General features: G+C 61.2%; 52 protein-coding genes and 2 pseudogenes (2 of these 54 cut by a window edge). 25 read left to right on the forward strand and 29 right to left on the reverse strand.

Annotated elements, in window-relative coordinates:
* Positions 1–1,806: the 3' portion of an EAL domain-containing protein gene (locus V6617_RS04275; protein WP_338609348.1), read on the forward strand. 423 nt of this gene lie to the left of the window's left edge; the window shows 1,806 of its 2,229 coding nt (coding positions 424–2,229); its start codon lies beyond the left edge, outside the window; its stop codon occupies positions 1,804–1,806.
* Between the two features lie 15 nt (positions 1,807–1,821).
* On the opposite strand, the gene V6617_RS04280 is transcribed toward V6617_RS04275, so the two are convergent.
* Both V6617_RS04280 and V6617_RS04285 read right to left on the reverse strand, forming a co-directional pair.
* Positions 1,822–2,238 (reverse strand): MerR family DNA-binding protein, encoded by a 417-nt coding sequence (locus V6617_RS04280; protein ID WP_338609350.1) that lies wholly within the window; start codon positions 2,236–2,238, stop codon positions 1,822–1,824.
* Between the two features lie 4 nt (positions 2,239–2,242).
* Positions 2,243–3,955 carry a long-chain fatty acid--CoA ligase gene (locus V6617_RS04285; RefSeq protein WP_338609352.1) on the reverse strand — a complete coding sequence of 571 codons (1,713 nt, stop codon included), beginning with the start codon at positions 3,953–3,955 and terminating at the stop codon, positions 2,243–2,245.
* 418 nt (positions 3,956–4,373) lie between these two features.
* Here V6617_RS04285 and V6617_RS04290 point away from each other — a divergent pair, with 418 nt between their 5' ends.
* From V6617_RS04290 to V6617_RS04325, 8 genes are all read left to right on the forward strand, one after another.
* A complete protein-coding gene (locus V6617_RS04290; protein ID WP_338609353.1) occupies positions 4,374–6,857 on the forward strand; it encodes an acyl-CoA dehydrogenase in 2,484 nt (827 codons plus the stop codon).
* Between the two features lie 69 nt (positions 6,858–6,926).
* Positions 6,927–8,894: a 3-hydroxyacyl-CoA dehydrogenase NAD-binding domain-containing protein gene (locus V6617_RS04295; RefSeq protein ID WP_338609355.1), complete on the forward strand. Its 1,968-nt coding sequence runs from the start codon at positions 6,927–6,929 to the stop codon at positions 8,892–8,894.
* A gap of 3 nt (positions 8,895–8,897) precedes the next feature.
* Positions 8,898–10,184, forward strand: coding sequence for an acetyl-CoA C-acetyltransferase (locus V6617_RS04300; RefSeq protein ID WP_338609357.1), 1,287 nt, complete (start codon positions 8,898–8,900; stop codon positions 10,182–10,184).
* A gap of 166 nt (positions 10,185–10,350) precedes the next feature.
* A complete protein-coding gene (locus tag V6617_RS04305) occupies positions 10,351–11,973 on the forward strand; it encodes a peptide ABC transporter substrate-binding protein (protein ID WP_338609359.1) in 1,623 nt (540 codons plus the stop codon).
* A gap of 166 nt (positions 11,974–12,139) precedes the next feature.
* Complete coding sequence (oppB, locus tag V6617_RS04310; protein WP_338609360.1) at positions 12,140–13,063, forward strand: oligopeptide ABC transporter permease OppB; 924 nt, start codon at positions 12,140–12,142, stop codon at positions 13,061–13,063.
* Between the two features lie 10 nt (positions 13,064–13,073).
* The gene (locus V6617_RS04315; protein ID WP_338609362.1) at positions 13,074–14,018 is read left to right on the forward strand and encodes an ABC transporter permease subunit; all 945 of its coding nucleotides are present in this window, start codon (positions 13,074–13,076) and stop codon (positions 14,016–14,018) included.
* A 19-nt stretch (positions 14,019–14,037) separates the two neighbouring features.
* Positions 14,038–15,030, forward strand: coding sequence for an ABC transporter ATP-binding protein (locus V6617_RS04320; protein ID WP_422394822.1), 993 nt, complete (start codon positions 14,038–14,040; stop codon positions 15,028–15,030).
* Complete coding sequence (locus V6617_RS04325; protein ID WP_338609365.1) at positions 15,027–16,055, forward strand: oligopeptide/dipeptide ABC transporter ATP-binding protein; 1,029 nt, start codon at positions 15,027–15,029, stop codon at positions 16,053–16,055. The genes V6617_RS04320 and V6617_RS04325 overlap by 4 nt, the downstream gene beginning before the upstream one ends.
* Before the next feature lie 3 nt (positions 16,056–16,058).
* Here the strand turns inward: V6617_RS04325 and V6617_RS04330 are convergent, their stop codons facing one another.
* On the reverse strand, positions 16,059–16,568 hold the full coding sequence (locus tag V6617_RS04330; protein WP_338609367.1) for a response regulator: 510 nt from the start codon (positions 16,566–16,568) through the stop codon (positions 16,059–16,061).
* A gap of 242 nt (positions 16,569–16,810) precedes the next feature.
* Here V6617_RS04330 and ykgO point away from each other — a divergent pair, with 242 nt between their 5' ends.
* Positions 16,811–16,936 carry a type B 50S ribosomal protein L36 gene (gene ykgO / locus V6617_RS04335; RefSeq protein ID WP_014131674.1) on the forward strand — a complete coding sequence of 42 codons (126 nt, stop codon included), beginning with the start codon at positions 16,811–16,813 and terminating at the stop codon, positions 16,934–16,936.
* Between the two features lie 133 nt (positions 16,937–17,069).
* On the opposite strand, the gene pyk is transcribed toward ykgO, so the two are convergent.
* Positions 17,070–18,506: a pyruvate kinase gene (gene pyk, locus V6617_RS04340; RefSeq protein ID WP_338609373.1), complete on the reverse strand. Its 1,437-nt coding sequence runs from the start codon at positions 18,504–18,506 to the stop codon at positions 17,070–17,072.
* On the reverse strand, positions 18,503–18,982 hold the full coding sequence (locus V6617_RS04345) for a DUF1036 domain-containing protein (protein WP_338609375.1): 480 nt from the start codon (positions 18,980–18,982) through the stop codon (positions 18,503–18,505). The genes pyk and V6617_RS04345 overlap by 4 nt, the downstream gene beginning before the upstream one ends.
* Before the next feature lie 200 nt (positions 18,983–19,182).
* Here V6617_RS04345 and V6617_RS04350 point away from each other — a divergent pair, with 200 nt between their 5' ends.
* Positions 19,183–19,464, forward strand: coding sequence for a DUF2312 domain-containing protein (locus tag V6617_RS04350; RefSeq protein ID WP_338609377.1), 282 nt, complete (start codon positions 19,183–19,185; stop codon positions 19,462–19,464).
* Between the two features lie 137 nt (positions 19,465–19,601).
* Here V6617_RS04350 and dxs read toward each other — a convergent pair whose 3' ends face one another.
* From dxs to V6617_RS04370, 4 genes are all read right to left on the reverse strand, one after another.
* Entirely contained in the window at positions 19,602–21,545 is a 1,944-nt protein-coding gene (gene dxs / locus V6617_RS04355; protein ID WP_338609379.1) for a 1-deoxy-D-xylulose-5-phosphate synthase, read from the reverse strand.
* 96 nt (positions 21,546–21,641) lie between these two features.
* Positions 21,642–23,276, reverse strand: a complete 1,635-nt coding sequence (locus V6617_RS04360) for a DUF882 domain-containing protein (protein ID WP_338609381.1) — start codon at positions 23,274–23,276, stop codon at positions 21,642–21,644.
* A 227-nt stretch (positions 23,277–23,503) separates the two neighbouring features.
* Complete coding sequence (locus V6617_RS04365; RefSeq protein ID WP_338609383.1) at positions 23,504–25,165, reverse strand: L,D-transpeptidase family protein; 1,662 nt, start codon at positions 25,163–25,165, stop codon at positions 23,504–23,506.
* Positions 25,166–25,307: 142 nt separating this feature from the next.
* Positions 25,308–26,789, reverse strand: coding sequence for a sigma-54 dependent transcriptional regulator (locus tag V6617_RS04370; RefSeq protein ID WP_338609385.1), 1,482 nt, complete (start codon positions 26,787–26,789; stop codon positions 25,308–25,310).
* A 182-nt stretch (positions 26,790–26,971) separates the two neighbouring features.
* Here V6617_RS04370 and V6617_RS04375 point away from each other — a divergent pair, with 182 nt between their 5' ends.
* The 9 genes and pseudogenes from V6617_RS04375 (at position 26,972) to V6617_RS04415 (ending at position 34,928) form a co-directional block, all read left to right on the forward strand.
* The gene (locus V6617_RS04375) at positions 26,972–28,777 is read left to right on the forward strand and encodes a M3 family oligoendopeptidase (RefSeq protein WP_338609387.1); all 1,806 of its coding nucleotides are present in this window, start codon (positions 26,972–26,974) and stop codon (positions 28,775–28,777) included.
* A gap of 42 nt (positions 28,778–28,819) precedes the next feature.
* Positions 28,820–28,993, forward strand: a complete 174-nt coding sequence (locus tag V6617_RS04380) for an aa3-type cytochrome c oxidase subunit IV (RefSeq protein WP_338609389.1) — start codon at positions 28,820–28,822, stop codon at positions 28,991–28,993.
* A gap of 59 nt (positions 28,994–29,052) precedes the next feature.
* A pseudogene (locus V6617_RS04385) lies at positions 29,053–30,321 on the forward strand (Re/Si-specific NAD(P)(+) transhydrogenase subunit alpha); the annotation flags it as partial.
* Positions 30,322–30,593: 272 nt separating this feature from the next.
* A pseudogene (locus tag V6617_RS04390) lies at positions 30,594–30,893 on the forward strand (proton-translocating transhydrogenase family protein); the annotation flags it as partial.
* Positions 30,894–30,901: 8 nt separating this feature from the next.
* Positions 30,902–32,305 carry an NAD(P)(+) transhydrogenase (Re/Si-specific) subunit beta gene (locus V6617_RS04395; RefSeq protein WP_338610631.1) on the forward strand — a complete coding sequence of 468 codons (1,404 nt, stop codon included), beginning with the start codon at positions 30,902–30,904 and terminating at the stop codon, positions 32,303–32,305.
* Positions 32,306–32,362: 57 nt separating this feature from the next.
* Positions 32,363–32,986, forward strand: a complete 624-nt coding sequence (locus V6617_RS04400; protein WP_338609394.1) for a LysE family translocator — start codon at positions 32,363–32,365, stop codon at positions 32,984–32,986.
* A gap of 89 nt (positions 32,987–33,075) precedes the next feature.
* Positions 33,076–33,720: a DsbA family oxidoreductase gene (locus V6617_RS04405; protein ID WP_338609396.1), complete on the forward strand. Its 645-nt coding sequence runs from the start codon at positions 33,076–33,078 to the stop codon at positions 33,718–33,720.
* 55 nt (positions 33,721–33,775) lie between these two features.
* Complete coding sequence (locus tag V6617_RS04410; protein ID WP_338609398.1) at positions 33,776–34,582, forward strand: alpha/beta hydrolase; 807 nt, start codon at positions 33,776–33,778, stop codon at positions 34,580–34,582.
* 1 nt (position 34,583) lies between these two features.
* The gene (locus tag V6617_RS04415; protein WP_338609400.1) at positions 34,584–34,928 is read left to right on the forward strand and encodes a hypothetical protein; all 345 of its coding nucleotides are present in this window, start codon (positions 34,584–34,586) and stop codon (positions 34,926–34,928) included.
* A gap of 91 nt (positions 34,929–35,019) precedes the next feature.
* Here the strand turns inward: V6617_RS04415 and rpsU are convergent, their stop codons facing one another.
* From rpsU to purE, 3 genes are all read right to left on the reverse strand, one after another.
* Positions 35,020–35,244: a 30S ribosomal protein S21 gene (gene rpsU, locus V6617_RS04420; RefSeq protein WP_041529391.1), complete on the reverse strand. Its 225-nt coding sequence runs from the start codon at positions 35,242–35,244 to the stop codon at positions 35,020–35,022.
* Positions 35,245–35,405: 161 nt separating this feature from the next.
* Positions 35,406–36,500: a 5-(carboxyamino)imidazole ribonucleotide synthase gene (locus V6617_RS04425; protein ID WP_338609402.1), complete on the reverse strand. Its 1,095-nt coding sequence runs from the start codon at positions 36,498–36,500 to the stop codon at positions 35,406–35,408.
* Positions 36,493–36,957: a 5-(carboxyamino)imidazole ribonucleotide mutase gene (gene purE / locus V6617_RS04430; protein WP_408636326.1), complete on the reverse strand. Its 465-nt coding sequence runs from the start codon at positions 36,955–36,957 to the stop codon at positions 36,493–36,495. The genes V6617_RS04425 and purE overlap by 8 nt, the downstream gene beginning before the upstream one ends.
* 183 nt (positions 36,958–37,140) lie before the next feature.
* Here purE and V6617_RS04435 point away from each other — a divergent pair, with 183 nt between their 5' ends.
* A complete protein-coding gene (locus V6617_RS04435; protein WP_338609404.1) occupies positions 37,141–39,405 on the forward strand; it encodes an AI-2E family transporter in 2,265 nt (754 codons plus the stop codon).
* A 134-nt stretch (positions 39,406–39,539) separates the two neighbouring features.
* Here V6617_RS04435 and V6617_RS04440 read toward each other — a convergent pair whose 3' ends face one another.
* Positions 39,540–40,352, reverse strand: a complete 813-nt coding sequence (locus V6617_RS04440) for a siderophore-interacting protein (protein ID WP_338609406.1) — start codon at positions 40,350–40,352, stop codon at positions 39,540–39,542.
* Between the two features lie 70 nt (positions 40,353–40,422).
* The gene (locus tag V6617_RS04445; protein WP_338609407.1) at positions 40,423–40,638 is read right to left on the reverse strand and encodes a YdcH family protein; all 216 of its coding nucleotides are present in this window, start codon (positions 40,636–40,638) and stop codon (positions 40,423–40,425) included.
* Between the two features lie 212 nt (positions 40,639–40,850).
* On the opposite strand from V6617_RS04445, the gene V6617_RS04450 reads away from it, so the two are divergent.
* Positions 40,851–41,027 carry a YdcH family protein gene (locus V6617_RS04450; RefSeq protein ID WP_338609408.1) on the forward strand — a complete coding sequence of 59 codons (177 nt, stop codon included), beginning with the start codon at positions 40,851–40,853 and terminating at the stop codon, positions 41,025–41,027.
* A 69-nt stretch (positions 41,028–41,096) separates the two neighbouring features.
* Here the strand turns inward: V6617_RS04450 and V6617_RS04455 are convergent, their stop codons facing one another.
* From V6617_RS04455 to V6617_RS04475, 5 genes are all read right to left on the reverse strand, one after another.
* A complete protein-coding gene (locus V6617_RS04455) occupies positions 41,097–41,855 on the reverse strand; it encodes a sulfite exporter TauE/SafE family protein (RefSeq protein WP_338609410.1) in 759 nt (252 codons plus the stop codon).
* A gap of 157 nt (positions 41,856–42,012) precedes the next feature.
* Positions 42,013–42,744: a DUF1013 domain-containing protein gene (locus V6617_RS04460; RefSeq protein WP_338609411.1), complete on the reverse strand. Its 732-nt coding sequence runs from the start codon at positions 42,742–42,744 to the stop codon at positions 42,013–42,015.
* Positions 42,745–42,864: 120 nt separating this feature from the next.
* The gene (locus V6617_RS04465; protein WP_338609412.1) at positions 42,865–43,776 is read right to left on the reverse strand and encodes an alpha/beta hydrolase; all 912 of its coding nucleotides are present in this window, start codon (positions 43,774–43,776) and stop codon (positions 42,865–42,867) included.
* A 133-nt stretch (positions 43,777–43,909) separates the two neighbouring features.
* Entirely contained in the window at positions 43,910–44,950 is a 1,041-nt protein-coding gene (locus V6617_RS04470; RefSeq protein ID WP_338609413.1) for a S66 peptidase family protein, read from the reverse strand.
* Positions 44,947–45,954 carry an NAD(P)H-quinone oxidoreductase gene (locus V6617_RS04475; protein ID WP_338609414.1) on the reverse strand — a complete coding sequence of 336 codons (1,008 nt, stop codon included), beginning with the start codon at positions 45,952–45,954 and terminating at the stop codon, positions 44,947–44,949. The genes V6617_RS04470 and V6617_RS04475 overlap by 4 nt, the downstream gene beginning before the upstream one ends.
* Positions 45,955–46,011: 57 nt before the next feature.
* Between V6617_RS04475 and V6617_RS04480 the strand changes: the two genes are divergently transcribed.
* The gene (locus V6617_RS04480) at positions 46,012–46,194 is read left to right on the forward strand and encodes a DUF1192 domain-containing protein (RefSeq protein ID WP_338609415.1); all 183 of its coding nucleotides are present in this window, start codon (positions 46,012–46,014) and stop codon (positions 46,192–46,194) included.
* 339 nt (positions 46,195–46,533) lie between these two features.
* A complete protein-coding gene (locus tag V6617_RS04485) occupies positions 46,534–47,043 on the forward strand; it encodes a DUF1465 family protein (protein WP_338610632.1) in 510 nt (169 codons plus the stop codon).
* Positions 47,044–47,110: 67 nt separating this feature from the next.
* Here V6617_RS04485 and rpmE read toward each other — a convergent pair whose 3' ends face one another.
* The gene (gene rpmE, locus V6617_RS04490; RefSeq protein WP_338609416.1) at positions 47,111–47,335 is read right to left on the reverse strand and encodes a 50S ribosomal protein L31; all 225 of its coding nucleotides are present in this window, start codon (positions 47,333–47,335) and stop codon (positions 47,111–47,113) included.
* Between the two features lie 185 nt (positions 47,336–47,520).
* Between rpmE and V6617_RS04495 the strand changes: the two genes are divergently transcribed.
* Positions 47,521–49,359, forward strand: a complete 1,839-nt coding sequence (locus V6617_RS04495; RefSeq protein WP_338609417.1) for an ABC transporter transmembrane domain-containing protein — start codon at positions 47,521–47,523, stop codon at positions 49,357–49,359.
* Between the two features lie 71 nt (positions 49,360–49,430).
* On the opposite strand, the gene V6617_RS04500 is transcribed toward V6617_RS04495, so the two are convergent.
* The 9 genes from V6617_RS04500 to V6617_RS04540 all read right to left on the reverse strand — a co-directional run.
* Positions 49,431–49,805, reverse strand: a complete 375-nt coding sequence (locus V6617_RS04500) for a GFA family protein (RefSeq protein WP_338609418.1) — start codon at positions 49,803–49,805, stop codon at positions 49,431–49,433.
* 11 nt (positions 49,806–49,816) lie between these two features.
* A complete protein-coding gene (locus V6617_RS04505; protein ID WP_338609419.1) occupies positions 49,817–50,845 on the reverse strand; it encodes a peptidoglycan -binding protein in 1,029 nt (342 codons plus the stop codon).
* 12 nt (positions 50,846–50,857) lie between these two features.
* Positions 50,858–51,862 (reverse strand): flagellar motor protein MotA, encoded by a 1,005-nt coding sequence (locus V6617_RS04510; RefSeq protein WP_338609421.1) that lies wholly within the window; start codon positions 51,860–51,862, stop codon positions 50,858–50,860.
* Positions 51,863–51,985: 123 nt separating this feature from the next.
* A complete protein-coding gene (locus V6617_RS04515; protein WP_338609423.1) occupies positions 51,986–52,777 on the reverse strand; it encodes an inositol monophosphatase family protein in 792 nt (263 codons plus the stop codon).
* A 137-nt stretch (positions 52,778–52,914) separates the two neighbouring features.
* Positions 52,915–53,478, reverse strand: a complete 564-nt coding sequence (efp, locus tag V6617_RS04520) for an elongation factor P (protein WP_338609425.1) — start codon at positions 53,476–53,478, stop codon at positions 52,915–52,917.
* Between the two features lie 119 nt (positions 53,479–53,597).
* The gene (locus V6617_RS04525; protein WP_338609426.1) at positions 53,598–54,662 is read right to left on the reverse strand and encodes a tetratricopeptide repeat protein; all 1,065 of its coding nucleotides are present in this window, start codon (positions 54,660–54,662) and stop codon (positions 53,598–53,600) included.
* Positions 54,659–55,198, reverse strand: coding sequence for a thiamine phosphate synthase (locus tag V6617_RS04530; protein WP_338609427.1), 540 nt, complete (start codon positions 55,196–55,198; stop codon positions 54,659–54,661). The genes V6617_RS04525 and V6617_RS04530 overlap by 4 nt, the downstream gene beginning before the upstream one ends.
* A 146-nt stretch (positions 55,199–55,344) precedes the next feature.
* A complete protein-coding gene (locus V6617_RS04535) occupies positions 55,345–56,367 on the reverse strand; it encodes a class I fructose-bisphosphate aldolase (RefSeq protein ID WP_338609428.1) in 1,023 nt (340 codons plus the stop codon).
* A gap of 116 nt (positions 56,368–56,483) precedes the next feature.
* On the reverse strand, positions 56,484–56,771 hold the 3' end of the coding sequence (locus V6617_RS04540) for a phosphoglycerate kinase (protein WP_338609429.1). The gene runs 918 nt beyond the window's last position; 288 of the gene's 1,206 nt are visible here — the last part of the coding sequence; its start codon lies off the right edge, out of view; it ends in the stop codon at positions 56,484–56,486.

Raw genomic sequence — 56,771 nt, forward strand, 5'->3', positions numbered from 1 at the left:
CGCGTCTCACTCGATGCGCTGAGCCGTGACATGCCGCTCACGGAGTTCATGGGCCATATCTGCGAGCAGGTGCAGGCGCTCGCGCCCGATACGGTCTGTTCGATCTTGGGGGTGGACGAGAACCGTAAGCTGCGGCCTCTGGCGGCGCCGAGCCTGCCGGCCTCGGTGGCGAAACAGATCGACGGGCTTGAAATCGGGCCCCGGACCGGCAGTTGCGGCACCGCCGCCTGGCGGGGCGAGCCGGTGGTGGTCGAAGATATCGAAACCGACCCGCTATGGACCGATTTCAAGCATCTTTTTCTGCCGCTGGGGCTAAGGGCGTGCTGGTCATATCCGATGGTGTTGCGCGACGGGCGCGTTGCCGGGACCTTCGCCTTCTATTTTCCGGAGCGCCGGCCACCGAGTGCATGGCATTTGCGGCTGGTGGAGGCGTGCCTCAGTCTGTGCGTAATGGCGATCGAGCGGCACGAAGCGCGGACGCAGATCCGTCGGCTTGCCTATTATGACGCGCTGACGGGCCTGCCCAACCGCGTGCTGATGCGTCAGCGGGTCGAGCAGACCCTGGCGGGTGACCCCCTGCGCAGGAAATCGCTGGCGTGCCTGTGTCTCGATCTCGACAGGTTCAAGGATATCAACGACGCGTACGGGCTGCCTGCGGGGGATATGGTGCTCGAAGCGGTCAGTCAGCGGCTTCTTGATCGTGCCTCATCATCGGACATGGTGGCCCGGATGAGCGCGGACGCGTTCATCATCCTGCTCGACGATTGTCGGGCGGAAGGCGCCGCGGCGGCGGCCCAGGACCTGCTGGCCAGCCTCAGGGAGCCATTCGAGATCAGCGGAACGACGGTATCGCTTTCGGGCTCGATCGGCATTGCACTCTATCCGGGCGATGCGACCGATGTCGAAACGCTGGTCAACAATTGCGAGACGGCGATGTTTGGGGCCAAGGCCGCGGGGCGGGCCAATTATCACTTCTTCTCGCCGGAAATGAACGCGGCCAATCGCGATCGGCTGGAACTGGGGGTTGCGTTGCGCGAGGCGCTGGCCGATGGCCAGCTTTCGCTTGCCTTCCAGCCGCAGATCGATCGCAACAGCGAAGAAATATACGGAGTGGAAGCACTGGCGCGCTGGACCCATCCCCAGTTGGGGCCGGTCGGTCCCGACCGGTTCATACCGGTCGCCGAGCAGATCGGGATGATCGAGGATATCGGGCTCTGGGCGCTGCGAACAGCTTGCGCTCAACTGGCGCACTGGCGTGCGGCGGGGCGACACATCCCGGCGGTCTCGGTCAATATCTCGGCCCAGCAGTTCCGCAATGGCGCTTTTTGTGCCCAGGTTGGTGAAACGCTTGCCGCGCACGGGCTTGCCCCGTCCGATCTGACCATCGAGATCACCGAAAGCCTGATGCTCGACCAGACGGCTGCCGTGACGGCCAATACCGATGCGTTGAGCAAAATGGGCGTCAATCTGTCGATGGACGATTTCGGGACGGGCTTTTCCTCCCTGTCGCTGATTGCCCGCCTTCCGGTCAAAGAGCTCAAGATCGACAGGGCATTCATCGACCGGCTCGAAAGCGACGCCGGGGCGCAGGCGGTTGCAACCGCGATAATCTGCATGGGACAGAGTCTCAATATGCGTGTTGTTGCAGAGGGTGTGGAAACCGATGCCCAGAGACGGTTCCTCGATGCGCTCGGATGCGACGCACAACAGGGTTATCTCTATTCCAGACCGCTCACCGCTCAAGCCATGGATGATTGGCTCGATGCCAATGCACACAGCCCGGCAGGGCGGCGCAGACGGGCCTGACCGGTAAACCGGGCGTCAGGCCGTTTCGCCCTCCGGCGTTCCGTTGCGCAGCCGCTCATCGGCAAGCTGGCGGATCTCGGTCAACTCGGTGATTGTGGTTTCGAGGTCGGTCAATTGCGCGCGGAGCAGCTCGAGGCGTTCATCGACCTTTTCGATCAACAGCTTGACCTGGGCGGTTCGGGTGCCGTCGGCATCGTAAAGGCTGAGATATTCGGAGATATCGCGCAGGGTGAAACCCAGCCGCTTGCCACGCAAAATGAGGATCAGCCGGGCGCGGTCGCGCCGCCTGAAAACCCTGGTCGACCCCAGGCGGTCGGGCTTTAAGAGCCCCTTGGTTTCGTAAAATCGTATGGCACGGGTGGAAATGGAGAACTCGTTTGCCAGATCGGTGATGGCGAACAGGTCGCGCTTTTCGGCATCGTGCTTGTTCAAGATACTATCCCCCCGCTTGGACATTTTCTTCGTAATCGGCACGCAGATCGTTCTTGGAGAGCTTGCCGATCATGGTCTTGGGTAACTCGTCGCGGAAAATGATTTCGCGGGGCATTTCGAGCTTGGAGAGACGGTCCTTGAGAAAATCCTTAAGGCCGCCCTCGGTCAGCGATTGCCCGTCCTTGAGTTTTACATAGGCGATTGGCACTTCTCCGCGATACTCATCCTTTACGCCGATCACATTGGTTTCGTCCACAGCTGGGTGCTGGTAGATCGCATCTTCGATGGCGCGCGGATAGACGTTAAAGCCCGAGCAGATGATCAAATCCTTGATGCGATCGACAAGGAACACATAGCCGTCCTCATCGAAATGGCCGACATCTGCGGTGCGCAGATAGCCATTGGCGGTGAAGGCCGCCTTGGTGGCCTCCTCGTCATCGAAATAGCCGAGCATGACCTGGGGGCCCTTGAGCACGAGTTCCCCGCGCTCGCCCTGGGCCACTTCCTTGTCGGGATCGTCGAGATCGACAAAGCGAACGTCGGTGGCGGGCAGCGGCAGGCCGATCGATCCGGGCTTGGAGGGTACGCGCAGGGCCGCGCAGGTCACGACCGGGGAGGCTTCGGTCAGACCGTAGCCTTCGGCGAGAATGGCGTTGGACTTTCTGGCGAAGGCCCCGCGTGTTTCGCCTGGAAGGCCGGCGCCGCCGGAAATCGCAACTTCGATGGGCGAAAGGATTTCGGCGGTCGCCGTGTTCTTGGTGGCCAGGGCATGCAGCAGAGTCGGGACGGCAGGCAGAACGTTGGGTTTGGTGCGCTTCATGAGGGAGAGGAAAGCCTTCATTTCAAAGCGCGGAAGCATGACGACCTGGGCGCCCGAGCACAGCGGCACGTTCATGCATACGGTCATCGCAAAGATATGGAAAAAGGGCAGTACGGCGACGATCTTGGAGGGGGGGTAGAACAGCCCGCACCCCCATTTGTCGATCTGGCTCATATTGGCCGCGATATTGGCGTGACTGAGCATGGCGCCTTTGGGGGTGCCCGTGGTGCCGCCGGTATATTGCTGAACGGCGACATCCTTTTCGGGATCGATCTGGACGGGCGTAGGCGTCCTGCCTTTGGTCATCAGATCCTCAAAGGATATGACGGCGCGCGCGGCGGGCGACTCTGCCGTCTTTACGATGTCCTTTCCCTTGAACATCGAAAACAGGATCTTTTTCATTCCCGGCAGCGCGTTGGGGAAGTGGGCCACGACGAGGTTCTTGATATGGCCCTGACCCACCAGTTTCTCGGCATTGGGATATGTCGCCTTGAGGTCGAGCGTAATGAGAACGGTCGCACCGGAGTTGGAGACAATGTGGCTCAGTTCGTTGAGGGAATAGAGGGGATTGCAGTTGACCACGGTGGCGCCGATGCGCAGCACCGCAAAATAGGAAATAACGTAGAAGGGTGTGTTGGGCATGAGCAGCGCAACGCGGTCGCCCTTTGCCACTCCGAGTTCGGACTGTAGTGCGCCGGCCAGAGCGTTGACCTGTTCTCCCAGACGCCGAAACGACGTGGTGGCGCCCATAAAATCCAGCGCGGTGGCGTCGCCCATCTTGGCGCAGGAGGCCAAGAGCTGTTCATGGACCGGGGTGGTGTCGATGGATACATCCCAGTCGATGCCTTCGGGATAAGCGGTTATCCAGGGATGGGGCGCGCTGATCGGTTTGTTCATGTTCTCTCCTCCGGTGGATCTTGTGTCCACGCCTGCTCATGAAAAGTATGTCATGGGCTAACGTTAGCGTCAAACGATGCACGTTGGGCAAGGCTCCTTACCCTGTTTGACCCAATTTCTCGGTCGATAGCAGTGCCAAATGCCCGGATTCCAGCGCGTTTGGCTCTTTGAAACTAATCCGTAGCGAATGCGTTTTAGATTAGGGCGCTTTGTAGCCGGCACGCCACGCCATGGCCGTTCAGACTGAATGACCTATTAGGCATTGAGTTGACGTTTACGTCCACCGGTGTATGCTCAACTTGATTTCAGCTGTGCCGAAGACGGGCGCGTGACTGAAGCTGAGGCTTGTAGTTCCGAGCCGATATTTGTGTTGCGTGCGGGCGTTGCCCGGGCGCACGAGGTCAGGGGAGGCCGCTTTATGGTTTTGGCACTTATCGTGATTGGCATTGTCGCTTTTCTGGTCCTGGCGATCCGCCAGTCCCCGTTGTGGCAATGGGCGCTGGCCGCGGCGTTCATTGGCGTCTTAGCCATGCTGCGGCCCGATGACGGGCTGGCTCTTTCGACAAGTGCGATCGGGTGGATACTGGCTCTGTTGCCAGCCGTGGTGTTGGCGCTTCTGGCCATTCCGCCTGTCCGCCAGCTGGTTCTGACCGGCCCTGCCTATTCCATGGTCAAATCGATCCTCCCGCGCATTTCGCGGACCGAACAGGAAGCGCTCGATGCGGGAACCGTCGGCTGGGACGCAGAGATTTTTTCGGGTCGCCCCGATTGGGACAGGCTGCTTGAGATTCGCAAGCCCGACCTGACCGAGGAAGAACAGGCGTTTATCGACGGGCCATGCGAAGAGGTCTGCGCGATGATCGATGATTGGGACACGCGCAACAATCGCATGGATATGCCGCCCGAAGTCTGGCAGTTCCTCAAAGACAAGGGTTTCCTTGGCATGCTCATCGGCAAGGAGCATGGGGGCCTAGGCTTTTCGGCGCAGGCGCAGAGCCAGGTGGTCTCCAAGATCGCCTCGCGTTCGGTTGCGGCGGGGATCACCGTGATGGTGCCCAACTCGCTCGGGCCGGGCGAACTGCTTGAGAAATACGGCACGCCCGAACAGCAGGGCAAATACCTCCATCGCCTGGCAAAGGGCCAGGAAGTTCCGTGCTTTGCGCTGACCGGGGCTCATGCAGGATCGGACGCGGCGGGCATGCGCGATGTGGGCGTAGTGACCTATGGCGAATACGAGGGCAAGCAGGTGCTGGGCGTTCGGCTGAGCTGGGACAAGCGCTATATCACGCTTGCTCCGGTGGCGACGCTACTGGGCGTGGCGTTCAACCTTTATGATCCCGACAATCATCTGGGCAAGGGTGAGGATGTCGGCATCACGCTGGCGCTGGTTCCTGCCGATTATCCGGGTGTTGTGATCGGGCGGCGGCATCTGCCGGCGCGTTCGGCGTTCATGAACGGGCCGACATCGGGCACCGACGTTTTCGTACCCATGGAATTTTTGATCGGCGGCACCCAATATGCCGGGCAGGGATGGCGCATGCTCATGGAATGCCTCGCGACGGGCCGCGCCATTTCGCTGCCGGCCATCGGCACGGTCTCGATCAAGGCGGCGCTGCGCACCACATCGGCCTATGCGCGCATCCGGCGCCAGTTCGGCATTTCCATCGGCATGATGGAAGGGGTTGGCGAGGGCATGGCGCGGCTTGTCAAATCGGCCTACCAGTTCGAGGCTTCGCGGGCCATGACGGCGGCAATTGTCGATGACGGGCAAAAGCCGGCAGTGATTTCGGCGGCGCTCAAATACCGCACGACCGAGGAAATGCGCGGGCGCGTCGACGATGCCATGGACATCCACGGAGGGCGCGCCGTGCAGGACGGGCCATCCAACTATCTGTTCGCCGGTTATCAGACCATTCCGGTGGCGATCACCGTGGAAGGCGCAAACATCCTGACGCGGACGTTGATCACGTTCGCGCAGGGCGCGTTGCGGGCGCATCCCTATTTGCTCAAGGAAGTGCAGTCTGCCCAGAACCCCGATAAGCGTCAGGGGTTGAAGGATTTCGATGCGGCGTTTTCGGGTCATATCGGGTTCATGCTGCGCAACATGACGGCGTCGTGGTGGCACAATCTGACCTTCGGGCGGTTCGCCTCGAGCCCGGTCGAGCACGAGCTCAAGGGCTGGTATCGCGCGTTGCACCGCTATTCGCAAAGCTTTGCGCTGGCGGGCGACTGGACTGTGGCCTTTCTGGGCGGCGATCTGAAACGCAAGCAGATGCTGTCTGGCCGCATGGCGGACGTTTTCTCGGACCTTTACCTGCTCTCGACCGCACTCAAGCGCTATGAGGATGACGGGCGGATGCCCGAGGACGTTGCGGTGATCGATGCAATTGCCCGCGATCGGATTGCCGGAATCGAAAAGGGGCTCGGGGAAGTCATCGACAATTTCCCCAACCCGTTCCTCAAATTCGCTCTGGGCGCTCTGATCTTTCCGCTTGGGCGGCGGGCGCGGCCGTCGCGCGACCGGGAAAACTACCGGCTTGCGCGCTCGGTACTCGGCCATTCGCCGTTTCGCGACCGGCTGACACGCGGGGTCTATCTGACTTTCGATCCGGCCGATCGCACGGGCATGCTCGAAGACGCTCTGGTCAAGGTCGAGGCGGCGGCAGAGATCGAAAAGAAGTTCTTCCGGGCCATCAAGAAGGGCGAGATCGATCGGCGACTTGATCGGGACGCCATCGAGGATGCGATATCCAAGGGCATCCTGAGTGCGGAAGAAGCCCAGATCATGCGGGTGGCCGACGAGGCCACCGACAGGGTCATCAAGGTCGATGATTTTGCTCCCGACGCCCTGGCCCGCCCGGCCCAAAAGCCCGAAAGCGAATATACCGCGGCCGCCGAATAGGCGGTTGCGGAACTTCGCGAGCCGTTTCACCCTTGTTCCGACCGAGAGAAACACGAGAGGAGCCAAGCCTTGGCGCAAGCTGATACGCCACAGACCCGACACTGGGACTTTTCAATCGATGTCGAGCAGATCGGCTGGCTGGTGCTGGACGTTCAGGACAATTCGGTCAACGTTTTGAGCCGGGAGGTGATTTCCGAGCTCGAGAAACTGGTCGGTCATATCGAACAACTGGGCCAGGCCGGTAGCCTTGTGGGCGTCGTCCTGCTGTCTGGAAAGTCGGGCTTTATTGCGGGGGCCGACATTTCCGAGTTCGACCAGATGAGCGACCCGGCCGTTCTGCCCGAGGCCCTGCGGCGAACCCATGGGGTGTTCCAGCGGATCGAGGATCTCAAAATCCCGTTCGTGTGCGGCATTTCGGGTTTCTGTGTCGGCGGGGGGCTGGAACTGGCGCTGGCCTGTCACTACCGTATTGCGGTCAACGACGAGGGCACCAGGCTGGGCTTTCCGGAGGTCAATCTGGGGATTTTTCCCGGTTTTGCCGGAACCGGTCGCTCGATCCGCCAGGCTGGGCCGGTTGATGCGATGCAATTGATGCTGACCGGCAAGATCCTGCGTGCGTCGCAGGCGAGAAAACTCAACCTCGTCGACAAGCTGGTGCGGCACCGCGACATGTTGCGCTGGGAGGGCCGCAAGGCGGTGCTGTCGAGGCGCAGATCCGATCCCGCGCCCTTGACCAAGCGCGCCATGGCGTTCGGGCCGATCCGTTCGCGCGTTGCCGACAAGATGCGCGAGGAAGCGGGCAAGAAGGCGCCGAGAAATCACTATCCCGCGCCCTATGCGCTGATCGACCTGTTCGAAAAATATGGCGACGATCCCAAAAAGATGATCGCCCACGAGATCGATTCCTTTGTGCCGCTGATGGCTTCGCCGACTGCGCAAAACCTGCGCCGGGTCTTCTTTTTGTCTGAAAGCCTGAAACGGCTGGGGGTCAAGGGCAAGGACAAGCCCAAATTTGTCCGCGTCCATGTGGTGGGCGCCGGGGTGATGGGCGGCGATATCGCGGCGTGGTGCGCCTATCGCGGCATGGCCGTGACGCTCCAGGATATGGATATGGACCGCATCAAGCCGGCGCTGGACCGGGCCAAGAAGCTGTTCAAAAAGCGGCTGAGGACCAAGCAGGCCGTCGATGCCGCCATGGCGCGGCTGGAACCTGATGTCGAGGGCAAGGGTATCGCGCGGTGTGACGTCTTGATCGAAGCGGTGGTGGAAAAGCTCGACGTCAAGCAGCAGATTTTTTCCAACGCCGAAAAGCAGCTTAGGCCCAATGCCATCATGGCGACCAATACGTCCTCGATCGAACTGGAGCGGATCGCAGAGGCACTGGATAATCCCAACCGGCTGATCGGACTGCATTTCTTCAACCCGGTTGCGCAATTGCCGCTGGTCGAGGTGATCCGATCGACACTCAATGACGATGATGCGATCCGGGTCGGCGCGTCATTCGTCCTGGCCATCGGCAAGAGTCCCGTCGTGGTCAAGTCCAAGCCGGGGTTTCTGGTCAATCGGGCGCTCATGCCTTACATGCTCGAAGCCATCGACCGGGTGGAAAAGGGCGAAAGTCCCGAACAGCTCGATGCGGCGGCTGTCGCCTTCGGGATGCCCATGGGACCAATCGAATTGATGGACACCGTGGGGCTCGACGTCGGGGCGTTCGTCGCCAAGGAGTTGGGCCAGAAGGTGCCCGAGGACAGCAGGTTTGCAAAGCTGTTGGCGGATGGAAAGCTAGGCCGCAAGAGCGGCGAAGGCTTTTACAAATGGGTGGATGGCAAGGCGCAAAAGGAAAAGGCGCCGGCTCATGCCAATCTTGAAGGGCTGGGGCGCGATCTGGTCCAGCCGCTTGTCGACACCGCAGAAGTTATCGTTTCCGAGGGCGTGGTTGAAAGCGCCGACATGGCCGATATCGGCATGATCCTGGGGACCGGCTTTGCCCCGTTCCTGGGCGGACCGCTCAAGGCACGTGAGGACGGAAGGGCTTAAATCATGACACAGACATTGCGCAAAGTCGCCATCGTGGGATCGGCGCGCATCCCGTTCTGCCGCGCCTATACCGGCTATGAAAATGAATCCAACCTGTCCATGCTCTCAACCGCGATCGGCGGGCTGGCGGAGAAATACGGGCTCAAGGGACAGCGGATCGGGGAAGTGATGGCCGGGTCGGTCATTTCGCACTCCAAGGATTTCAACCTTGCCCGCGAAGCGCTGCTCGATGCGGGTCTGTCACCGCAAACGCCGGGGACGACACTTCAGATCGCGTGCGGAACATCGTTGCAGGCCGCGCTCACGCTGGGGGCCAAGATCGCCACCGGAGAAATCGACAGCGGCATCGCGGCGGGGTCCGATACGGTGTCGGACAGCCCGGTGGTGCTGGGGCCGAAAATGCAAAGGCGCATGATCGCCATGTCGCGGGCCCGCACGACGGGCGAAAAGCTTTCCGCCTTCAAGGGGTTCAATTTCGGCGAGATAACGCCGGTCGCCCCATCGACGCAGGAACCGCGCACGGGCCTGTCGATGGGCGAGCATTGCGAATTGATGGCCAAGCAATGGGGGATTTCGCGCGAGGCGCAGGATCTGCTGGCGCTGCGCAGCCACCAGAATGCGGCCGCTGCCTATGACAGCGGATTTCACGACGATTTGATCGTGCCCTGCGCCGGGATTTACAAGGACAACAACATCCGGCCCGATACCAGTCTTGAAAAAATGGCGACGATGAAGCCCGCTTTCGACAAGAAATCGGGCAAGGGCACTCTGACGGCGGCCAATTCCACGCCGCTGACCGATGGGGCGTCCTCGGTGCTTCTGGCCAGTGAGGATTGGGCGCGCGAACGCGACTTGCCGATCCTGGGCTATCTCACCATGGGTGCTGTTTCGGCCAATGATTTCGCCCATGGCGACGGGCTGTTGATGGCGCCGACAATCGCGGTTTCGGACCTGATGCGGCGGAGCGGATTGAGCTTTGCCGATATCGATCTGTTCGAGCTCCATGAAGCCTTCGCGGCCCAGGTGCTGTGCACGCTGGCTGCATGGGAAGATCCCGACTACAATCGGGCGGTTTTGGGGCGAGATGATCCGCTTGGAGCCGTTCCTGTGGATAAAATCAACGTGTTTGGCTCCTCTTTGGCATATGGCCATCCTTTTGCGGCGACGGGGGCACGCATTCTGGGTATGACAGCCAAGCTCTTGAATGTTCAAGAAAAAAGCCGAGCGCTCATTTCGGTTTGTACGGCAGGCGGTATGGGCGTTGCCGCGATTGTGGAGCGCGGAAATTAATCAGTGCTTGTCAAAGCCGTTTGAGCAGGGATAGGCTCCCGATCCAGATCAACGGGGAATGATTTTCCCCGTTGATCTTCGTTTGAGCTGCTCCGTTCCAAAAAAAGAGGGCAGCCGTGGGCTGGAAGCATCACATTTCGTCCAATACAAAAAGGAGACGACCATTATGACACGTACCACCAAGCTATTGGCGGCACTTGCAGCGACGACGTTCCTCGTCGCGCCCGCCTTTGCAGCCAATGTTCCGGACGGCGTAACGCTGGCCGAAGACCAGAGCTTTACCTACCGCGTTCTCGACGAGCACAGCTCGGTCGATCCTCAGATCGTCGAAGACGTTTCGGGCTCGGAAATCGTGCGCGACCTGTTCGAGGGCCTGTTGACCCAGACCGCTGACGGCGAACTGGCTCCGGGTGTGGCCACCGAGTGGACCCCCAACGAAGACAACACCGAATGGACCTTCACGCTGCGTGACGACGCCATGTGGTCGGATGGAACTCCGGTTACCGCAGGCGATTTCGTTTACGCTTGGCAGCGCCTTGTCGATCCCGAAACCGCCTCGCCCTATGCATGGTTTGGCGAGTTGATGTCGATCGAGAACGCCGGCGCTATCATTGCCGGCGAGATGGAGCCCTCCGAGCTTGGCGTTGAAGCCGTCGACGATCACACACTGGTCGTTCACCTGTCGGCTCCGCTGCCCTATTTCGCGGCCATGACCACCCATGCCTCGACCTTCCCGTCCCCCAGCTGGGTGATCGAGGAACATGGCGACCAGTGGACCCGTCCGGAAAATCTCGTCACCAACGGCGCTTACACGCTCTCCGAACACGTTCCGCAGGAACGTTCGGTTCGCGTCAAGTCCGACACCTATTGGGATGCGGAAAACACCGTTCTCGAGACCGTCACGGCTCTGGTCATCAACGACGAAAACCAGGCTCTGACGCGTTTCCTCGCCGGTGAACTCGACCGTACGGAAATCCCGACCGGCGAATACCCGCGCCTGGCCGAGGAATATCCCGACACCGCGATTTCCTTCCCGCGCCTGTGCACCTACTACTACAACATCAACCTGCGCGAAGCCGGACCGGAAGCCCTCAAGGACGTCAACGTCCGTAAGGCTCTGGCCTATGCGATCGATCGCAACGTGATCACCGACCAGATCCTGCAGGGCGGCCAGATCCCGGCCTATACGTTTACCCCGGGCGCCACGGCCAACTTCGAAGTGCCTTCGGTCGAATTTGGTGAAATGACCCAGGCCGAGCGCGACGAAATGGCCGTCCAGATGCTGGAAGAAGCCGGCTACGGCGCCGACAATCCGCTCGAGCTCTCGATCACCTACAACACCGACGAAGCACACCGCGAACTGGCGACCGTGATTTCGCAGATGTGGCAGCAGAAGCTCGGCGTGCAGACCACGCTCGAGAACATGGAATGGAACACGTTCCTTGATGCCCGCGGCAATGGTGACTTTGAAATCGCCCGTGCCGGCTGGTGCGGTGACTACAACGAAGCCTCCACGTTCCTCGATCTGATGGACACGAATTCGGGCTACAACGACTCCGCATATTCGAACCCGGAAGTCGACGAGCTTCTTGCCGAAGCCAAGACCATGTCCGATCCGAGCGAGAACTACACCCAGATCGAGCAGATCATCGCAGAGGATATGCCCGTCCTGCCGCTCTACCACTATGCCGGCGTTTACATGCTGAATCCGCAGATTCAGGAATGGCCGGTCAACAACGTTGAGCAGAACTGGTACTCGAAAGACCTTTATCGGGTCGCTGCCGAGTAATTCAGGCCAATCACAGGCGTTCCGCACCCTCGTGCGGGACGCCCCCTTTTCGGGGTAAAGAAATGACAGGGCGCCGCCTCACACGCGCCTTTGCACCAATATTGCAAAGCGCTGTTTTCCGCTTCGTCGGACCCTCGGCTGCGTCGTGCGCGCACGGACTTTCGACATGTTGAAATACATCCTCAAGCGCCTCGGGGTCGCCATCCCGACGCTTTTGCTTTTGATTATCTTTTCATTCGTTCTGATGCGGCTGGCGCCGGGGGGGCCATTCAACTCCGAACGTCCGCTGCCGCCGCAGGTGCTGGCCAATATCGAAGCCAAATTCGGTCTCGACCAGCCCTGGCATCTGCAGCTCTGGGAATACATGGTCGGGATCATAACCCGTTTCGATTTCGGCCCGTCCTTTGCCTATACGGACCGCACGGTCAACGACATCATCGCCCAAGGCTTCCCGGTCACGCTGACCTATGGCACGTGGTCGTTCGTCCTGGCTGTTCTGCTCGGCTGTTCGCTGGGGATCGCGGCCGCGGTGCGCCATAATTCCTGGCTCGACTATCTCTCGGTCGGCACGTCCATCGGGGCACAGGTGTTGCCAAACTTTGTGATGGCGCCGATCCTGGTCATCGTGTTCACCCTCTGGCTGCGCTGGCTGCCGGGCGGGGGCTGGAATGGCGGGCAGTGGAATTACGTCATCATGCCGGTGATCGCGCTGGGTACGAGCTACATGGCCTCGATTGCCCGCATCACGCGCTCATCGATGCTCGAAGTGCTCAATTCCAACTTCATTCGCACAGCGCGCGCCAAGGGGATGCCGGCCCGGCATGTCATTATCAGGCATGCGCTCAAGCCGGCGCTGATGCCGCTGCTGTCCTATCTCGGCCCGGCCTTTGTGGGCATGGTGACCGGCTCGGTGATCATCGACGTCTATTTTTCCACCGGCGGTATCGGGCAATTGTTCACCAATTCGGCCTTTAACCGGGACTACTCGGTGATCATGGGTATCACGATCCTTCTGGGCACGCTGACCATCGCGTTCAACCTGATCGTGGACATACTCTATGCGTGGATCGATCCACGCATCCGGTACTAGGAGGCCGACCATGGTATTAAGACCTGTTAGAGTCGAAGCTTCGGCCGATCCTGTCGATGTCGACGACGCCAATTACGAAATCCCCAGCAAGGGGCGGTCCCTGTGGGCCGATGCGGCACAGCGCTTTTTCAGGCATGCCCCGTCGGTGGTCAGCCTGATCGTGCTCATTTTGGTGGCGCTGTTCGCATTCACCGGGCACTTCTTTGCCGTATGGTCCAATGAAGAGATCGACTGGTCGGTGCTGGGCAATGTCCGCGTCGCCGGCGCGCCGTCTCTGGAATCGGGCCATTTTTTTGGCACCGACGACCTGGGACGCGATCTTTATTCCCGCGTTGTCCAGGGTAGCCAGATTTCGCTGATGGTCGGGTTCGTTGGGGCCGGGATCGCTGTGATCGTGGGCACGTTCTACGGCGCGGTGGCCGGCTATTTCGGTGGCCGCATCGATTCGATCATGATGCGGATCGTCGATATCCTGCTTTCGATCCCCTACATGTTCGTTCTGATCCTGCTGCTCGTGGTGTTCGGCCGCTCGATCACCATGCTTTATGTGGGTATCGGGCTGCTGTCTTGGCTGGACATGTCGCGCATCGTGCGCGGGCAGACGCTATCGCTCAAGGAAAAGGAATTCGTCGAGGCGGCGCGGGCCGGTGGGGCCGGGCACTTCACGATCATCTTCCGCCATATCGTGCCAAATCTGATGGGTATCGTTGTGGTCTATGCGACGCTTCTGGTGCCCCAGATGATCCTGACCGAGAGTTTTATTTCCTTCCTTGGCCTTGGTGTTCAGGAACCGCTCACCTCTTGGGGTGCACTGATCTCCCAGGGCGCGGGCACCGTGATGTATGGAACGTTGTGGCAGCTTTTGTTCCCGCTGTTCTTCTTTGTCGTCACCCTGTTCAGCTTCTACTTCATCGGCGACGGTCTGCGTGATGCGCTCGACCCGCGTGACCGGTGAGGAAAGGACGATCATGAGTATGCTTGAAGTCACCGACCTTTCGGTGTCGTTCAAAACGCCTGACGGCACAGTGCGTGCGGTCAACAAGATGAACTTTTCCATCGAACCGGGCCAGACACTGGCCATCGTGGGGGAATCGGGATCGGGCAAGAGCCAGACGGTGATGGCCGCCATGGGGCTTTTGGCGGGCAATGGCGAGGTCGAAGGGTCGGTCAAGCTCGAAGGCGAGGAGCTGATCGGCATGAAACCGGGCGATCTCAACAAGATCCGTGGCCGGGACATGGCGATGATCTTCCAGGATCCCATGACTTCGCTCAATCCCTATCTGTCCGTCGCCGACCAGATGACCGAAGTGCTCATGTTCCACAAGCGCATGAGACGTTCCGAGGCCATGGAAAAGTGCGAGGAAATGCTCAAGACGGTGCATCTTCCCGATCCGAGGCGCATCCTGCGCCGCTACCCACACGAATTGTCGGGTGGGCAGCGCCAGCGCGTGATGATCGCCATGGCGCTGCTGTGCGATCCCAAGGTGCTCATTGCCGACGAGCCGACAACGGCGCTCGACGTGACGGTGCAGGCCCAGATGCTCAAGCTGTTCGAGGAGTTGACCGACAAGTTCAACACCGCGCTGATCATCATCACCCATGATCTGGGCGTGGTGGCGGGGCTCGCTGATGAAATGATGGTCATGTATGCCGGGCGCGTCGTTGAGCAGGGTCCGGTCGAGGATCTGTTTTATGATCCGCGCCACCCTTACACCTTCGGCCTCCTCCATTCTACGCCCCATCTCAAAGAGGGTAAGGACCGGTTGGCGCCCATCAAGGGGTTGCCGCCCAACCTCACAAACCTGCCGCCCGGCTGTGCGTTCAACCCGCGCTGCCCGTTCCGGTTCGACCGGTGCATCAAGGAGCGGCCGCAACTGATCGTGCGAGAGCACGACCGGCTGAGCGCCTGCTTTTACGAGGGCGAAATGACCGAAGCGGACATGGAAAAGGAATTGGCGGTCAAATGAACGATCAAACGCCAATATTGCTCAACGTCGAACACCTCACCAAGCGTTTCGCGATCTCCAACGGGTTCTTCAACAAACCCTTGACGCTGACGGCGGTCGACGATGTGAGTTTCACCGTCAAGCGCGGGGAGACGCTAGGCATCGTGGGGGAATCGGGGTGTGGGAAATCCACGCTGGGGCGCTGCATTCTGCAACTTATCCAGCCCGATGACGGCAAGGTTGTCTGGCTGGGCAAGGACCTGACAGAATTTTCCAAGGATCAGATGCGCAAGGCGCGCACCGATCTCCAGATCATCTTTCAGGATCCGCTGGCCTCGCTCAATCCGCGCATGACGGTGGGGGAAATTATCGCCGACCCGCTTCGGACACTCAAACCGGAAATGAGTGGCGAGCAGCGCCGCAAAAGGGTGCGCGAGGTGATGGATGCGGTCGGGCTTTTGCCCGAGATGATCAACCGCTATCCGCACGAGTTTTCGGGCGGGCAGGCTCAGCGTATCGGTATTGCCCGGGCGCTGGTGACCGGGCCCAAACTGATCCTGTGCGATGAACCGGTTTCGGCGCTCGACGTTTCCATTCAGGCCCAGATCCTCAACCTTCTGGCCGACCTCAAGGAAGAATTCGGGCTGACGCTGATCTTTATCAGCCACGATCTTTCCGTGGTGCGGCATGTGTCCGACCGCATTCTTGTGCTCTATCTGGGACGGATCGCGGAACTGGCCGAGAGCGAGGCGCTCTATACGGATCCGCGGCATCCCTACAGCCGCGCTTTGCTCACAGCGGTCCCCATTGCGGACCCCAAGCTGGCGCGCGAGCACAAGATCGAGGGGCTGGAAGGGGAAATTCCCTCTCCCATCAACCCTCCGTCGGGGTGCTATTTCCGGACACGTTGCCCCTATGCGGTCGAGCGTTGCGCGCAAATCGTGCCGCCGCTCGAGACTGCCGACAATGGTTCGGACGTATCGTGCATCCGCTGGGAAGAAATTCTGGCCGATCCGGTGGGCACGCGAACCCGGGCGCAGAGCTGATCGTCAGGTGGCCTTCGGCCCGCGGTTGGCCGGGGTCCGCCTGTCCTGGCCCTCTATGGGGGCCTCCTCACGCCGTCGGTCCGGTCCCGCATAGGTGGGAGAGACGACGAAAGGTCGAGGCGCGGCAATGGCCGATTCGAGCCGGGCGGCAAGGATTTGAGCCGTGACGGGCAGGTGAATGAATTCGTCGATGCCGGCGTCCTGTGCTTCCCGGGTCTGCTCGGACGGCATGTCTCCCGACACCATGACGATGGCCATGCCCCGGTTGGATGCAGCGGCGTTGAGCCGCACACGGCGCGTGACGGTCATTCCGTCCTCGGGGCCGATGGCGTGGTCGATGATCATTGCATCGTGAGGCGATTGGCTCAAAAGGCGAAAGGCCTCCGCGCTGTCGCGGGCGGTGCGCGTGTTGGTCAGCCCCAGCCGGCGCAGCGTGGCGGCAAGCGTACTGGAAAGCTCACCGTTGGCGGTGGCGATGAGTATGGACAGCCGTGGAGGGAGCGTGGTGTTCATATCGCCAATCTACACCAAGCGGGAGGTTGCGTAAAATCTCGCAGCAGCCCCAGCGACTCGCGTTGACAGCTACCGGCTTTGCCCCTATGTTCCGGCCAACTTTGGGATCGCTTCAGCGCCGCTGGGGCGATCCCGGTCGTTAGTTGGTCGCGTTCCCGACCGGACAGATGGAAACACCTGCCCTGGAAACGCTCCGAAGCGGTGCCTTGAGCTCCGCCGATCTCTTTTTGTCTGAGGTTAAAATGAAAATCCGCAATTCGCTCAAGGCGCTCATGACCCGTCACCGGGACAACAAGCTGGTTCGCCGTCGTGGCCGCGTCTATATCATCAACAAGGTCAACAAGCGCATGAAGGCCCGCCAGGGCTGATCGGCGCTTTTCGATCCATCGATTTTTCAAGGCGGGGTTCGCAGATTTGCGGACCCCGCTTTGCTTTGCGCACTACGTAAAAAAAGAGGGCCGGGGTTGTGCCCCGGCCCTTTCAAACAATGGTCCGGTGTCGTCAGGAGCCGCCAGCGCCGTCCTGGCCGACAAAGGCGATGCGCAGCATGTTGGTGGCGCCGGGGGTGCCCAAAGGCACGCCAGCGGTGATGGCAATGCGATCGCCGGGACGGGCAAGCCCTTCCACATAAGCAATCGAGCAGGCGCGATCGACCATGTCGTCGAGCGAAATGGCGTCCTCGGTCTGGACACAATGCAGGCCCCAGACGATCGAGAGGCGGCGCACGGTGGTCAGCTTGGGCGAGAGCGCGATGATTGGCTTGGAAGGTCGTTCACGCGATGCACGGATGCCGGTCGAACCTGAAGAGGTGTAGGTGACAATCGCCGCCAGGTCGAGCGTTTCGGCCACCTGACGCGTGGCGGCGGAAATGGCGTCGGCGGCGGTCGCTTCGGGTTCGGTGGCCTGGCCGCGGATGATGCTCGGATAGAGCGGGTCCTGCTCGACGGCCTCGGCGATGTTGTTCATCGTCGTGACGGCCTGCACCGGATAGGCTCCTGACGCACTTTCGGCCGACAGCATCACCGCGTCCGCGCCCTCGAACACCGCGATGGACACGTCGGAAACCTCGGCGCGGGTGGGGACAGGCGCGGTAATCATCGATTCAAGCATCTGGGTGGCAACAACCACCGGCTTGCCCAGGCGACGGCACATGCGGGTGATGCGTTTCTGGGTGCCGGGCACGCTTTCGAGCGGCATTTCCACGCCCAGATCGCCGCGGGCCACCATGATGGCGTCCGACAGGCGGATGATCTCTTCGAGGCGGTCTATGGCCTGTGGCTTTTCGATCTTGGCGAGCACGCCGGCGCGGCCCTGAACGAGCTTGCGCACTTCGATCATGTCTTCGGGGCGTTGGACGAAAGAGAGCGCGATCCAGTCGATTTCCTCGCCAAGCGCAGCCTGAAGGTCGGCGCGATCCTTTTCGGTCAACACGCCCACCGAGAGGATAGTATCGGGCAGCGAGACGCCCTTTTTGTCGGAAAGCTTGCCGCCATAAACGACAGTGGTGTTGATCGCTTCAGGCGAAATGGCCGAGATGCGCAGCTCGATCTTGCCATCGTCGAGCAGCAGCCGGTCGCCGGTCTTGACCGAGGAAAAGATTTCCGGATGGGGCAAATGGATGCGTGTCTTGTCGCCAGGTGCGTCCGAGGTGTCGAGGGTGAAGGTTTCACCCTTGGCCAGCATGACCGAACCTTCGGCGAAGGTGCCGATGCGCAGCTTGGGGCCTTGAAGATCGACCAGAATGCCGATGGGATAGCGCACCGTGCGCTCGACAGCGCGTATCTTGGCCACGGTGTCGCGCATCACATCATGGCTGGCGTGGCTCATATTGATGCGGAAAACATCGGCCCCGGCCCGGACGAGTTCCTCGATGACTTTGGGGTCATTGGAGGCCGGCCCAAGGGTTGCGACGATCTTTACGCGGCGCGATCTTTTCATTGCGGATCCAGACTGTTTGAATTGTTTTCGGTCAATTGCATGGTCCAATCGGTGCGGCCCTGAGTGTCGATCTCAAAAAAGCCCGTGCGCTCATAGCCACGGGCCAGACAGTCCTCGACACCGAAAATGGTGAAGCTCGAATCCTGGGTGCACATAAACACCGACCCGTCCCAGGCGCCGCCGGCGAGATCGTCTACGGCATAGAGATAATAATATCGTGACGTCAGATCGCCCTGGTAAACGATGGCGCAGGCGTCGGCGCCAGCCACCCACCAGCCTTCAGACTGCCAACCCGATTCGGCGCGATAGCCGAAGGCGATCGAAATCGTGCTCGGCGTCTGGTTGCACACACGCAGATCGGCAAGGGCGGGGCGCGGCAGCGCGACCGAGGCCGGTAGCAACGTGATGGCGGCGATCAAGAGAGTGCGGAACATAAAATGCACGGCGTTGGGTCGCGTATGGAAAATGAAGGCCATGGTGTTTCTGGGCAAGGGGTCCGGATATGTCAATGGGGGTGAGCTATTACCCGATTATAGCATCGTTAGAAGGGCAACAGAGAGGCGGCCACGCCTGTTCGATGCGCCTTCCCTGTGGGATTTTCATTGGACGGCTTGAAGTCGCCTCGCCAATGGGATTGATAGAGCGCTCAAACAAATTCTTGCGGAAAGACTGATTCATGGCTGACCACGGCATCGCGCGCGACCAGTTGCGCGCCTTCATCGAACGGATCGAGCGGCTGGAAGAAGAAAAGAAGGCCATCGCCGACGATATCAAGGAAGTCTATGCCGAGGCCAAAGGGTCGGGCTTTGACACCAAGGTAATGCGGCAGATCGTGCGCATCCGTAAGCAGGACCGCAATGAGCGCGCCGAACAGGAAGCGATCCTCGATCTCTATATGCACGCGCTGGGCATGGCCGATGCCGGTTCACAGTCCGAGTACGACGAAGCTGCCGAATAGGCCCAATAATTTAGAGCCGTTCAGGATTTGATTGACCCAAATCCCTGGCTGCAAACCCTTGTTTTGTCGCGTGTTGCGAACCGCAAAACCGTTTCCATCCCCGATCGCGTCGAGGACATGCTTTTGCTGGGCACGCTCTAGACGATCTCGCGACCCGCGGCCCGGAGCACCTGGGCCGCGTTGATTTCATCACCCAGTGCAGTGAGCGCCGTTGCCACGATGCCCGAGCGATCGAGCCCGGCCTGGGCATACATATCGCCCTGGCCGGCCTGTTCGATATAGCGATCGGGCATGACGAGCGGGCGGAATTTCAAACCATTGTCGAGCAGGCCGAGCTGGGCCATCCGGGTCGCCACATGCGATCCGAAGCCGCCGATCGCGCCTTCCTCGACGGTGATCAGCACCGCGTGTTCGCGGGCGAGGCGCGCAAGCAATTCCTCATCGAGCGGCTTGGCAAAGCGGGCGTCGGCGACGGTGGTCGAAAAGCCATATGTGCCGAGTGTTTCGGCGGCGGCCATGCATTCGGCCAGCCTTGTACCAAATGAAAGCAGCGCGATGGTCGTGCCTTCCTTGAGCACCCGGCCCTTGCCGATGGTGAGCGGAACGCCGGTTTGGGGCATGTCCACGCCGACCCCTTCGCCGCGCGGATAGCGGAAGGCGATGGGGCCTTCGTCGTAAGCTGCGGCGGTCGCCACCATATGGCGCAGTTCGGCCTCGTCCCCGGCGGCCATCACCACCATGGAGGGCAGGGTGGCCAGATAGGCGACATCGAACGCGCCGGCATGGGTGGGACCATCGGCGCCGACATAACCCGCCCTGTCGATAGGAAAGCGCACCGGCAGTTTCTGAATCGCCACATCGTGGACAATCTGGTCATAGGCGCGCTGCAGGAAGGTCGAATAGATCGTGCAGAAGGGTTTGAGCCCTTCGGTGGCCAGCCCGGCGGCAAAGGTCACCGCGTGCTGTTCGGCAATGCCGACATCGAAGCTGCGCTCGGGGAAGTGTTTTGAAAACTTGTCGATGCCGGTGCCGCCCGGCATGGCGGCGGTGATCGCAACGATCGCCTCGTCCTTTTCCGCCTCGGCAATCAGGCTGTCGGCAAAAACCGAAGTGTAGGACGGCGCGTTGGATGGGGCCTTGGCCTGGGCGCCGGTGATGACGTTGAATTTGGATACGCCGTGATATTTGTCCGCCGATTCTTCGGCCGGGGCATAACCCTTGCCTTTTTGGGTGACGACATGGATCAGGATGGGGCCGGTTTCGGCGTCGCGGACGTTGCGCAGCACGGGCAACAAATGATCGAGGTTGTGGCCGTCGATAGGCCCGACATAATAAAAGCCCAGCTCTTCAAACAGCGTGCCGCCGGTCCAGAAGCCCCGTGCATATTCCTCGGTCTTGCGGGCCTTGTCCTTGATGAAGGGAGGCATCACGCTATCGACGAACTGTTTTGCGGCGTCGCGCAGGCCACGGTAGGCGGGGCCGGAAACCAGTTTGGCGAGATAGGCGCTCATCGCGCCGGTGGGGGGGGCGATGGACATGTCATTGTCGTTTAAAATGACGATGAGGCGCGCGTCCATGGCGCCGGCATTGTTCATGGCTTCGTAGGCCATGCCGGCCGAAATGGCGCCGTCGCCGATTACGGCAATCACGTTGCGCTTTTCGCCCTTGAGTTCAGAGCCCACGGCCATGCCCAGGCCGGCCGAAATCGAGGTCGACGAATGCCCGGCGCCGAACGGGTCGTATTCGCTCTCGCCGCGCTTGGTGAAGCCTGAGAGCCCGTCTTTCTGGCGCAAGGTACGGATGCGGTCGCGGCGGCCGGTGAGAACCTTGTGTGGGTAGGCCTGGTGACCGACGTCGAAAACGATGCGGTCGTTGGGCGTATCGAAAATATGGTGCAGGGCCACGGTGAGTTCGACAACGCCCAGACCGGCGCCAAGATGGCCGCCGGTGACCGAAACCGCATCGATCACCTCGGCACGAAGCTCGCCTGCAAGATCGGCCAGTTGCTCGCGCTTCAATCCCTTGAGATCGGCAGGAGAAGCGATGGTATCGAGCAGCGGGGTTGCTGGTTTATCGGACACTGAGTTGGCCTTATGACTGACTTCGAACGGCATCACCATGCTGACCTGATGTAGTCAGCCGGCGCCGTTTTGGCAACCAAAGAGGACCAGACTGTGTCAGTTGGCCTGGCTGTCGTAATGAACCCAGATGGTTTGGCCCGGCGTGAATTCTGAGCTCGAATGGCCCAGGGAGGCGGTGCGGGCAAAACCGGTGGCGAGTGTTACATCGTCGCCCGCCGTCGTGGGGGTATCGGGAGCGCCTTCGAAGGCGAACTGGCTGCTCGACAGGGTTGCGGAGGCCAGCAGTGTCGTGTCGCTGGCTGCCAGTTGAGGCGCATAAAGCGTTCCGGCGTCAACAGCAAGGCTGGCCATGGCATTGGCCGTCGCGGCGTCCGGCTCGCTCGATTCTGTGGCCTCAGCGGCGCCCGGCATGACGACACCGTCAAACAGGGAGGCGAAGGCGTCGAGTTCGGAAGACGGATCGACAGAGGCAGCCTCGATGGTGTCGCCAAAGCTGGGGCGCATCGAAAGCTCGGTTGTCGGAAGCGGGGCGGCGGGCGCAACCGAAGCTGCGATAGCGGGGGTAAATTGCGGCCGCGGTTGAGGAGTCGGTGCCTCCTCTACATCGGCCAGCTCGAACGAGCCGCCGCCCGAGGGCGCATAGGCCGAAGGGGTTGTGGCGCGCAATTCGGCCATGGCGCGCGACATCGAGGGGGGCAAGGGGGCATCTTCGATGCCGTCGGTATCGGCCATGGCGACCTGGCGGGTCATTTCGGCGGCATCGATCACCTGGAAGGGGATCGTCTGCGGTTCGGGCGTATCGGCGACCATGGTGCCCGCGATCAGATCAGCCGGGCGGACCGGCGGGGCGGGGGGTTCGATACTGGCGAGCTGAACGGGCGCCGTGTCACGGTCCGCAGCCTGGGCCGGGGCGGACGCCTGAACGGGCGCGGGAGCCGATGCCACCGCCTGCGGGGCCGATTGGGGTGCTGCATCCTCATCGCCGCCGGTGATCATGTCCCAGAGTGTACGCGGACGATCGTTGTCGGCCACCTGCACGGCGCCTCCGGTCATGGGGCTGCCGGCGTTACAGGGCACGCGATGGCAGCGCTGCCATTCGGCCTGGGCCAACTGATAGCCTTCCTGGGACAGAACCCGTCCATTGGAGGGAACGTGCATGGTGCGGCCATCGGGGAACAGGTCGCGAAGCTGGGCCTCGGTCATGCGTGGCCAGGCGCGCACCGAACCGGTATCGAGGTGGACGAACGGACTGCCCGATGTGGGGTAATATCCCACGCCACCGATCTGCTTGCGCATGCCGGCTGCTCGCAGCGTAGAGATGGGAACGCCGGGAATGAAAAAGTCGATCGCCTTGCCCTTCATGTGCTGGGAATTATCGGCAACGCCGGACGAATTGGCGGCGAGCATGGCGTTGGTCTGGGGCGAGCGATAGGCGGAAACGATGTGGATGGGCTGGGTGGCGCGGGTTTCCTGATAAACTTCCCACAAAAGATCGAACAGCGCGGGGTCCATATTGGCCGGCTCGTTGCGGCGCCAATCGCGCAAGAATACGTTGAGCGTCTGGAGCGCCGACTGAATGAACCGTCCGTCGCGCTTGTAAACGATGCGGATCGTTTCCTTGGTGTGGGTATAATAGAGATAGATTTCGCGCTCGTTGGCGGCCTGGGCCGGCAAGGCGAACGGCAACAGGCTGGCCAATGCGATTGCCAGGGCCAGAACCGCCCGCATCATCTTATCGACTGGTTGGAAAGCCCTACTACGCGTCACGCCCGGTTAGCCCGTTTTTGTGTCAAACTCGACGGCACTCTAACAACAAACTCATGCGAGATTGTTAACGCTAACGGGATGTGTACGCCAGCCCGCGCTTTGCCCTCAGGTTTGCAGGCTAGGCGAAAAAGGCGGCGCGAGCATGGCAGGAACGTTACCGGGACCTTAACGGTCCCGGCCATGGCATTGGCTCAGAGGCCAAGCATTTCAATGACTTTGGCGTTGTGACCATAAAGATCGGCGAACGATTTGACGGTCCCGTCGGGATCGATCCGCAACGTAAAATAGGCCAGATGGACAGGGACCTGCTGGTCCATGTTGAACCAACGCTCACTGCCGCCCAGCGTGCCTTCGAGCGAGGCGACGGTGAGGCTGGGCTCATGCTGGAGCAGGGCTTCGGCAAAACCGAACGGGTCCTGAACGCGCACGCACCCATGACTGAGCGCCCGCATCGAGCGGTCAAACAGGTATCGCGCATTGGTGTCATGCAGATAGACGTCGTGGGAGTTTGGGAACAGGAATTTCACCTGCCCCAGCGCGTTGGAGGTGCCTGGCTTCTGGCGCACGCGGAACATCGACGGGCTGGCGCGCGACCAGTCCACCATCCAGGGGTCGATGGCGTTGCCCTGATAGATCAGTTCCATATTCTGGCTGGCGATATAGTTGGGATTGCGCGCCACTTGGGGGAAGATTTCGGCGCTCAGGATCGAGGACGGCACGTTCCAATACGGGTTTGTGACGACGTGACGGATCATGTCGGAAAACAGCGGCGTCTGGTTCTTGGCGGTGCCCACGATGATCCGCGTGTCCCAGACCGAGCGGCCCTCCCGGTTCACGTCGAGGCGGAATTCGGGAATGTTGACGAAGACGTTGAACGTGCCGAGATCCTCGGGCATCCAGCGCCAGCGTTCCATGTTGGCGACGATATCGGCACGGGTGGCACCATTTGCCCCGTTGATGGCGGCAATGGTCGCTGGGCCGACCACACCATCGGGGTTGAGGCCGATGGTGGTCTGGAACGCTTCGACCGCTTGGGCCAGCGCGGCATCGTAAACAAGGGGGTCAGTTTGCGCGGCCGCAAGACCGAGACGCTCACGCAGCGCGGGGACGCGCGGGTCTGCCATCCCGAGTTTGATGAGCTTGCCATCGGCGATCGGAGGCAGGTCCTCGATTTCACCGGCGTAGTGGCTGGCCAGCAGGTCGCGCAGGGCGATAAATTCGGGATGGTTCGGGTGATAGCTCAAAAGGACAGTCGCCGGGTCGGACGCCTCGGCCACTGCCGAAAACAGTTCGGCCTCGTCCACGCTCTTGGACGCGAGGTCGATATAGCCCGACACCGAGCGCGGGTCGAGCCGGCCGGTATGAGCATCGTTTGCATAATGGAGGATGGCCGCTGAAAACTCGGCTTCGAGGGAAGCCAGTGCCGCGGGATCGCCGGCGGCGGCGTCGAGCTTGGCCATATCGATGCTGTAATCGTTCGGATCGAGGCCCTGAAGATAGGCATCCTCGAAGATGGCCAGGATCTGCTTGGCAGCACCGGAAAAAACGATGCCGTCATCGGTTTCGGTCAGCCAGAGCGGCTCGAAATGGCGGGCACCGTAGAAATAATAGAGCCGGGACGCATCGTCAGCGGCCCGGCCGGAGGGCGCCTGGGCCATGGCGTCGCGTAGGCCGTCGCGAATTGTCTGCTCAAGCGTGTTGCGCGGCGGCGCGATCATGATGCGCGTCGCCTGGACGCCATCGACCATCACCGTTTCGAACGCGGTGGCCGTCGCGCTGAAACCAAGAAGTGAAATGCCCGCAAAGGCGCCCACAAGGAGCGCTTTGAGCCCGGAGTTCAAAGTCTTCATCATGCCGCACCAAGCCATCGGCGCATCCGTCCGCCCTGCTGGCGAATCTTTCCTATGCGCGAACCGGAGAAAGTTTAGCGGGTTTGCGGTCGCCTGCAAGCAACGTGCCGGGTTCGTGAACGGGTTCATCAGGTCTTTGCGGCTTTCAGGCAACATCGGCTGCTCCTTCGAGCCCATATTCCTTGAGCTTGCGGTAAAGGGTCGAACGCCCGATGCCCAATTGGCGGGCGACCTGGGCCATGCGACCGGCATTGTGATCAATGGCAAAGGCGATCAGATCCTTTTCGATGTCGGCCAATGGTAGCACGTTGCCGGTCGCATCGAGGAACCGGTCGGGGATGGCGATGGGCGTTGTATCGGGTAGGCGCGGCATTGCCGGGGCGTTGTCGATATGGACGGGCGCCAACGGGGTGAAACCTGCGGGGCGATCGCTGTGCACGGCGTCGCGGCCCTTTTCAGCAGCGAGGATTTGCGGGAAATCCTCGGGCAACAGCACAGGATGTTCGGCCAGAACCACGGCGCGGAACACTGCGTTTTCGAGCTGGCGGATATTGCCCGGCCAATCGAAAGCGAGAAGCATATCGAGCGCCTGGGGGGAAATCGCGGTGACGCGGCGGCCCTCTTCGGCAGCGAAGCGGGCGATGAAATGATCGACGAGACCGGCGATGTCATCGCGGCGCTCGCGCAGCGGCGGCAGGTAGATGGGAAAGACGTTGAGGCGGTAGAAGAGGTCCTCGCGGAACGCGCCGTCCCGCGCCAGATTGAGCAGGCGCCTGTTGGTCGCCGAGATCACCCGGACGTTGACCTTTGTGGGGCGTGAGGCGCCGACCGGCTCGATCTCACCATCCTGGAGGGCGCGCAACAGCTTGACCTGCGTGTCGAGGGGGAGTTCGCCCACTTCGTCGAGAAACAGCGTACCATTATGGGCTTCGCGGAATTTGCCCGGTGCGTCGGAGGTGGCGCCGGTAAAGGCGCCCTTGACGTGGCCGAACAGGATCGATTCCACCAGATTGGCGGGGATGGCGCCGCAATTGACCGTGATGAACGGCTTGCCGGCCCGGTCGCCCGAACCCTGGATGGCGCGGGCGAGCAACTCCTTGCCCACTCCGGATTCGCCCTCGATCAGGACGGGGATGGTGCTGGCGGCAGCTTTCTTGCCCAGCGCCATGGTGCGCGTCATCGCCTCGCTTTTGGTGATGATGTGGGCAAACGAAAAACTGCCCTCGCGGCGGGCGCGTTCGGCCTTGAGACTGGATTCGAGCGTTCCGAGTTTGAGGGCATTGCGCAGGGAAATGGTGATGCGTTCGGGGGCGACGGGTTTTACGAAGAAATCGACGGCGCCCAAGCGCATGGCGGAAATGACGGTATCGAGCGAGGTCTGGGCGGTCTGGACGATGACCGGGATTGCGATGGTCTCGCGCCGCAGCGCCTCGAGCACCGCCATGCCGTCCATTTCGGGCATGACCATATCGAGGATCATGGCGCCGATACCCGGTTTTGTGCGAAGCAGATCGAGGGCCGCTGCACCCGAATCCGCTGTCAGTGCGGTAAACCCGGCCTTGGCGACGACTTCCGAGGTCAGACGAGATTGAATGGGATCATCGTCGACGATCAGAACCTTGTGCATATGCAACGCAACTCCAGCCTACAAACGCCGGCGCACGCGAATCGAGAGTGTGCCGATTTGGGTCAGGCTAGGCGGGATCGATTAACAGGGTTTTAAGGGTGGACCGTGGGTCCATGCCGCCTTGTTGTCTTACGGGGCGCTCTGTAAGGTGCCACAAAAACAGGATCGCCGGAGCCTTGCCAATGTCTGTGTCCCAGCCGCAATCAACCCACAACCAGTTCGGCCAGTTGCCGGAATGGGATTTGAGCGATCTCTACCCCGGTGTCGAGTCCGATGCACTCAAGGCCGACATGGCGTTCCTCGATACCGAAACCAAAGCCTTCGAAGCCGATTTCAAGGGCAAGCTCGACGGGCTTGCGAAAACGGGTGGGTTGATCGATGCGGTGAGGCGCTATGAAAAGCTCGACGAGGTTTTCGGACGGCTCGGATCTTTCGCCTATCTCAATTATGCGCAGAACACCGGCGATGGTGACCGGGTGAAATTTCTGGGCGACACGCAGGACAAGATGACCGGGCTTTCGACCCGCATCCTGTTTTTCACGCTCGAGATCAACCGGATCGAGGACGGGGTGCTCGACGCGGCGTTCGAAAACAGCGCCGATCTGGCGCGCTACAAGCCGTGGTTCGATGAATTGCGCAAGTCGCGGCCCTATCAACTCGAAGACCGGGTGGAAGAGCTGTTCCACGACAAGTACGTCACCGGGCATGCCGCCTGGAATCGGCTGTTTGACGAAACCATGGCTTCGCTCAAATTCGAAATCGATGGCGAAACGCTGGGGCTCGAGCAGACGCTCAATCTCTTGAGCGACAAACACGAAGACAAGCGCGCGGCAGCGTTCAAGGGGCTGAGCGCAACGCTTTCGGCCAACAAGAAGCTCTTTGCCCACATCACCAATGTGATGGCCAAGGACAAGGAAATTTCCGACCGCTGGCGTGGCTATGAGGATGTTGCCGACAGCCGTCACCTTGCCAATTCGGTTGAACGCGACGTTGTCGATGCGCTGGAAAAAGCCGTGCGCGATGCCTATCCGCGCCTATCGCACCGCTATTACCAGATGAAGGCCAAATGGTTCGGCAAGGACAAGCTCGACGCCTGGGACCGCAATGCGCCGCTGCCGACATCGGACGACCGGATTTTCGACTGGGAAACGGCAAAGACCACAGTGCTCGACGCTTATGGCCGGTTCTCGCCAAAACTCGTGGAGGTGGCGCAGCCGTTTTTCGACAGCGGGTGGATCGATGCGGCGGTCAAGCCCAACAAGGCGCCGGGCGCTTTTGCGCATCCCACGGTGACGACGGCGCACCCGTACTTGATGCTCAACTATATGGGCCGCACCCGCGATGTGATGACCTTGGCCCACGAGTTGGGCCACGGGGTGCATCAGCGGCTGGCGGCGGGGCAGGGCGAGCTTATGGCGCCCACGCCTTTGACGCTGGCGGAAACGGCGAGCGTTTTCGGGGAAATGCTGACCTTCAGGGCCATTCTCGATGCGACGAGCGATCCCAAGCAGCGCTTTGCGCTGATCGCCAGCAAAATCGAGGACATGCTCAATACCGTTGTGCGGCAGATCTCGTTTTACACGCTGGAGCGCAAGATCCATCTGGCACGACGCGAAGGGGAATTGCGGCCCGAGGAGATCGAAGCGTTCTGGATGGAAACCTCCACCGAAAGCCTCGGACCGGGAATCAGGCTCAACGACGGCTATGAAGCCCTTTGGAGCTATATTGGGCATTTCATTCACGCTCCGTTCTATGTCTATGCCTATGCGTTCGGCGATTGCCTTGTGAACTCGCTCTACGCACAGTATGAAAAGTCCAGTGACGGATTTGCCGAAAAGTATTTCGACATGTTGAGCGCCGGGGGCTCGAAGCATCATTCCGAACTGCTAGCGCCATTCGGACTGGATGCCCGCGATCCGCAATTCTGGTCGCTGGGGCTGTCCATGATCGAAAGACTCATTGACGAACTGGAACAAACTCAGCCCTAAAGGGCGCCCATTCAGACTCGAAAAATTCAGGGGAAAGCTGCGATGGCCGAACAACAGGTCGCATCTTATTCAGACAAGCCGATCAGCGAAAAACAGAAGGAAAAGGAATTCGAGGAGCATACGGGCACGTATGCGGCATTCCTTTCCGGCACCAAGTGGAGCGTGATCTCCACGGCAGTAATACTGGTGATCCTGTATCTGATCTTCGTCCACTAGATCTCCCAACTCAGGGGGAAGTGGCTATTCTTGCTGCCGGCCATATGAGGTAGGGTTTCATGAAAATTGCCGTAATGCGCGAGCGCGTGGGGGGAGAGCCCCGCGTTGCAGCGACGCCCGAGACGATCGCCAAGCTCATCGGGTTTGGCGCAACCGTGAGCGTCGAAAAAGGGGCGGGGGAAGCATCGCGCATCCTCGACCAGTTTTACACCGATGCCGGGGCGAAGGTCGAGGCGAGCGCTGCGGCTGCTGTCAAGGGCGCCGATGTGATCCTTGCAGTCCGGCGTCCCGAAGCATCGGCTCTTGCCGGCGCCGCCGAGGGCGCTTTGGTTCTGGCCACTGCCGACCCGTTCGGCAATGAAGCGGCGCTGGCCGCGCTGGCCAAGGCAGGGGTCTCGATCTTCGCCATGGAGTTGATGCCGCGCATCACGCGGGCCCAGGTGATGGACATCTTGTCCAGCCAGGCCAACCTTGCCGGGTATCAGGCGGTCATCGAAGCCTCGATGGTTTATGACCGGGCGTTGCCGATGATGATGACGGCGGCGGGCACGGTACGCGCCGCCAAGGTGTTCGTCATGGGGGCCGGCGTTGCCGGGCTGCAGGCCATTGCCACGGCAAAGCGTCTCGGCGCGGCCGTTTCGGCCACCGACGTGCGGGCCGCAGCAGGCGAGCAGGTCGAATCGCTGGGCGCCAAGTTCATCATGACCGAGGCGCTCAAAGACGCTTCTGGCACGGGCGGATATGCGCGGGAATTGACCAAGGACGAACAGGCGGCGCAGGCCGAACTGGTTTCGGGGCATATCGCCAAACAGGACATCGTCGTCACCACGGCGCTGATCCCCGGGCGTCCGGCGCCCAAACTGATCACCAAGGCAATGGTTGAATCGATGGCGCCGGGTTCGGTGCTTGTCGATCTCGCCGCCGAGCGGGGCGGCAATATCGAATTGACGGTTCCCGGACAGACGATCGTGCACAAGGACGTAACGATCATCGGGCTGCTCAATCTGCAGGGCAAGATTGCCGCGACGGCCTCCCAGCTCTATTCCAAGAACCTTCTGGCCTTCCTTGAAACCATGATCGACAAGGACGCCAAGGGCCTGAAGGTCGATTGGGACGACGAGCTGGTCAAGGCAACGCTTCTGACCCGCGACGGCGCCGTCGTGCATCCGAACTTTGCCGGGGCAGCCGATGCCGCGCCGGCCGACAAGAAGGCTCCGGCCAAAGCGACTGCCAAGGCGCCCGCCAAGACGGCGGCCACGGGCAAGACCGCAGCTACCAAGGCTGCACCGAAGGCCGAGAGCAAGCCGACGGCCAAGGCGCCGGCCAAGACCGGGGCTTCGGGCAAGGGACGGGCCGCCAAGGTGGCGACCGCGGGTGCGGTGTCGGTTCCGGCCGAAGACAAGCCGGTGGCCAAGCCTGCTGCAAAATCGGCGGCGGCAAAGAGCGCGCCCGCAGGCACGTCAGCACCCAAGGCGCCGGCGACCAAAAAGCCGGCCACCAAAACCGCTGCAGCGCGCAAACCGGCAGCAAAAAGTACAGCAGCCAAAAAGCCCGCAGCGAAAAAGCCTGCGGCCAAAAAGACGGATGGAGACGTATAATGGGCGGTGTCGTCGATCCCTTTTTCTTTTTCCTCTCGGTGTTCGTCCTGGCGATCTTCGTGGGCTACTACGTCGTCTGGTCGGTCACGCCGGCTCTTCATACCCCCCTTATGGCAGTGACCAACGCGATCTCCTCGGTGATCGTGGTGGGGGCGCTGCTTGCCGTTGGCGTTGCATCGATCGGTGAACCCGGCCCGGCCCGCTGGTTCGGCTTTTTCGCGCTGATCCTTGCATCGGTGAATATCTTCGGGGGCTTCCTCGTCACCCAGCGCATGCTGGCGATGTACAAGAAGAAGGGCTAGGACACATGATTTCCGCAAACATCGCGGCCCTGGCCTATCTGGTCGCCGGGGCGCTGTTCATTCTGGCGCTGCGCGGGCTGTCGTCGCCGACTACGGCGCGTCGGGGCAACACCATGGGCATGGTCGGTATGACCATTGCCGTTTTGACCACGCTGGCCATTGCCGCGCCCACCGATCCGTTCGCCTGGGTTCTGATCATCGGCGGTCTGGCCATCGGCGGCGGCATCGGGGCGTTTATCGCACGCGGCGTGCCGATGACGGCCATGCCACAGCTGGTCGCTGCCTTCCACTCGCTGGTCGGCCTTGCCGCCGTGTTCGTGGCGGCCGCAGCGCTTTATGCGCCGGTTGCTTTCGGCATCGGGGAGCCGGGGCATATCCACATGCAGGCGCTCATTGAAATGAGCATCGGCACGGCGATCGGCGCGTTCACTTTCACCGGCTCGGTCATTGCTTTCGCCAAGCTCGATGGGCGCATGAGCGGCAAGCCGATCCTGTTGCCGGCCCGGCATCTGCTCCATCTGGGGCTGGGTGCGTTGCTGGTCATTTTGATTGGTGTGTTCTCGGTGACGCAGGATCCGATCCTGTTCTGGATCATCACCCTGATTGCGCTGGTTCTGGGCGGGCTGATGATCATCCCGATCGGTGGCGCCGACATGCCGGTGGTGGTCTCCATGCTCAACTCCTATTCGGGTTGGGCGGCGGCGGGCATCGGCTTTACCGTTGAGAACACGGCTCTGATCATTACCGGCGCGCTGGTGGGGTCGTCGGGCGCGATCCTGTCCTACATCATGTGCAAGGCCATGAACCGGAGCTTTATTTCGGTGATCCTTGGCGGGTTCGGGGGCGATGATGCCGCTGCGGCCTCAGGCGATGTGGAAGAGCGCCCCGTCAAGCAGGGCTCGGCCGAAGACGCGGCCTTCATCATGCAGAACGCGTCCAAGGTCATTATCGTGCCCGGTTACGGCATGGCTGTGGCCCAGGCCCAGCATGCGCTGCGCGAAATGGCCGATGAGCTCAAGGCAGCCGGGGTGGAGGTATCCTATGCCGTTCACCCGGTGGCGGGCCGCATGCCGGGGCACATGAACGTGCTTCTGTCCGAAGCCAATGTGCCCTATGACGAAGTGTTCGAGCTCGAAGACATCAACTCCGAGTTCTCACGGGCGGATGTGGCGTTCGTCATCGGCGCCAATGACGTCACCAACCCTTCGGCCAAGACCGACAAGACCTCGCCGATCTACGGCATGCCCGTTCTCGACGTGGAAAAGGCAGGCACTGTGCTGTTCATCAAGCGCGGCATGGCAGCGGGTTACGCCGGGGTGCAGAACGAATTGTTCTTCCGCGACAACACCATGATGTTGTTCGGGGACGCCAAGAAGATGACCGAATCCATCGTCAAGGCGTTCCATCACTGATCACAAAGGGCCCTTCGGGGCCCTTTTCTTTTTTGGTCTGGCGCTCCACTCTCCATCATGGACACACTGGGCCTTTCCACCCTTTTGGCATTTTTTGCCACCGCAATCGCCATCGAGCTGACGCCCGGACCCAACATGGCCTATTTGGCCATTCTGGGGGTCGACAGGGGCAGGGTGGCGGGGATTTTTGCAGTGGCCGGTGTGGCGCTGGGTCTGGCTATTGTCGGCGGGCTGGCGGCCATCGGACTTGCGGCACTGATCAGCGAGGTTGACTGGCTGTATCAAGCGGTGCGGTGGGCCGGGGTGCTCTATCTGGTCTGGCTTGGATACGATACCTGGCGCGATTCGTGCCGTCCGGTCGAACAGCACACGCTGACGGTCTCGAACTGGATTTTCTTTCGCCGCGGCCTCATCACCAATTTGCTCAATCCCAAGGCGGCGGCCTTTTATCTGTCCGTTCTACCCAATTTCCTTGCGGATGGGGCGATGCCCTCGGCCTTTCTGGCGCTTGCGGCGGTGTATGTGCTCGCGGCCACGCTGGTCCATATCGCCATCGTTCTGGGAGCGTCGGCGCTGCAGCCCTATTTTGTGCAGCCACATCATCGCGAGCGACTGGGCATCGTTTTCGGTCTCTTGCTGGTCGTCATCGCCATCTGGCTGTTGATTGCCACACGATCCTGATCCTGTGTTTTTGTCCCGGTTACATCGATGTGCGTACTTGAGCGGTTCGGCGCCAATGGCCATGTTGTCGTCAACGCAAAGGATACACGATGACCCAATCCATCCGCATCGATCTGTTCACCGATGTCGTATGCCCCTGGTGCCTGATCGGCACGGCGCGGCTTGATCAGGCGCTGGCGACGCTGCCTGAGGACGTAAACGTCGAGATCTTGCATCACCCGTTCCTGCTCGATCCGACGACGCCGGAAGAAGGGCAGAACACCAAGGAAAGGCTCAAGGCAAAATATGGCGGCGATATCGATGCCATGCAGGCGCGGGTCGAGGGCGCGGCGCGCGATGCCGGGGTGCCGCTGGACATGAGCGTGCAGCCGATGAGCTATCCCACCATCAAGCCGCATACGCTGATCCGCTCGGCAGCGCCCGAACACCAGTATGGTCTGGCCAAGGCATTTGCGGCCGCTTATTTCCTCGAGGGCAAGGACATCACAGACGATGACCTCCTGGCCGATATCGCTGCCGAGCACGGCTATACGCGCGAAGTGGCGCTCAAGCTGATTGCCGATGAGGCCGAGAACAGCACAACCAAAGCGATGGCGGTTTCGGCCAGCCAACAGGGCATCAACGGTGTGCCGTTCTTTATCTTCAACAACCAGTTTGCCATTTCCGGAGGTCAGCCGCTCGAGGTTTTCCAGCGGGCGTTTCGCGTGGCGTTGGGCCAGGAAGAGCTGACCTAGACGATCCGTTCTCCCGGCGGTATCACGGACAGGGTCCGCCGGGAGGAAATCGGAAATGTTCAAGAAGATCGCCATTGGCGTTCTGGTCTTGGTGATTGTCGTTTACGGTGGGCTGCTGGCCTATCTTTACGTCAATCAGCGGGCGTTTTTCTTTTATCCTGCCGGGGAGATTTTCGATCCGGTTGCAGTGGGGGTCGATGCCGAGATCGTCACCATTCCCACCAGCAATGACGAGGTGATCACCGGCTGGTATGCGCCGCCGTCAGCCGATGAACCCACGATCCTGTACCTCAAGGGCAATTCTGGAAGCTTTTCGGCCGAATACGAGCGGTTTCTTTCGTTCACTGAAGCGGGATACGGTTTTTTGTCGGTCGATTATCGCGGCTTTCCGCTGTCGCCGGGCGAAATCACCCAGGAGAATGTGCTGGCCGATGCCATCGCGGCGTTCGATTGGCTCGACGAGCGCGAGGACAATATCGCGGTCTGGGGCCGTTCGTTGGGAGCATCGCCTGCCGTGTGGGTCGCCAGCCAGCGCGCGGCCGAGGCGGTGCTCCTGGAAACCCCGTTCTATTCGGCGGTGAGCGTGGCCGCCGAACGGTATCCTTTTGCGCCGGTCGCCTGGCTGATGCTCGACCAGTTCCGGTCCAACGACTGGATCGGGGCGGTCGAGGAGCCGGTCTTTGTGGCGCATGGTACCGCCGATCGAACGGTGAGCGTTTCGAACGGCGAGCGGCTCTATGCGGACGCGCCAAATCCTTACGATATCTGGATCGAGGAGGGGGCGGATCATTCCGATCTGTGGGCGCGCGGGATCTGGGAGCGGGCTCAGGCGTTCTTTGCTGATACAGCACAGGGAGGCTGAAATGGGAAAATTTCTGGCGATCTATACGGGAACCGCAACTGCAACCGAGAAGGCGTATGCCGAGGGGCGGGTGGATGAAGTGGCGGGCATGAAAGCCTGGGGCGAATGGATGGAGGCCAATGCTTCGCGCGTGATCGATGCCGGCGGCCCGTTGGGCAAGACCAAAAAGATCGGCCCGGACGGAATAGCCGACATCACCAATTCAGCCGCAGCCTATGTGATTGTGGAAGCACCCGACCACGTGGCGGCGGCCGAGATGTTTCGCAATCACGCCCATTTCACCCATTTTCCGGGCGAGGGCGTCGAGGTGATGCCGATCCTCGATATGCCGGGAGTTCAAAAATAAAAACGCCGCCCCAAAGGACGGCGTTTTTCTGCAAATACGTTCATGTCGAACAGTCGCAGATGCAAGAGATTTCGCGCTTTGCGAAGCCCTCTTAGCGACGACCGCCGGTTACAACACCAGCCTCGCGCTGTGCACGCTTACGAGCAAGCTTGCGGGCGCGGCGGATCGCCTCGGCCTTCTGCCGTGCCTTCTTTTCAGAAGGCTTCTCGTAATAGTTGCGCAGCTTCATTTCGCGAAACACACCTTCGCGCTGCAACTTCTTTTTCAGCGCCCGAAGCGCCTGATCGACATTGTTATCGCGAACGACTACTTGCACGCGGAACACCCGCCCTTTCGGTTAGAATTTCGGCTGATATCAAACGCCGGAGGCCAAAAGCAATCCAGCGCCGACCGACACTTGCCGGTCACCGTGGCCGCGGTAGTTACCAGAAGAGTCGGGCCGTGTCCACCGGCGAGGCCCGGAATCTGTGCTTTTTGTCAGTCTTCGGGGAGCCTGACGATATTGAGGTGGCCCATCTTGCGGCCGGCCCGGGCTTCGGCCTTGCCGTAGACATGGGGCTGGATGTTGCCCGTCGACCGCGCGGCTGTGGCAAAGATTTCCTCGCCGAGCAGATTTTCCATCACCACGCCAGCCAGCCGCGTGGTGTCGCCCAGTGGCCAGCCGCAAATGGCGCGAATGTGATTCTCGAACTGATCGGTGATGCAGACGGCCTGGGTCCAGTGGCCGGAATTGTGGACGCGGGGGGCGATTTCGTTGACCAGGATCTGCGGATCGTCGCCATCGGATACGACGAAAAATTCAACGCCCATGGTGCCGACATAATCGAGCGCGGTTGCAATGTCGGCGGCGACGGCCCTGGCCTTGATCACCACGGCATCGGAAACGGTGGCGGGCAGGGTCGAGGTCTTGAGGATGTGGTTGCGGTGAATGTTTTCGGCCGGATCGTAGGTGACCACGGCCCCATCGGCGCCACGCACCACGATGACCGAGATTTCCTTTTCGAACGGGACATAGGCTTCGAGAACCAAAGGGGCGCCCGGTTCAAGCTCGGCAAAGGCGCCTTCGAGGTCGTCAGGCTTGGCGATCATGCGCTGGCCCTTGCCGTCATAGCCCAGCCGTGTGGTCTTGAGGACGGCAGGAAGACCGATTTCGGCGACTGCCGCCTGCAACTCGTCGAGGCTGGCGACAGCGCGATAGGGCGCGATGGCAACACCGGCGCGGCTCAGAAAGCTCTTTTCGGCCAGGCGATCCTGGCTGACTTCGAGTGCCTTGGCGCCCGGGCGCAGCGGCACGTTGTCGGCGATGACCTTTGCGGTGGCCAGCGGCACGTTCTCGAACTCGTAGGTCACAACGTCGACGCCGCCCGCAAAGGCCCTCAGGGCTGCGACATCATCATAGCCGGCAATGGTTTTGGTGGGGGTGACATCGAAAGCGGGGCTTTGCGGGTCCGGGCAGTAGATATGGGTCTTCATGCCCAACTGGCTTGCCGCTAGAGAGAGCATGCGCCCAAGCTGGCCGCCGCCCAGAATGCCGATGGAACTGCCGGGCTGGAGAGGGTGGCTGTCAGTCATCGTCCTTGGGAAACTCCGCAACTGCGTTGGTCTGGCGGGTGCGCCACTCGGTGAGCCGTGCCGCAAGCTCTTCATCGGCGAGCGAGAGGATCGAGGCGGCAAGCAGCGCTGCGTTGATCGCGCCGGCCTTGCCGATGGCCAGGGTGCCGACCGGAACGCCGCCGGGCATCTGGACGATCGAGAGCAGGCTATCCTGCCCGTGCAGGGCCTTGCTTTCCACGGGCACGCCCAGCACCGGCAGTGTGGTCATCGACGCAATCATACCCGGCAGGTGCGCGGCGCCACCGGCCCCGGCAATGATGACCTGAAAGCCGTCCTCGCGCGCTGTTGTGGCGAAATCGACCATGCGCAGCGGGGTCCGGTGCGCCGAGACGATGCGCGCTTCATAATCGAGCCTGAGTGCCTCGAGCGTTTCGGCGGCAAAGCGCATTGTGGGCCAGTCTGACTGGCTGCCCATGACGATTGCGATAGGAGGAGATGAAACCAAGAGCCCGGCCCTCAATTGGCTAAAGCGTGGCTGTATCCGATAAGCCAAAAAGGTTCAAGCCGCAGCATCTGTTGGCAGGTGCAGGGAACGAAAGCTAGCGCATGGCGTTTTGAGATCGCGGGGTCCAGACGGGCTTGGATTGGGAAACAGTAGATGGACACGAAACCGCCGGTTGCCCCGGCGCCTTCGCTGATGGGCTTCCAGCCTGTCGCGGCGATTTTGACCTTCGTTCTGATTGTTGCCGTGCTCTATCTGGGGCGCGGTATTTTCGTGCCGCTGGTTCTGGCTGTGCTGCTCGCCTTTGCCCTGGGTCCGGTCGTTCACAGCCTGCGTCGGGTCGGAACGCCTCATATTGCTGCGGTTATTGTCTCGGTGCTGGCGGTGCTTGCGCTGATTTCGGGTGTCGCCTATCTGGCATTTTCGCAGATGCTTTCGCTGGCATCCGATCTGCCGCGCTATCAGGCAACGATCAGCGAGAAGCTCCGGATGCTCCAGGAGACGTTCGGGGGCGGGCAGGTCATAGACAGGCTCGTCGCCACTATCGAACGGCTGGGCGCGCAGGTGGAGGCCAGCGCCGAGACGCTGGCCGAGCAGGGTCCCGAACCGATCCAGGTGGTCATAGCCGATAACGGCATGGGGTCGCTCGAAACAGCTCAGACGGTGTTTTTCTCGATCATCGGTCCGCTGGCTTCGGTCCTGATCGTTACGATCTTTCTGATATTCCTGTTGCTCGAGCGCGAGGAGTTGCGCGACCGGTTTCTCAAGCTGGCCAGCCGCGGCGATCTGCGCGCCAGCACCGAGGCCATGAACGAAGCCAGCGCCCGCGTTGGCCGCTATCTTCTGGCTCAGGCGACAATCAGCGCCGGTTATGGGACCCTCTTCGGGGCGGGTCTTTTTGTGCTTGGCGTACCCAACGCGGTCCTTTGGGGTCTGTTGGCGAGCGTATTTCGCTATATCCCGTTCGTGGGTACGCTGATGATTGCAACCATTCCGATCCTGTTGGCGGTGGCTGTCGATCCGGGCTGGACGATGCTGTTCGGGGTCATCGGGCTCTATCTGGTGCTCGAAGTGGTGTCCAACAACATTGTCGAACCGCGGCTTTATGGCACCTCGACGGGGCTGACCCCGCTTGCGGTGCTGGTCGCCGCAATGTTCTGGGCCACGCTGTGGGGCCCGATCGGGCTGATTGTCTCCATGCCGCTGACGGTGTGTATCGTGGTCATGGCGCGCTATGTGCCCGGTCTGGGCTTTATCGAAACCATACTGGGCAGCGCGCCGGTGCTGCTGCCCCAGGAGCGGTTTTATCAAAGGCTGATCTCGGGCAATGTCGAAGAAGCGACCGACCTTGCCGACCGCGAAATCGAAAAGGATGGAATTGCGGCGTTTTACGACGATATCGCCGTGCCGGCCCTGCGGCTGGCCGAAGCCGATATCGCGGGCGATCTCGCCGATCCCTCCCATCGCCATCGTGTGGTGGAGACCCTTTCCGAGGTGCTTGACGATATTGCCGAAACCGTGCCCGACAACGGGGAAGATGGTGCGCGTATCCGGGTGTTCGGAGGTAAGACCGAGCTCGATCAGGCCATGGCGCTCATGGTCGCCGAACGGGTGCGGGCGCGTGGCTTTTCGGCTCAGGTGATGGCACCGGTGGCGTTGCGCAAGGAGGGCATCGCCCAGATCGACCTGTCGCAGACCGAGGTGGCATGCCTTTGCTATCTTGGGCAGAAACCTGACGTGTATGCGCGCTATGCGGCCCGCCGCCTCAAGCGTATCAAGCCGGAAATGGTCGTGGTCGCCGGTTATTTCCATCCCGAATACAATGGCGGACGGGGAGAAGGCACCACCGACGAGATCGATGTGGTGGCCCATTCGATTGCGCTGGCCGAGCATGCAATCGCTCTTGCGCTGGGGGGACACGGTATGGTGGCCCAAGACGATCCCGATGCAGTCCCGCAATTGCGTCTTTCGGCCCGGGCCATTTCGGCACAGGCTGCCGCAGACCCCGACATTTCACGATCGCTGCGGCGGCTGGCGCGGTCGGCCAACACGACGGTGGCGATGGTGACCATCGTGCCCCTTATCGATTCAGGCGGCGACGGTTCCAACAAAAGCCATTCCGAACATCTGGCCCACGAAGTGCTCAAGAAGTCGGGAACGCTGATTATCGAAGATCTGCAACACTCGCCCTACGCCCATCTGCGGACCGTCGTGGAAAGCGGGGTCAGGGCCTATGGGGGCGTCCCGGTTCCGCTCGACGACGGACAGTTGGGCGCGGTGCTGGCGATTTTCGATCAGGCGCCCAGCCTCTACGATGAGGCGCAAATCGCTTTGCTCGAAAAGGCCGTCCTCCCGCTAGCCGCAGAGATCAGGGACCTCTTGCTGCGACGCGAGGCCGAGGAAGACGAAGCCGTCGCCTAGCGGGCTCCAGGACCTCGTCTTAACACCTGTGCGACCCGGATCGGCTCTAATCTCGTGTTTTGTCGCCTGTCCGAACCGCAAAACCGTTTCCATCCCCGATCGGGTCGAGGACATGCTCCATTTCCGAAAATGCTCTAGTGAGCGTGGCCGTCGTCGAAATCCTCGCTGCCCGTCTGCCAGTACCCGGCGGCCTTGATCCAGTCGGGGTTGTGCCCGCGCTCGTCCACCATGTGGTGACGCACCGCCTTGCTCATGGCGCTTTCGCCCGCAACGAAGATGTAGCCGTCGCCGCTGGGCAGTTCCAGGGCCTCGACGGCTCCAAGCAACCTGTGGGGATCTCCCGGCTGGGCGCCTTCGCGGCTCAGCCAGTGGATCTCGGCATGGTCGGGCGCGTCGATTTTCTGGATTTCGCCATTGTCGGCAATCTCGATGACGGCGATGGCGCGGGCGTCGCGCGGCAATTCCTCGAGCCGGCGGGAAATGGCGGGAAGAGCGGTTTCATCGCCGACGAGCAGATACCAGTCGAAATCGCCCCGGACGACGAACGAACCGCGCGGGCCCCCGACCCCTATCGTGTCGCCCGGGCGTGCGTTTTGTGCCCAGCCCGACGCCGGGCCGTCGCCATGCAGTACGAAATCGAGCGTCAGGGTGCGGGCGGCGTTGTCGTAGTAACGGGGCGTATAGTCGCGCGCCTCGGGGCGTTTGCCATCGGGAAAAACCAGCCCGTTTTCTCCGCGTTCGGGAACCGGAAAGTCGTTTGCACCCGGCTCGGGGAAGAACACCTTGCAGTGATCGTCATAGGCAAGGGAAACAAAGCTTTCGAAATCGTCCGAGGTGAGCGTGATCCGTGCCATCAGCGGCGTGATGCGCTCGGATTTGACCACCTTTGCAACCCTGAATTTGAGTTCATGACGAACGCGTTCGACAAGACGGGCATGTTGGGTCATCGCAAATCATCCTCAAAAAGCTCGAGGCTGACCTACAAATGATGAGGCATTAAGTCAACTTAACATAATGTCACGCTATTATGTCGGGGAGGATGATCCGCTCGATCTGGACGATCCGGTCCTTGAGGGCCAGCTTGCGCTTCTTGAGCCGCTGGATCAGCGTGATGTCGGCCAGCCCCGATGCCGTCAGGGTATGAATTGCGGCGTCGAGATCGGCGTGTTCCTGGCGTTTGGTGGCCAGTTCAAGCCCGAGCCGTGCTTCGATTTCCTTGTCCAATGGCAGCATGATTGTTTTCCCACAGGACCCGTACCAGAGCGCGATTGGCCCCAATCGAGTCGGTTCGGCACTCTAAGCCATTGTTTTATTGTGCTCTCGAACCGGGAAAATCTGCAGCGTTCTCCCAGCGCGCTCCAGCCTCTTTCTGCCATAGATTTGCCATTGGACAAAGGCCGCAAAGAATGTGACGATACTGTCGTCCAATGATGAAAGGAGTGGCCATGACCTCACAGACTTACATCACTTCCCTGGAGCGGCGGCATCAGGATTTGGAACGAAAGATCAGCGAAGAAATGCGCCATCCGGCCCGCGATGCGCTGCTGATCGCCGCTCTCAAGCGTAAGAAACTTGAACTCAAGGACCAGTTGGTGCGCGCTCAGTACGAGACCACTCACTAAGGTCCATTCATAGACTTGTGATTTCTGTGAGGCCACGGCGAAAGCTGCGGCCTTTTTTAGTGTCCGCGGTCAGGCGAAAAACAATCCGGCAAGACCGTCATAGATCAGCTTGAGCGAGAGCAGGAAAATCAGGATATAGGCCACCCTGTAGAAAAGACCTGCATCGATACGCCTGACCAGAAACACGCCGAGCACCATGCCGGCAATCGCCGCAGGCACGAGATAGAGCGCGGCCTGCATGTTGGCGAGTGAAAGCTGGCCGAGGACGAAATAGAACGGGATCTTGCTGGCATTGATTACGGCAAAGAATACAGCGTTGGTGCCCGCGAAAAGCGCTGGCGGCAGCCGCATGGGCAGCATGTAGATCTGAACCGGGGGGCCGCCCGTGTGGCTCACAAAGCTGGTAAACCCGGCAACCGAACCCCAGAACGTTCCCCAGGGCCGCGATGGCGGCAGGCCCTCGAGTTTCTTGCGCAAGGGAAGCCAGGCGTCGAGCACGAAGGCCAGCGTGATCAGGCCGATGGCCAGGCGCACCATGGCCTCGCTGACCACAGCCGAAAGCGAAAAGGCGACCAACGTTCCGACCATGGCGCCGGGCAGCAGTATCCAGAACACTTTCCAGGCGACTTCACGCCGATAGGCGATCAGCGCGATGATATCCATGATGATCAGCAGCGGCAGCATCATGCCGGCGGCGTCGCGAGCCGGCATGACCAGGGTCAGCAAAGGCACGCCGACCACGCCCAGGCTCGCGACCAGACCGGATTTCGACAGAGCAACCAGAAAGACTGCGAGCGCAGCGACAAGAAAGAACGTCAATTGAAACATGGGGATTGGACGGGGAACAGGGCGGCATAGCGTGGGCAAATGGCCCTGATGTCAAGTCCGGGACGCCCAGAACCGTAGCCCCGATAGCGAACGCCGAACGGAAAACGGCCCGCTGCGGTGGGGCAGCGGGCCGTCTGAAGCCAGGATAACAGCAGAACTATTCGCGGTCGTCGGCGTCCGCATCGTCGCCTTTGAGCGATTTGAGCTTGGCAAAGACCGATTCGGCTTCGCGCTCGGCATCGTAATTGTCCTGGGCAGGCGTATGAGTGGATTCTTCGCCTTCCTGGGGCTCATACTGGGCGCGGTTGAGCGCTTCCTCTGCGGTCATCAGGCGTGTGCCCTCGGGCGCGTCCTCGGTGATGCCGGCGGTGCGGGCCGCCTTGCGCACTTCCATGTCCAGTTCCATCTGCGAGCACAACCCGAGCGTAACAGGATCCATGGCGGTCAGATTGGCCGCGTTCCAGTGGGTGTTTTCGCGTACGGATTCGATCGTGGACTTGGTGGTGCCCACCAGGCGCATGATCTGGGCATCCTTGAGTTCGGGATGGTTGCGGACCAGCCATTTGATGGCATTGGGACGCTCGTGGCGGCGCGAGGTCGGCGTGTAGCGCGGGCCACGGCGCTTGGGGGCTGCCACCTTGACCTTGGGCTCGGAGATTTTCAGCCTGTAGTTCTCGTCGGCTTCGCCCTTGGCGATCTCCTCGCGGTTGAGCTGGCCGTTCTGGATCGGGTTTACACCGCGGATACCGCCAGCGACGTCGCCATCGGCGATGCCCTGGACCTCGAGCGGATGCAGGGTGCAGAAATCGGCGATCTGCTTGAAGGTCAGCCCTGTGTTTTCGACCAGCCAGACGGCGGTCGCCTTGGGCATGAGCAATTGTGTGGCCATGGGTAAATCTCTCCTGTGCTGCGGCCCGGTGTTCCTCCGAACCGCCCGCCTCGCCAATCTGGAATGAGGGGGAATTTGGCGCTCAATATAGGGGCCAAAAGCCGATCATGCAATCGGCAATCACACGGCGCCGGTTTCCAGCGGATCGGGGCTGCCGACCGGTTCACTCTGCGGAGTCGGTTCGGGTGGGTAGCCGTTGATGACCAGATCGAGGATTTCGGGATCGCGCATCCCACGCAGATTGAGGTGGTCGGCATCCTCGACCGACATGAACACCCCGTGCGGTGCGACGGCGAACAGGCGGCGGCCGAGAAACGCGGGAACCACAGTGTCGCGCTCGCCATGGACGATCACTATGGTATCAGCCCGACTGCCCGCGATCCGGCGCGAGGAAAAGAAGGTGTCGCGCACCAATTGCCCGGGCAGGAACGGCATGGTGGCGGCGACGACGTCGGGCAGGGACGAAAAGGGCGCCTCAAGGACGAGCGCCTGGCTGGGATAGCGCTCCGACATGGCGACGGCGACCCCGGTCCCCAGCGAATGGCCGATAAAGACCAGCCGGCTGCCGGGGGCGTGGCTCTGGGCATAGGCGATGGCGGCTTCGGCATCGAGCAGCAGTCCCTCTTCGCTTGGCGTGCCGGTTGAACCGGGATAGCCGCGATAGGCAAACGAGAGGACGCCAAAGCCCGCATCGGCCCATGGCGCACTGCCGAACCTTACAGCCTGCGGCTCGGGAACGCTGCCATTGCCGTGAAAGGCAACGATCATCGGTGCGCCTTCGCTCGGAGGCTTGAAATAGCCCTTGAGCCTTTCGCCATCGGCGGTCTCAAGCGTCACACGCTCGAAATCGGGACCGACCATGGCTGCAAAGGGCAGGGCGTTAACGAAACGGCGGGGGAAGACCATCTCGCGCTGGAAGGTATAGGCGACAGCCACCACCAGCAGATAAAGGATCAGCGAGGCCAGCACGAGGCCGCCGACAAGGCGCAGGGTAGTCTGGTTCATCCAGCCTTCAATCAAGATATCGATCATACCGGTCGCGCCCCCGGACGCTCCAAAATCATCGCAAGAGTGCGTGGTGGCAAGTGTGGTTGTGAGCTTTGACGCAATCGTGACCGATCCGTTGCCAAACCGACACATGGGGACCGGGTCCGACGGCTGGGTGTCAGGTCAGCCGGATTTCGCCGGTGTCACAATCGATGCTGGCCGTCCCGCCATAGGGCAGCGTAACGATCGGATCGGTGTGGCCGAAATCGAGATTGCCGATGACCGGCATGTCTTTCAGGCCGCGCTCGTCAAGCGCGCCGAGGACTGCTGCCTCTTGGGCCGCTTGTCCCGCTCCATCCATGCCGGCGGGACGGGAGAGCAACACCCCATTGATGCGATCGAGAATACCTTGCGCGGCAAGATTGCGCATCCAGCGGGTGACATGATCGGCGCCAGGCGCCTCTTCCGATGACTCGAGAAAGAGCACGGCACCGTTCCAATAGTCGAGCGGCGGCCACCATGGTGTTGCCTTGAGCATCTCGAGAACCTCGAAGCACCCCCCGATCAAGCGACCGCTCACCATGCCGCTGCCGCGCAGGATCCACGGGCCCGAGGAGGGGTGGCGCTCGCGGGGTCGGATCTGGTTTTGGGGATCGGACCAGTCGAGTAGCTGGTCGGTCCACCCTTCGGTGCTCCAGAGCAGGGCGTGCGCGCTTCCTTCCATCGCCACTGCGCGGAACGATGCCTCTGTGGTGGGAGAGATTCCATCGTTCTCGGCAAAGCCCGACATCACTGATGGGCCGTAAAGGCTCTGCAAGCCAGCCCTGAGGCAGGCGAAATGGATTGCAGTGGTATCTGAATAGCCAATCAGCAGCTTGGGATTGGCGGCGACCACTGCCAGGTCAAGAAATGGTTCGAGCCTGACGGCATCATCGCCGCCGATGGAGGCGAACACGCCCTTGATGCCGGGATCGGAAAAGGCAGCCATGATGTCGTCGGCGCGGGCGGAAGGGTTCGCCGCCAACCAGTCCGCATCGGCACGGGCGTGGGGCATCTCGACGATTTCAAATCCAAATCGCTCCCGCAGGCAGGAAAGCCCGGCCTCGTAGCGATGGGGAAAGACCGATGGGCCGCCCCAACTTGGCGAGACGATTGCTATGGTATCGCCTGGTGAAAGGCGCGGAGGTATGACGAGTGGGGTGGGCCAGTTAAGGGTCATGAGTCCTTGCCGACCGTCAGGACAATCTTGCCGTAATGGTCGGGGGCTTCCATGGCGCGGTGGGCATCGGCGGCGTTTTTAAGGGGGAAGGACGTGATGCGCGGCGGCACGATTTTTCCCGCCTGGATGGCGGGCCAAATCCTGGTCTTGAGGCCCTGGGCAAACCGGGCCTTGGTCGCTGCAGGTTGTGGGCGCAGGGTCGATCCCGAAAGGGTCAGCGCATTCATCAGAACCAGGCCCAGATTGACCTCGGCTTTGGCGCCGCCCCGGATTGCCAGCTGAATGACATGGCCGCCATAGGCGCAGGCCTTGAGGTTGCGATTGGCGTACGCGCCGCCGATAATGTCGATGACGATGTCGGCACCCCGGCCCTCGGTGAGGGTTTTGGTGCGCTCGATGAAGTCCTCGCTGGTGTAATCGATCGTATGGGCGGCGCCCATGCTTTGGGCATAGCTGGCCTTTTGAGCGCTGGAGGTCGTTGCGATGGCTGTCGCACCAAAGAGGCGGCAAAGCTGGATGGCGCTGGCGCCGATCCCGCCTGATCCCCCATGAATCAGAACGGTCTGACCGCTTGCCAGCCCCGCCCGTTCGACAAGCGTTTGCTGGAGGGTAAAAAAGGTTTCCGGCAGCGTTGCCGCTTCGACATGGGACCAGTTTTCGGGCTTGGGCAGAACCTGACCGGCGGGCACGGCCACATAGGCCGCATAACCACCACCGTTGCAGAGCGCCACAACCTCATCGCCGAGGGCAAACCGGGTTTCGCCTTCTCCGAGAGCCGCCACGACACCGGAGACTTCGAGGCCGGGGAGCGGGGAGGAATCGGCGGGCGGCGGATAAGCGCCCTGTCTTTGGGAGATGTCGGGTCCGTTGACCCCGGCCGCCGCGACGGCAATGAGCACTTCGCCCGGTGCGGGCGAGGGTGTGGGAACACTTATCGGCTTGAGAACCTCGGGGCCACCTGGCTCGGAGATTTCGATGGCTTGCATCTGATCTTGAATAGTCATGGACGCCATCTTAATCGCACGCCACAATGGGCCAAGAGTAAATTTGAGGAGATCAGCATGGAAGACGATGCCCCACGCCGCATGCCGGTCCACGCGGTTGGCATGCCTCTCGACACACTGTCGGTCGACGAACTTGAGGATCGGATCGAAATTTTGAAGGCCGAAATTGTCCGTCTTGAAACGGCCATCCAGGGCAAGACGGCAAGCCGCGATGCGGCCGATGCGGTGTTCAAATTCTAGGAGCTGCAGAAAAGCGAGGAGCGATGGTCACCTGCCGGTAAGGTTAAAAAAGCGAGTCGCGTTAAGGAAAATTTTACGGGTTCGGTTTAGGTTTTCATCATCCAGTTTGCGCTGGAGTTTTTCAGAGCGGTTCCTTCCCTCTGTTTGACGCCTCCCTGTTAACTTTCGAGAGCCGTTTGCTTGACGGCTCTTTTTTCTTTTCTGGGGCAGGCGATCGCCGGAACCAAATTGCGTTAAGGCTAGTTGCAACTCCTCGGCGGCCCGTGATGACGGGATGGCCAAAAACGCATAGACTGCGCCCGAAGAATCCAGAGTGTTCGAGGAGTGCCCGTGGACGATATGAAGTCCCCCAGCGATGCCGTCGCATTGACACCCAGGCTGCTGACATCGGGCGGGTTCGATCTGCTCTATCGCGAGGGCATGACCCTGATCGAGGAGGTCGCTGCCTATCTCGACGGCGAGGGGCGCGGCGAGAGCAAAGGGCTCAGCCGGGATGCCGCTTTCCTCTATGCCACCGAGAGCATGCGGCTGACCACGCGGCTGATGCAGCTTGCCTCATGGTTGTTGCTGCAGCGCGCCGTCAACGAGGGCGAGATATCGCCTGAACAGGCCCGCAGCGAAAAATCCAAGGTCAAGTTCTCGGCGCTGCCCTCCGATCGCGGTGGTCCGGGCTGGGATGACATTCCCGAAACCATGAAAGCCTATATCGCCAAGGGCGATCGGCTGTTCGAGCGCGTCGTCAAGTTCGATCGTATCGAGCGTGGAGAGGATTTGCCCCCCGAGCCGGAAGGCGAAAATGCCTTGTCGGCCCAGATGGACCGACTCAAGGCGGCTTTCGGCGGTCGCTAAGCTGGCAGGCGAAAACAAAAAAGCCCGGCGCGATTGGCCGGGCTTTTGTCTTAAAAGGGTTGGATTGTTACGAACCCAGGATGCCCTTGAACTTTTCCTTGAAGCGCGACACGCGGCCGCCACGGTCGACGAGCTTGCCCTGACCGCCGGTCCAGGCCGGGTGAGTCGTGGGGTCGATGTCGAGGGTCAGCTTGTCGCCTTCCTTGCCGTAGGTTGAACGGGTCTGGTATTCGGTCCCGTCGGTCATCGCTACGGTGATGAAGTGGTAGTCGGGGTGGATGTCTTTTTTCATTGGATCGGGCCCTAAATCAAACGGGCGCTACCGCGCCCGGACGAAACGTCTCGCAAATTCGTTGGCGGCCTTTTACAGAATGCAGCGCCACAGCGCAAGGGGCGGCATGAAGGCACATCGGCGGCATGCAAACTTGCCCCGAGGCCGGTCAGGGATTATCTAGGCCCAAACAGGAATAACCCGCCATGTCGGAAACCGCTGCCAATCCCACCCCAAACGATGCCGAAAGCGAAGTGCCGCGTCTCAAGGCCGGCGCCCAGGCGTCCTCGCTCAAGCCGTTGAGTCGGCTTATGCCGTATCTGGGGCGCTATCCCTTACGGCTGGTGCTGACGCTGGCCTTTCTTTTGATCGCGGCGATTGCTTCTCTGTCGATTCCCTATTTCGCCGGCAGTTTCATCGACGAAGGGTTCGTTACTGAAAATTTCGAGATCGTTTCCTCCTATGCGTGGCTGATTATCGTCATCGGCGCGGTCATGGCGATTTCGGCGGGGGCGCGATTTTATCTGATCTCGGTGATCGGCGAACGGGTGATCGCCGATCTGCGCCAGGACGTTTTCAACCATTTGCTGACCCTTGATGCGACGTTTTTCGACGTCAACCGGGTGGGCGAGTTGACCTCGCGTCTCAACGCCGACGTTGCTGTGATCCGCAGCGCAGTGGGATCGTCCGCGTCGCTGGCGCTGCGCTCGCTGATCCTGATGATCGGTGCGCTGTTGATGATGTTTCTGACCAATTTCCAGCTTGCGCTGGGGGTCATCGTGGTCATTCCCATCATCGTGTTCCCGCTCGTTGCCATGGGGCGGCGCATGAAAAACGTGTCGCGGGTGACCCAGGATACGCTGGCCGATCTTTCGGCCATGGTCACCGAGACGCTGTCCTCGGTCAAAACCGTCAAGTCCTTCGTGCAGGAGGAAAGCCAGCAACAGCTTTTCCAGGGCTATGCGGAAACCACCTATCGGGCCGAGCTCAAGCGGCTTCTGACGCGCTCGCTGCTCATCGGGATTGTGATGTTTGTCACCATGTCGGCGCTGGTGGTGCTGGTCTGGCTGGGCAGCCAGGCCGTGTTTGCGGGGATGATCAGTGTTGGCGAAGTCGTCCAGTTCGCCATCTATGCGGTGATTGCCACAAGTGCGCTCACCAATATGAGCGACCTGTTTGGCACGCTCCAGCAAGTGTCGGGGGCCACCGAGCGGCTGATCGAATTGCTCGATACGCGCTCGAGCCTGCCGATCCGTCCCGATCCGGTGGCCATGCCTGTGCCGCCGTTGGGCAAGGTGGCGTTCGAGGGCGTCGATTTCTCCTATATGACGCGCGACGATGCGCCGATCCTCTCGCAATTGTCCTTTGCCGTCGAGCCGGGTGAAACCGTGGCGCTTGTCGGCGCGTCGGGAGCAGGAAAATCGACGGTTTTTGCGCTGTTGCAGCGGTTCTACGACGTCAATTCGGGCGCCATCATCGTCGACGGTGTCGATGTGCGCGATGCCGATCCGGCCGATCTGCGCCAGCGGTTTGCCTCGGTCGATCAGGAGCCGGTGATCTTTGCCGGCTCGATCACCGATAATATCCGCTTTGCCAAGCCCGATGCCACGATGGCGGAAATCCGCACCGCGGCCGATGCGGCGTTGGTTACCGGGTTTGTCGAAGACCTCCCCAAAGGGTTCGATACGCTGGTGGGCGAGCGCGGTGTCATGCTGTCTGGTGGGCAAAAGCAGCGGGTGGCGATTGCCCGGGCGTTGCTCAAGGATGCGCCGATCCTGTTGCTCGACGAGGCGACGAGCGCACTCGATGCGCAGAGCGAGCATCTCGTCCAGCAGGCGCTCGAACGCCTTATGGAAGGACGGACCACGCTGGTCATTGCCCACCGGCTGGCGACGATCCGCAACGCCGACCGCATCCTGGTGCTCGAAAAAGGGCAGTTGATCGACGAGGGAACGCACGGCCAATTGGTCAAGAAGGGCGGCCGTTACGCCGAGTTGGCCAAGCTCCAGTTCCGGCTCAACGAGGAGGCTCTGGCGGCAGGTTAGAGCGTATCCGGCAAAAGCATGTCCTCGACGCGATCGGGGATGGAAACGGTTTTGCGGTTCGGGCCCGCGCCCTATTGCTCGCGATCGCGTTCGTAGTGTGCCGTGAGCGGGAAGGGCGGCAACCAGGCCTCGCGCCGGATCGTCCAGTTCTCATAGGTGGGTGTAAAAAGGTCGGGCGTGTCCAGAATGCCCAGATGCACTTCGATCTCGTCGCCCGACCGGGCAAAGACGGACGAGCCGCAGCGCGGACAGAAGTGGCGGCCCTGATAGGCTTGGGTCTGCCCGGCGATGCTCACTGCATCCTGGGCGAAGATCGCGGCGGCGTAAAACAACGCGCCGTGATGCTTGCGACAATCGAGGCAATGGCACAGGCCCACCCGGTCAGGTTTGCCGTTGGCGGTGATCTTGACCGCACCGCACAGGCATTGGCCGGTGACCTGCTCCATGGCGAATGTCTCTAGGCCTCGGTCAGCTTGAATTCGATACGCCGGTTGCGGCGGTAGGCCTCGTCGTTGTCGGCAGGGTCAAGAGGGGCATATTCACCGAACCCTGCTGCCACCAGCCGATTGGGCGACACACCCTGTTCGACCAAAAGCTTGGCGACCGAAATAGCGCGCGCCGCCGAAAGCTCCCAGTTCGAAGGGAACTGGGGGGTTGAAATCGGGCGGCGGTCGGTGTGTCCATCGATGCGCAACACCCAGGGAATGTCGGCGGGAATTTCGGTTTCCAGCTCGAGAATGGCATCGGCGAGCGCGCTGATCTGGGATTGTCCCTCGGTGGAAATCTGGGCCTGTCCGGCGTCAAAAAGAACTTCGGACTGGAAGACGAAACGATCGCCAACCACCTGCACGTCGGACCGTCCTTCAAGGATTTCGCGCAAGCGGCCGAAAAAATCCGAGCGGTAGCGCGAAAGGTCCTGCACACGCTGGGCGAGGGCGAGGTTGAGACGGCGCCCCAGATCGGCGATCTGGGTGCGGCTCTCGGTGTCGCGCAGTTCGGACGCCTCCAGTGCCGCTTCGAGGGCACCGATCTGCTGGCGTAACGCGGCAAGCTGCTGGTTGAGCAGGGCGACCTGCGCCTGGGCTTCCGAGGACAGCTCGCGCTCTTCGGACAATTCGGTTTCGAGCCCGGCGATGGTGGAATCATAATCGGCGATGCCATCGCCCAGCCCGGCCAACTGGTCTTGCAGGCTGTCGCGCTCGGCCTCGACGCCGGAAAGCGTTGCCGAGAGCGAGGAAATGGAAAGCTCGAGTTCCTCGGAATTGGCGCGTTCGAGCTGGAGCAGTTCGGTCAACTCGGCAATCTGGGCATTGAGCCGGGACAGTGCCGTGTCGCGGCCAAGGATTTCCTGGTTAAGGAAGAACTGGGCGATCATGAACAGTGAGAGCAGGAAGATGATGACCAGCAACAGGCTCGACAGCGCGTCGACATAGCCGGGCCAGTAGCTGGGGCGTTCAGCAGAAGAGCGTCCGCGGACGAGTGCCATGGGCGAGGGGTCCTAGTTCTGGCCGTCGCGGGGACGGTCATTGTCCTGCAACAGGGTGTCGATCAGCGTCGTGAGACGCTTGTTGACCTCGGCCTGTTCGGCGATGTGGGCGCGCAGATCTTCCTGTTCGGCCCTTATGTGCTTGACCAGCCCGTCGATTCCCTTGGCCAGCTCGGCCATGGCGCGAATGGCGTTCTGGGAGGAGTTCTGGGTCTGCATCGTCGCGCCGAGCCGTTCGAACATCTGCTGCATTTCGGGGCCGGATACGCCGAAATTGTTGGCTTGCATTGTGGCGATGGGATGATCGAGCTCGGTCATCGAGCTCATCCAGTCCTCGAGATCGGTATAGAACGCGTTCTGGGCCTGGCCGGCCTGCAGGTCCAAAAACCCCAGCACCAGAGATCCTGACAGGCCGAACAGCGAGGACGCAAAGGCGATCGACATGCCGCCCAGCGGGGCCTCGAGCCCATCCTTGAGATTGCCGAAGATGTTTGTGGTGTCTCCCGATGTGACGTCGAGGTTCTGAATGACGCCGGAGACGGCGCCCACTGTCTGGAGCAGGCCGTAGAATGTGCCGAGCAGGCCCAGGAAGACCAGCAGGCCGGTAAGATAGCGCGCCGTATCCTTGGCTTCATCGAGCCGAATGCCCACCGAATCAAGGATCGAACGCATGGAAGCGGGGGTAATCACAGTCTCGCCGAGGCGGTCGCGCATGATCGCAGCGACGGGCGCGAGCAGGACGGGCGCGCGGCGCAATTGGCCGGCATTGCCCTCCTGGAGCGAATTGACCCAATTGACCTCGGGGAACAGGCGGATCACCTGCCGGAAGGACAGGATGATGCCGACCAGCAGAACGAACAGGATCATGCCGTTGATGAACGGGTTGGACCAGAACGCGTCGAGCAGTTGCGGCAGAAGGATGATTGCGACCATCGCCACGAGGACGAGGAAAATCACCATCTTGATGAGATAGACCGAAGGATTGGCGAGGCGATACGGGTCGTATGATTGCGTCATAAAGGGCCGGCTCCTGGCAGCGCTGCCGGTCAAGTGACCGGCCAGCGTGTCAAATTTGCGCCAGCTTAGTCAGACCATGATGACCTGACAATGACTTGAGCGATGGTTAAGGAAAAGTGACCTCTATTTCACCGCCTGGATGGCCTTGAGCAGTTCGCGCTGGATAAGCTCGTTGCCGGCGACCACTTCGCCCTTGGCAACCGCATCATTGCCACCGGCAAAGTCGGTCAGGAAGCCGCCGGCTTCCTTGACAAGCAGCAGGCCCGGCGCGACGTCCCAGGGCTTCAGGCCCGCTTCCCAGACCCCATCGAACCGCCCGGCGGCCAGCCATGCCAGATCCATCGAGATCGAGCCAGAGCGCCGGATACCCGAAACGGCGGGGGTGATGTGAGCCAGCTGGCGCAATTGCAATGCGTCGAGCGCCCGGCCCTGCGAGTTGATGCCCGTGCACATGAGCGCTTCGGAAAGATGCTTGCGGCCGGCAACGCGCAGGCGGCGGTTGTTGAGCCAGGCGCCATTGCCCTTTTCGGCGGTGAACAATTCGTCCATCACCGGGTTGTAGATGACCGAGGAGACGATCTCGTCATTGCGTTCGAGCGCGATGGCGACGGCAAAAATGGGCACGCCGTGCAGGAAATTGGTCGTCCCGTCGATGGGGTCGACGATCCAGCGGTGCATACCGTCGGTGCCCTTGATTTCCCCGCCTTCTTCCATCAGGAAGGAATAGGTGGGACGGGCCTTCATCAACTCGTCCATGACGATCTTTTCGGAGCGCTTGTCGGCAACCGAAACGTAATCGGCCGGCCCCTTGCGCGAGACCTGCAGGTTTTCGACTTCGCCGAAATCGCGGATCAGGCCCCTGCCGGCTTTCATGGCTGTGTTGACCATGATGTTCATCAGCGCTGAGCGAGCCATGATAGTATCCTTTACGCTTGTCTCTGTACCGGCTGGCAGGCGATTGTGCGGTGCTCTCTAGCACGCGCTGCCGTGCAGTCAAAGAAAACACCCTCCCTTGACGGGGAGGGCGGGGAAATTGCGGAGGTGGCCGAAAATCAATCCGCGCGGCGGATATAGGTCACTTCAGTGGTATCGACGATGATCTTCTGGCCGATGCCGACAAAGGGCGGGACCATTGTCTTGACGCCGTTTTCGAGCGTTGCGGGCTTGAAGGAATTGGCCGCGGTCTGGCCCTTGACCACCGGCTCGGTGTCGGTGACTTCGAGGGTCACCTGCGCGGGAAGCTGCACGCCAAGGGGCGTCTCTTCGTACATTTCGACGGTCACCATCATGCCATCCTGAAGGAAGGCGGCGCGCTCGCCGACGAAATCGGTGGCCAGTTCGATCTGCTCATAGCTTTCGGTGTTCATGAACACCAGAGCGTCGCCCTGGGCATAAAGATACTGGAAATCGCGCTGTTCGAGCGTCACGCGCTCGACCGTCTCGGCCGAACGGAAGCGTTCGTTGAGCTTGGTGGTGCCCTGAATGGCCTTGAGTTCGACCTGCGCATAGGCGCCGCCCTTGCCGGGCTTGACGTGATCGACCTTGACCGCGACCCAGAGGCGGTCCTGATGCATGATCACGTTGCCGGGACGGATTTCGTTACCGTTGATCTTCATTGCAAAAAAACTTTTCGTTGCTGCGCCCGCGCGGAAGGGCGCTCAGGGCCGATAATACTGGTGGGCTGGCTTTTGCCCCAGAACGGGGCGGTTTTCAAGCCATAGAACGTTTTGGCCGATCATCGGGAGTCGGTAAGCCCGTCGAGAAGAATGGGCGGGGTATCCAGGGTATTGGGAAGCGAGACCCCGGCGGGGGCCTGCCCGGTATCGGCAGCGGCATTTTCCGAGGGTGGAACGCCGGGCCAATAGCGGGCCCGTTCTTCGGCACGGGCGAGGGTCTCCGGGGCGATGCCGCGCAGCATCTGTTCGAGTGCGTCCTCGGTCAAACCCTGCCTGCGGGCCAGGGTGCGGTACATGGCGGCGGTCTCGATATCTTCGGCGACACCTTCGGCAGCGGCCAGCATCATCGCGTAGCGCACCTGACCCACTGCATTTCCGGCCTCGGCGGCGCGGCCATACCAGCGCGCAGCACCCTGGGCATCGCGGGTGCCGTCATGGGCACCCATATAGAGCAAGGTTGCGTATTCGACCTGGGCTTCGGGCAGGCCCTGTTCGGCGGCCATTTCGAGGAGATCGAGTGCCCCGGCGGTATCGGGCGCGACCCCGGCGCCCTCGAGCAGCATGATGGCATAGTCATATTGCGCTTCGGGAAGCCCCGCTTCGGCCGCCTCCCCGATCAACTCGGCCGCCTGGACGAGACTGGGTTCGGCATAGGTTCCCTCCACATGGAGCAGGCCCAGATTGTACTTGGCCGCCATATGCCCGCCATCGGCGGCCTTTTGGAACAGCGCGGCGGCGCGTTCGCGATTGCGTGGCACGCCAGTGCCGGTCTGATAGATCATGGCGAGCTGGAACGTCGCCTGAATGTCACCGTTCTGGTCGGCCTGGGCGTACCAGGTGATGGCGCGTGGGATATCCTGTGGCACGCCGAGCCCATTGGCGTGGATTTCCGCGATCAGGGTCTGCGCCACGGCATCGCCGGTCGCGGCGCGACGTTCGGCCAGCCGCAGGGCGGTCAGATAGTAGCCGCGCTGGAAGGCGCCATAGGCCAGATCGACGCCCTCGGGCGGGTTGAGCAGCATGCGCGAGATGTCGAGCGCTTCGTCCATCTGCTGGCTTTGGGCAACGGCCACGACGGGGGAGAGCGCCATAAGCCCGGCAAGGAGTGTTGCTGACAGTCTCATGTGGCGTCTCCGGGGGCAATCTTGTCCCAGTCGGCCTGCACGAATGCGGCAAATTCGGATTTGAGGCCGGAAAGGTCCTGTGAGAGGTCGGCGCAAAAAACCGAGGGCACCTCGAAGGTTTCGGCCCACCAATCGGCCATCTCGCGCCCGTCGACATCGGTGCGGTCGCCAAACATCAAATAGTCGATCTCGAGCTCGCCCCGGGTCATGGCCTCGTGTCGCGAGCCGATATCGCCGGTGCCCACGATGAAATCGGGCTTGAGTGCGTCCAACGCTTCGCGCAGTGCCTTGATGCCGCCCGACATGTGCACGCCATCCACATAGGCTTTCCTGACCAGATCGGGCCGGTTGTCGAGCAGTACGGCGCAATTGGTTTTCTGAGCGATTTTGGCCAGCGTCTTTGCGCGGTCGGTATAGGCGAAATCGTCCTCCTCGCCAGCCTTGAGCAACAGCGCCGCAGCCGGCACGCGTGCCAAAGTCGCTTCGAGCCGTTCAACATCGATCTCCGGCTCTGCAATCAGGAATATTTCTGCCATGGTGCCCCAGTCGTTTCGCTCCCCTTTGCCGCCAAACAATGACAAAAAAAGGGACGCTGCGTCGATACAGCGTCCCTTTGCGTATGGGAAGACTATTCGGCAGTACGATGCCAGCGCTTTTCCGGCCTTGCCGCCGGAAAAACCGTTCAGGCCGCCCTGTCGAGTTCGGGAGCCCACCGGCCCAGCGAGGCCAGCGAATTCATCCTGGCGCGGTGGATGAACGCGCGGCGTCCAGCTTCGACATTTTCGGCCTTGCCGCCCCAGGTCTGGAGCGCTTCGGCCTGCAAAGCACGGCCATAGGAAAAGGTCAGCGCCCAGGGCAGCTTGCCGATATTGTGCATGGCCGAGAGATTGGCGCTGGCCTGTTCGGAGGTCTGGCCGCCCGAAAGGAAAGCGATACCGGGAACGATGGAGGGCACAGTGGCCTTCAGCGTCCGTACCGTGCGTTCGGCGACCTCTTCGATGGAAACCTTGGGGCCGTTGACGCCGGGGATCACCATGTTGGGTTTCAAGATCATCCCATCGAGCGCCACACCGGCCATGCGCAGCTGTTCGAAGACTTCGCCGAGCGTGTCGGTGGTGACTTTTTCGCAGGTTTCGATCGTGTGGTTGCCGGGCTTGCCGTCGGCCAATACTTCGGGCTCGACGATCGGCACGATGCCGGCTTCCTGGCAGAGCGCCGCATAGCGGGCGAGGGCATGGGCGTTGGCGTGGACTGAAGCGCGGGTGGGCTTGTTTTCGCCGATACCGATGACCCCGCGCCATTTGGCAAAGGCGGCGCCGATCCGTGCGTATTCGGCGAGGCGGTCGCGCAGGCCATCGAGGCCTTCGGTCACCGTCTCATCGATATAGCCAGGCATGGGCTTGGCGCCGGTATCGACCTTGATGCCGGGCAGGCAGTTGGTGGCGGCCAGCATGTCGACGAAGGGCGTGCCATCGGCGGCTGATTGGCGGATGGTTTCGTCAAACAGGATGACGCCGGAAATATAGTCGGTCATCGCTTCGGTGGCGCCGAACAGCATCTCGCGATAGTCGCGACGATTTGTTTCGGTCGATTCCAGGGAGATGGAATCGAAGCGTTTCTTGATGGTGCCGGTCGATTCGTCGGCGGCCAGGATGCCCTTGCCGGGCGCAACGAGCTGGTTGGCGATCTCGCTCAGTCGAGACATCGGACGCTAAACCCCATGGATGTGAATGTGGGGCTAAAATACCCGAACGTCACGGTCACAATCGATTAGACGTTCGGGTATAGAACGAAGGGATTAGGCGGGCGTTGTCTGTCTACTCAACGGGGTTTGAGTGCATCCACGCCGGGAAGCGGTTTGCCTTCCATCCATTCGAGAAAGGCGCCACCGGCAGTCGAGACATAGGTGAAGCTGTCCTTGACCCCGGCATGGGCCAGGGCAGCGACGGTATCGCCACCACCCGCGACCGAAGTCAGAAGCCCTTTTTTGGTGCGTTCAGCGGTGTATTTGGCAATCTCGACGGTTGCCGTGTCGAATGGATGCATCTCGAAGGCACCCAGTGGGCCGTTCCAGACGACGGTTTTGGCTTCGTTGATCGCGGTCTTGAT

Source organism: Pelagibacterium nitratireducens (assembly GCF_037044555.1).
In the GTDB taxonomy this organism is placed as follows: domain Bacteria; phylum Pseudomonadota; class Alphaproteobacteria; order Rhizobiales; family Devosiaceae; genus Pelagibacterium; species Pelagibacterium nitratireducens.

What these genes read in the sequence shown, in the direction of transcription:
- ykgO (WP_014131674.1), top strand. Translation starts at nt 16,811, where the DNA reads ATGAAAATCCGCAATTCGCTCAAGGCGCTCATGACCCGTCACCGGGAC.
- V6617_RS04370 (WP_338609385.1), bottom strand. Translation starts at nt 26,789, where the DNA reads ATGCACAAGGTTCTGATCGTCGACGATGATCCCATTCAATCTCGTCTG.
- V6617_RS04410 (WP_338609398.1), top strand. Translation starts at nt 33,776, where the DNA reads ATGTTCAAGAAGATCGCCATTGGCGTTCTGGTCTTGGTGATTGTCGTT.
- V6617_RS04440 (WP_338609406.1), bottom strand. Translation starts at nt 40,352, where the DNA reads ATGACCCAACATGCCCGTCTTGTCGAACGCGTTCGTCATGAACTCAAA.
- V6617_RS04485 (WP_338610632.1), top strand. Translation starts at nt 46,534, where the DNA reads ATGAAGTCCCCCAGCGATGCCGTCGCATTGACACCCAGGCTGCTGACA.
- V6617_RS04290 (WP_338609353.1), top strand. Translation starts at nt 4,374, where the DNA reads ATGGTTTTGGCACTTATCGTGATTGGCATTGTCGCTTTTCTGGTCCTG.
- V6617_RS04325 (WP_338609365.1), top strand. Translation starts at nt 15,027, where the DNA reads ATGAACGATCAAACGCCAATATTGCTCAACGTCGAACACCTCACCAAG.
- V6617_RS04500 (WP_338609418.1), bottom strand. Translation starts at nt 49,805, where the DNA reads ATGGAGCAGGTCACCGGCCAATGCCTGTGCGGTGCGGTCAAGATCACC.
- V6617_RS04400 (WP_338609394.1), top strand. Translation starts at nt 32,363, where the DNA reads ATGGACACACTGGGCCTTTCCACCCTTTTGGCATTTTTTGCCACCGCA.
- V6617_RS04405 (WP_338609396.1), top strand. Translation starts at nt 33,076, where the DNA reads ATGACCCAATCCATCCGCATCGATCTGTTCACCGATGTCGTATGCCCC.
- V6617_RS04365 (WP_338609383.1), bottom strand. Translation starts at nt 25,165, where the DNA reads ATGATGAAGACTTTGAACTCCGGGCTCAAAGCGCTCCTTGTGGGCGCC.
- pyk (WP_338609373.1), bottom strand. Translation starts at nt 18,506, where the DNA reads ATGAAAAGATCGCGCCGCGTAAAGATCGTCGCAACCCTTGGGCCGGCC.
- V6617_RS04330 (WP_338609367.1), bottom strand. Translation starts at nt 16,568, where the DNA reads ATGAACACCACGCTCCCTCCACGGCTGTCCATACTCATCGCCACCGCC.
- V6617_RS04360 (WP_338609381.1), bottom strand. Translation starts at nt 23,276, where the DNA reads ATGATGCGGGCGGTTCTGGCCCTGGCAATCGCATTGGCCAGCCTGTTG.
- V6617_RS04535 (WP_338609428.1), bottom strand. Translation starts at nt 56,367, where the DNA reads ATGTCTCGACTGAGCGAGATCGCCAACCAGCTCGTTGCGCCCGGCAAG.
- V6617_RS04495 (WP_338609417.1), top strand. Translation starts at nt 47,521, where the DNA reads ATGTCGGAAACCGCTGCCAATCCCACCCCAAACGATGCCGAAAGCGAA.
- V6617_RS04285 (WP_338609352.1), bottom strand. Translation starts at nt 3,955, where the DNA reads ATGAACAAACCGATCAGCGCGCCCCATCCCTGGATAACCGCTTATCCC.
- V6617_RS04345 (WP_338609375.1), bottom strand. Translation starts at nt 18,982, where the DNA reads ATGGCCTTCATTTTCCATACGCGACCCAACGCCGTGCATTTTATGTTC.
- V6617_RS04315 (WP_338609362.1), top strand. Translation starts at nt 13,074, where the DNA reads ATGGTATTAAGACCTGTTAGAGTCGAAGCTTCGGCCGATCCTGTCGAT.
- V6617_RS04305 (WP_338609359.1), top strand. Translation starts at nt 10,351, where the DNA reads ATGACACGTACCACCAAGCTATTGGCGGCACTTGCAGCGACGACGTTC.
- V6617_RS04475 (WP_338609414.1), bottom strand. Translation starts at nt 45,954, where the DNA reads ATGACTATTCAAGATCAGATGCAAGCCATCGAAATCTCCGAGCCAGGT.
- V6617_RS04525 (WP_338609426.1), bottom strand. Translation starts at nt 54,662, where the DNA reads ATGAGACTGTCAGCAACACTCCTTGCCGGGCTTATGGCGCTCTCCCCC.
- V6617_RS04320 (WP_422394822.1), top strand. Translation starts at nt 14,038, where the DNA reads ATGCTTGAAGTCACCGACCTTTCGGTGTCGTTCAAAACGCCTGACGGC.
- V6617_RS04480 (WP_338609415.1), top strand. Translation starts at nt 46,012, where the DNA reads ATGGAAGACGATGCCCCACGCCGCATGCCGGTCCACGCGGTTGGCATG.
- V6617_RS04470 (WP_338609413.1), bottom strand. Translation starts at nt 44,950, where the DNA reads ATGACCCTTAACTGGCCCACCCCACTCGTCATACCTCCGCGCCTTTCA.
- V6617_RS04460 (WP_338609411.1), bottom strand. Translation starts at nt 42,744, where the DNA reads ATGGCCACACAATTGCTCATGCCCAAGGCGACCGCCGTCTGGCTGGTC.
- oppB (WP_338609360.1), top strand. Translation starts at nt 12,140, where the DNA reads ATGTTGAAATACATCCTCAAGCGCCTCGGGGTCGCCATCCCGACGCTT.
- V6617_RS04415 (WP_338609400.1), top strand. Translation starts at nt 34,584, where the DNA reads ATGGGAAAATTTCTGGCGATCTATACGGGAACCGCAACTGCAACCGAG.
- V6617_RS04435 (WP_338609404.1), top strand. Translation starts at nt 37,141, where the DNA reads ATGGACACGAAACCGCCGGTTGCCCCGGCGCCTTCGCTGATGGGCTTC.
- V6617_RS04380 (WP_338609389.1), top strand. Translation starts at nt 28,820, where the DNA reads ATGGCCGAACAACAGGTCGCATCTTATTCAGACAAGCCGATCAGCGAA.
- V6617_RS04465 (WP_338609412.1), bottom strand. Translation starts at nt 43,776, where the DNA reads ATGATCGATATCTTGATTGAAGGCTGGATGAACCAGACTACCCTGCGC.
- rpmE (WP_338609416.1), bottom strand. Translation starts at nt 47,335, where the DNA reads ATGAAAAAAGACATCCACCCCGACTACCACTTCATCACCGTAGCGATG.
- V6617_RS04300 (WP_338609357.1), top strand. Translation starts at nt 8,898, where the DNA reads ATGACACAGACATTGCGCAAAGTCGCCATCGTGGGATCGGCGCGCATC.
- V6617_RS04510 (WP_338609421.1), bottom strand. Translation starts at nt 51,862, where the DNA reads ATGACGCAATCATACGACCCGTATCGCCTCGCCAATCCTTCGGTCTAT.
- efp (WP_338609425.1), bottom strand. Translation starts at nt 53,478, where the DNA reads ATGAAGATCAACGGTAACGAAATCCGTCCCGGCAACGTGATCATGCAT.
- V6617_RS04450 (WP_338609408.1), top strand. Translation starts at nt 40,851, where the DNA reads ATGACCTCACAGACTTACATCACTTCCCTGGAGCGGCGGCATCAGGAT.
- V6617_RS04515 (WP_338609423.1), bottom strand. Translation starts at nt 52,777, where the DNA reads ATGGCTCGCTCAGCGCTGATGAACATCATGGTCAACACAGCCATGAAA.
- V6617_RS04375 (WP_338609387.1), top strand. Translation starts at nt 26,972, where the DNA reads ATGTCTGTGTCCCAGCCGCAATCAACCCACAACCAGTTCGGCCAGTTG.
- purE (WP_408636326.1), bottom strand. Translation starts at nt 36,957, where the DNA reads ATGGGCAGCCAGTCAGACTGGCCCACAATGCGCTTTGCCGCCGAAACG.
- V6617_RS04530 (WP_338609427.1), bottom strand. Translation starts at nt 55,198, where the DNA reads ATGGCAGAAATATTCCTGATTGCAGAGCCGGAGATCGATGTTGAACGG.
- V6617_RS04425 (WP_338609402.1), bottom strand. Translation starts at nt 36,500, where the DNA reads ATGACTGACAGCCACCCTCTCCAGCCCGGCAGTTCCATCGGCATTCTG.
- V6617_RS04445 (WP_338609407.1), bottom strand. Translation starts at nt 40,638, where the DNA reads ATGCTGCCATTGGACAAGGAAATCGAAGCACGGCTCGGGCTTGAACTG.
- V6617_RS04505 (WP_338609419.1), bottom strand. Translation starts at nt 50,845, where the DNA reads ATGGCACTCGTCCGCGGACGCTCTTCTGCTGAACGCCCCAGCTACTGG.
- V6617_RS04455 (WP_338609410.1), bottom strand. Translation starts at nt 41,855, where the DNA reads ATGTTTCAATTGACGTTCTTTCTTGTCGCTGCGCTCGCAGTCTTTCTG.
- V6617_RS04350 (WP_338609377.1), top strand. Translation starts at nt 19,183, where the DNA reads ATGGCTGACCACGGCATCGCGCGCGACCAGTTGCGCGCCTTCATCGAA.